We start from the raw sequence: 56,734 nt of genomic DNA on the forward strand, positions 1-56,734 counted from the left end.
GGGCATCCGGGTTGTTGAACCGGAACATCAGTGTGGCAACCGGGGTGAGGGCCAACACCGCGGCCCCCAGCAAACCCGCCCGGTGGGCGGTGGTGGCATCTCCGGTGGCGTGCGCCGCGGTCCGGCGCACGGACAGGTAGAGCAGCCAGACGGCGGCAACGCCCATCAGCGCTTGCGGAACCAGGATGCTCCACGGGTTCAGCCCAAAGAGCCGGACCGACAACCCCATGACCCACAGGGAGGCCGGCGGCTTGTCCACGGTGATGGAGTTGGCGGCGTCAGAGGAACCGAAGAACCAGGCAGTCCAGTCCTGTGAGCCGGCCTGGGCGGCAGCGGAGTAGAAGGCGTTGGCCCAGCCGGACGCCCCGAGGTTCCAGAGGTACAGAACCGCCGCGCCCGCCAGCAGCGCTGCCAGTTCCAGGTGCCGCCGGCGGGCCAGGGGATCCCGATGCCGGCTGGCGGGCCGGGTCCCCTGGGCCGTGGCGGCCCCGCCCCCTCCCGACGCACGGGGCAGGAGGGGGCGCGTGAACCCGGTTGTTGGGCTTGAAGGCATGGAGCTGGGGTAGTGGCTGGCCATGGCGGGCTACTTGGTCAGGTCGTAGAGAGTGGAATTGCCCACGGTCTGGGCCTGGAAGTTGGCCTGCACCCAGGCGGCCACCTCCGAGTTGCCGCCCCGGCCGCCCATGCCGCCGCCCTGGATGTAATATCCGATCTCACCCTTGGATACCATGTCCTGGAACTGGGCGAGCGTGGGGTACGGATCCCCGCCGTTCCACCCGCCGAGCGCGATGACGTTGGTGTTCGTGGCAAGTTCCAAGCTGGCTGCCTGGCTGGCGCCGGAGACGATCGCGGACCACTTCGTGGTGGTGGAGGAGAGCAACGCGGTCACTGCGGCGTCGGCCGTTCCCTCACCGGGCCCGCCCGCTCCGCCGGGACCACCGGCCCCGTCGGCTGCGCCGCCCATTCCGTCTGCGGGATCAAACCCGTTAGTGGGGTCAAACCTGTCGGTTCCGGTGGCGGCGTCCGTGCCGCCGCTGCGGTCGCCGCGGAAACCAGCTGCCCGGTTCCCAAAGCCCCCTGCCGCCGAACCTGCGGGCCCCGACGTCGGAATGGAACCCGAATGGGCGGACGCCGCGGTGGCGACGGTCCAGGCACCCGCCCCGACTCCTCCGGCCAGGAGGGATACGACGACGACGGCGGCAGCGCCCGCGCGCCGGAACCGTCCGGCCGTGCCAAGGCCGTCAACGCGGAGCAGGAGGCCCGCGGCTGCAAGGACGCCAAGGACGATGACGACGATGCGCAGCCAGGGGAGCCAGGACGCGTCGCGGCCCAGGAGGACCGCCGACCAGATGGAGGTGCCCAGGACGGTTGCGGCCAGGACAATCCTGGCCGGCCAGGAGGCCCGGCCGCGCCAGAGCTCCACCGCGCCGGTTCCCACCAATGCCGCGATCGCCGGTGCCAGCGCCACAGAGTAGTACGGGTGGACAATGCCGCTCATGAAACTGAACACACCCGCGGTGACCAGGAGCCAGCCGCCCCACAGGATCAGCGACGCGCGGCCCATCGAAGTGCGGGCTTCCCGCCGGGTGAACCAGAGGCCGGCAGCCAGCAGGACGAGGGCGGCGGGCAGCAGCCATGACACTTCGCCGCCAAAGCTCGTCCCGAACATCCGCAGCAGGCCAGCAGCCCCGCCGAATCCGCTGTTGCCGCCGCCGAAACCGCCGCCGGGACCGCCGGCCGCACCGCCCGCTCCGCCGCCGGGCATGCCTTCACCCGAGCCGGTGATGCGGGCCAGGCCGTTGTAGCCGAAGGTCAGCTCCAGGAAGCTGTTGGTGGTGGAGCCGGCCATGTACGGGCGGGCCGAAGCCGGTGTCAGCTGGAAGAGGGCGATGTAGCTGCCGGCCACCACGATGATGCCTCCCAGTGCGCCCATGAGGTGCGCCAGCCGGCGACCGATCGAGGTGGGGGCTGCCCACAGGTAGGCCAGTCCCAGCGCCGGAACGACCAGGAAGCCCTGCAGCATCTTGGTGAGGAAAGCCAGGCCGATCACGGCTCCAGCCGCAACAAGCCACTTCCAGCCCGCCCGTTCGGTGGCCCGGATGGTGAAGTATGCCGCCAGCACCAGGCACAGGGTGAGCATGGCGTCGGGGTTGTTGAACTTGAACATGAGCGCAGCCACTGGCGTCAGCGCCAGCGCGGCGCCGGCCAGCAGGCCTGCGGCCGGTCCTGAGACCCTCTTGACCGCCAGGTAGAGGACGCCGACGGCGGCCGCGCCCATGAGTGCCTCGGGCACCAGCATGCTGAGAGACGAGAATCCGAAAATGCGGCCCGCCAGGGCTGGAATCCACAGTGCCGCCGGGGGCTTGTCAACCGTGATGGCGTTTCCGGCGTCGAGCGATCCGAAGAGGAACGCGGTCCAGTCCTTGGTACCCGCCTGGATGGCCGCGGCGTAGAACGAGTTCCCGTAGCCGGTGGCGGCAAGGTTCCACAGGTACAGGACCGCCGTGGCCACCAGGAGCGCGGCGGCCGAGGGGCGCACCCAGCGCGGCTGGCTGCCGAAGGCGAAGCGCGCCCAGCGCGGGGCGGGTTGTGAAGCTCCCGCGGCAGAGGCCGGGCCGCCGGCGTTTGCGGGCCGCGGTGTGGCAGTTGAGCCGGTGCCTGCCGGTGAGATGGTGGAGGTCATGGTGCACCCGTTTCTGTGGAGGTGGTGGCGTGGGTTGTCTTGTTGGTGCCGGCTCCCCGGAAGACCCAGAGCCGGAACAGCAGGAACCGCACTGCCGTGGCAGCCAGGTTCGCCGCCACCACGGTGAGGACTTCCATCCACCGGTCGGGCGTCGTGGTCCGGTGGACCAGGGCGAGCGCCCCGGAGGTGAGCACCAGGCCGATGCCGAACACGATCAGCCCCTCAAAATGGTGCCGGACCGGGTTTCCGCCCTGGATCCCGAACGTGAAGCGCCGGTTGGCCCCGGTATTGGCCACGGCCGTGACCAGCAGGGCAAGGAAGTTGGCCAGCTGCGGATCCATGAAGCCCCGGCAGAACAGGAAGATCAGCAGGTAGGCCAGCGTTGAGGCGGCGCCGATGGCGGCGAACCGGACCAGCTGGCCGAACAGGCTGCTGCCGCGGGTCTGTTCGCCAGCCCGGGACGACGCCGGGAGCGGGCCCCTGGCAAGGGCGGCGCGCAGTTCCGGAACCGGGATGCGCCCGTAGACCAGGTCGCGGGTGAGCCGGGCCATTCCACGGACGTCGGCCAGCGCTGTGCGGACCACGTCCACACTGGAGTCGGGATCGTCGACCCAGTCCACGGGAACTTCGTGGACGCGCAGGCCGCAGCGCTCAGCCAGGACCAGGAGCTCGGTGTCGAAGAACCAGGAATTGTCAACGGTGTAGGGGAGGATCTGCTGCGCGACGTCGGCACGGATTGCTTTGAATCCGCACTGGGCGTCACTGAACCGGGCAGCCATCAGCGAGTGGAGCATCAGGTTGTAGCTGCGCGAGATGAACTCCCGCTTGGGTCCGCGGACAACCCGGGAGTTGCGGGTCAGCCGGGTGCCGATTGCGAGGTCGGAGTGCCCGGAAATCAGGGGTGCCAGCAACGGGGGCAGGGCTGCCAGGTCGGTGGAAAGGTCCACGTCCATGTAGGCCAGGACCGGCGACGGGGACGCGAGCCATACCTTGCGCAGCGCGTTCCCGCGACCCTTCTCATCGAGGTGTACCACGGCGACCTCCGGGAACTCGCGGGCCAGCCGTTCGGCGATCTTCAGGGTGCCGTCCGTGCTTGCGTTGTCCGCCACGGTGATCCGGAAGCTGTGCGGGAAGGTGTCGCGCAGGTGTCCGTGGAGCCTGCGGAGGCATTCCTCAAGGTCGCGCTCCTCGTTGAAGACGGGGATGGTGACATCAAGGACGGGGACTGCGGTGCGGGTGTCCACGGGCGCGCGCCGTACGGCACGTCCCGGGGAGGGAAGGCCCGGCGGCGCCACCGCGGCGTCCTGCAGGGTTCCTGAAGTGTGGTCGGTGAGCGTCATGCATCAAGAGTGGCGCTGCCTGATTTGAAGGCTTTAGGCACAACCTGTGACGCGGCTGTGTAAGTCGTGGCGCTTCAGGGCTGCGCGGGTCCGGCCGCCGGAAGCCGGACCGCGAACTCGGTCCTGCCCGGCCGTGATACCAGTTCCACGGTGCCGCCGTGGGCCATGACAATCGATTCGACGATGGACAGCCCGAGGCCCGAAGAACCCTCGGAGCCGGAGCCTTCCGAGCCGGAACGGGCGGCGTCGGCCCGGGTGAAGCGCGAGAAAATACTGCCCTGGAATTCGGCCGGGATGCCGGGCCCGTCGTCGGTAACCGTAACCACCACGCTGCCGTCGGCCGAGCGCATCACGCCGGTGGTCACGGTTGTGCCGGCCGGGGTGTGCTTCCGGGCGTTGGAGAGCAGGTTGGCCAGCACCTGGTGGAGCTGGGTGGTGTCCCCGCGGACCGTGACGGGTTCGTCGGGCAACTGCAGCTGCCACGTGTGGTCCGGGGCCATGACCTTTTCGTCGCTGACGGTTTCCACCACCAGTTGGGTCAGGTCCACGTCGGTGGCTTCGGTTGCCTTGCCCTCGTCCAGCCGTGCCAGCAGCAACAGGTCCTCCACCAGCGCTGTCATGCGCTCCGACTGGCTTTGAACACGGCCCAGCGACTTCTGGCCGTCCTCGGTCAAGGGTTCAGTCATGCGCATCAGCTCGGTGTACCCGCGGATAGCGGTCAGCGGTGTTCGAAGTTCATGGGACGCGTCGGCAACAAACTGGCGCACCTTCGTCTCGCTCCGCTGGCGTGCCTCCAGCGCACTGGAGACGTTGTCCAGCATCAGGTTCAGGGCGTGGCCCACGCTGCCCACCTCGGTGGTGGGATGCGCCGCAGAGGGCGGCACCCGGACAGCGAGCGCAACCTCACCGGCGTCCAGGGGGAGCTTGGACACTTTGGTGGCGACGTCGGACAACTGTTCCAGCGGCCGCATGGTCCGGCGGATCAGGGCAGTGCCGGCCAACCCGATCAGGACCAGGCCGCCCAGCGAAACCAGCACCATCGTCAGGACCAGCGAGGCCTCGGTGCTTTGTTTCGTTGCCAGTGGCAGGCCGGTGATCACCACATCGCCGTACGGGGTTTCGGTTGCCATCAGCCGGTAGTCGCCGTTGGACAGCTCGCGGTCCACCGGCATGCCGTCGTGGGGGAGCGCCTGCAGGGTGGCCGCGTCCCGTGCGGTCAGGGCTGTGCGGGTGGCGTCCGAGGAGAGGAAGCCGGCTTCCCGGCTGACCTGTCCGCCCACCACCCTTGCATTCAGCGTTCCCACGCTTTGTCCGCGTGCGTCGAGGGGGTCGGGACGGCCGGAGGGGTTGCCTTCCGGCGGCCGGCCGCGGGATGCCAGCTTCAGCTGGGCGTCCAGCTGGTTGGTGAGGACCACATCCATGGAGGCATAGCTGACCACGCCGATCGCACTGGAAATTGCCACCAGGAGGGCCATGGAGAGCAGGATCAAGCGGGTGCGGAGGTGCCAGGTTGAGGGGTTGAACCAGGAGCGGCCGGCAGGCCGGGGGACACCGGAAAGAGACACGCGTTTCCTTCGGCTAGTCTGCGGGCTTGATGACGTAGCCCGCGCCGCGCACGGTATGGATCATCGGCGGATGGTTCGCTTCGATCTTCTTGCGCAGGTAGGAGATGTACAGTTCCACGATGTTTGCCTGGCCACCGAAATCGTAATCCCACACGTGGTCAAGGATCTGGGCTTTGCTGACCACGCGTTTTGGGTTTTCCATCAGGTAGCGGAGGAGTTCGAACTGTGTGGCCGTCAGCTGGACGTCGTCCCCGGCGCGGGTGACTTCCCGGGTGTCCACGTTGAGCACCAGGTCGCCCACCACCAGCTCGGCGGTATCCATGGCAGCCACCCCGGAACGCTGGACCAGGCGGTGCAGGCGGAGCAGGACTTCCTCCATGCTGAAGGGCTTGGTGACATAGTCGTCCCCGCCGGCGGCCAGCCCCGCGATGCGGTCCTGGACGTCGTCCTTGGCCGTCAGGAAAAGCGCGGGCACCTCCGGCGCGAAGGCGCGGATCCTGCCCAGCAGCTCCACGCCGTCGAACCCTGGCAGCATGACATCGAGCACCAGGACGTCCGGGTGGAAGTCCTTGGCGAGCTTCACGGCAGTGGGCCCGTCGCCGGCCACGGCTACGGACCAGCCTGCCATGCGCAGGCCCATGCTCATCAGTTCCGACAGGCTGGGCTCGTCATCCACCACCAGGGCGCGGATCGGGGAACCGTCCGGGTGGGTGAGCTGGGGAAGGTTGTTGGTCATGGGGTGCGGGGATGCCATGGGACAACTCTCCGATCTGTCGGTTTGCCGATGCTTTGACGTTGCTGTGTTCCGGCTGCGAGCTCCAGCCTAGCCACCTGTGACCCCCGTGAGGGGGCGGCCTGGCTGTTGCCCTGGCAGGTCACAGGCAGGCTTGGTCCGCCGCACAGCCCCTGCACAGCAAAGCGGCACAGCCTGTTGGGACAACAGCACCACCAACAGCTACGACTTCTTGGAGAAAACCATGGAACAGCACGACAACGCCTACCCCGGGGCATCAGGCCACAACCGTCAGGCGAACCCGTCCGCAGAAGGCCGAAAGCAACAGGGCCAGCCGGCCCCGGTGTGGGAAGGCACGGCAGATGATGCCGGCCGCGACGGTGCCGCGCAGGGATGGAATGCCCAGGCAGGCCATCCCGGCCCGGGCCAGGAGCCGGCAGGACGGGAGCAGGCGTCGCGGGACCAGCCGCAGCAGGAGCAGCCTGCCCAGGGCTGGGGCGCCCCCGTTCCGGGTTCGCCTTCTGCGGGGTGGGGTACGACGACGGCGCAGGGCCAGGTGCCCGGCTCCGGCATGGGATGGGGCGCACCCCAGCAGTACGCACCCACTGATTCGACCCGGGGAGGGAAAGGGAACTGGACCGCGAAGAAGGGCCTCCTGGTGGGTGGCGTTGCGGTGGTGGTGGCCGCGGCAGCCGGTGCCGGCGCCTACGCTGCCGGAAACGGGAGCGGAACGGCTTCAGCGACCAATGGCCAGGGCGCGGGTGCCATGGGCCAGGTCGGCCCCGGGAGCCAGAGCGGCGTTACCGGTCCGGACGGCCAAAGCGGCATGGGTGGCGGCATGGCAGGTGGCATGGACGGCGGCATGTCAATGGACGGCGGGCCTGGCGGTCTGGGGATGGGGTCGGCAGGGCTCAACGCAGCCGTCCACTCCGAATACGTGGTCCTCCAGGGCTCCAGCTACGTCACCATGGCGGGGCAGGCAGGCACCGTCACGGAAATCTCCGGCACGTCCATGACCGTCAAGAGTGAGGACGGATTTTCCCGGACCTACGCCGTGGGCTCCGACGTCGAGGTGACGCAGGGGATGCGGCAGCGAGGCGGAGGTTCCACCGGCACCACACTCAGCTTCTCCAATGTGACCTCCGGCGCCAGCGTCCGCGTGACCGCCCTAAAGGACGCGGAAACCTACACTGCCGAGACCATCCAACTGGCTGCAGCCACCACCGCAAGCACCCCCAACCAGGGAAGCAGCAGTAACTGAGGGCATCCCTAACGATGTTTGGACCGTCCTGCCTCCGGCTCAGCGGCGTTCGCGGGCAAAAAAATCTGCTGGGGCAGGACGCCGGTTGGACACGCCGCAGAGGTGGGGGGCCGATTCCACGTCAAACGGTTGAATTTCGGACACATTCGGCAATGTGCCAAACTGGCGAAGATTCTTCTGCAGAGGGCCGAATTTCGGCGTTTTGCCGATTCGAGCGCCCCAAATCATCCCCGCTTCCGAAATAGTGACATGCAGCACAATTCCTGGATTTGTCTCACGATGCGGACGATTCGGTCCATTGTTACTTGCAAGTTGGCATTGTTACGCGGCACACTTCCAATGTGAACAAGAACTCAACAGCACCTGCAGCCGCAGAATATTGGCCCAGCACATCCGCTGCTGCCGACATGCGCTGTTGTCGAATGCACGCCTGACCTTCCCACCCACCGAAGTTCTTAGGCATTCGCCCCCAAGCCCAGCGTCGGGCGTCCCTCCCCGGTCCGCGTGACGGGGAAACCAGCATTCGAGCCGCGGAGCCGGCCATTTCACATTGAGGTAAACATTCATGTCAGTTGCATCCGGATACGTCCACATCTCTGTCCGTAACGCCGCCAAGGCCGGCCAGGCCACCGGCCTTCGCCCCGGCTTCGGCCCGCGTCCTTCGCTTGCTCCCTCCGCATCCGGAAGCAGCTTCCCTGCCCAGGGCTTCGCCCCGCAGGGTTACAACCCGAATTCCTACGGTCAGCTTCGCGCCGTGCATCCCGCCGAGTCTGCTCCCGTTACTGCCCCTACCCCAGTGGTGCCCGGTGCAAACCAGGTCCGCCCGGTAGCCAACGACAACGTTGCCCGCGGGTTCGTCCTCTACATGGGCATCGATGAGGAGACCGCGGCGGCGGCCGGCACCTCCATCGCCAAGCTTGCGCAGGAAATCCGCGCTTACGCCCAGTCGCTCGTCTCTGGTGCCGAAAGCTACGCTGCCGTGGCGGTCGCGCCGGCCGGCACCCCCGGTTCCGCGCTCGACGTCGTCCGCTCCACCTTTGGCGACCCCACGGTCAACTCCCGCCAGCGCACCGAAACCCCGCGCCCTGCCCAGCCGCAGGAACCGCGTCCCTCCGGTGTGCTCATCGACCTCGCCCGCCGCGAAGTCCACCTCGACGGTGAATCCCTGAACCTCACGTTCAAGGAATTTGAGCTCCTCAACTACCTCGTCGAAAACGGCACCCGTACCGTGGGCCGTGACGAGCTCCTCGAGGGGCTGTGGCGCAACGCCGAAGAAGTGCCCAACGAGCGCACCATCGACGTCCACATCCGCCGCCTCCGCTCCAAGCTCGGCCGCCTCGCCAACACGGTCCGCACCGTACGCGGCCAGGGCTACCGGTTCTACGAGCACCCGGAGGTTGTTGTCTGGGCCGCTCCGGAGTACTCGATCTAACTCTCTTTCGCGCGAAGGCGACCTGCTCCTGTCGGGCTGCTCGGTCCGTGCGTCACTGTGGGCACGTTTTAGGGCTCTTGCCTGTGGCTGTCCCCTGATTTCACGGGCCTTGTCCCCTTGTCGGTTCTTGAAAGCGTGCCCTGCGTGACGCTGCTTCTGAATGTTCCCGCCAGCTAGGCTTGGGCCATGAGTTCGCACCACGTTCGACGCCTTGTGATCATGCGCCATGCCAAGGCTGACTGGCCCGGCGGCGTGGCTGACCACGAGCGGCCGCTGGAGGAACGCGGACACCGGGAAGCGCCGCTGGCCGGGCGCTGGCTGCTCAAGAACAACATCGTCCCGGACTTCATTCTGTGCTCCAGTGCCCTGCGCACCCGGCAAACGTGCACCTGGGTGTGCTCTGAACTCGGCGACAAAGCCCCCACGCCCAAACTCGAAGACGGCCTGTACGCGGCCTCGGCCCTACGGATGCTGACAGTGGTCAACCACGTGCCGGACACCGTGACCACGCTGATGCTGATCGCGCACCTGCCGGGCGTACAGGACCTGGCCATGCACCTCGCCTCGCGGGATTCCGACCACGACGCCTACATGGACGCCGCCACCCGTTTCCCCACCAATGCGCTCACCGTCCTGGAGACGGAGAAGCCGTGGGCGGAACTCGACGGCCAGGACGCCCGGATTACCCGGTTCGCGGTTCCCCGGGCCCACTAGCTGCAGCTCCACTGCCGGCAATCCCGCGCAGCAGCGCCGCCACGTGCCTGATGCCAGGGCTGGCCGTCATGGTCCTGCGATGGACCAGCCCCACCTGCCGGGCCTGGATGGGGTTGACTACGGGAACGGCCACCACGTCCGGAGGCAGTGCCGGCCGCCCCAGGCGGGGCACCAGCGCAACGGCCACCGCCTGCTCCACCAACGCAATGTGCGTCGCAAAATCGGGGTCGTAAACCCTGATGTCCGGGACCCGCCCAAGATCGGCGAAAATCCGCAGGAGCGCTTCGTTGCAGATGGCGCCGTCGGGCGTACTGATCCAGCGTTCGTCCACCAGCTGTGCCGGCTCCACCTCCGCCTGGTGCGCGAGCGGATGACTGTTGTGCACCAGGACGTCCGCCACGTCCTCGCAGAGCCACTCCAGCGTCAGGTGCTCCGGGATCACCAGCGGCACCGAGTTCCAGTTGTGCACCAGGCCCAGGTCCGCCTCGCCGTTGGCAACCCGGGCCACGGCCTCGCGTGGGTCCTCGGCCAGCACGGAAAGATCAAGTGCGGCCCCCGACTGCCCGATCCGCGCCAGCAGTGGGCCCACCAGCCCCCTGACGGCAGTGGAGAAAGAAACCACGCGGAGGCTGCCCGTGGGCTTGGCCGGATCCGCCAGGAGCGTGGACTCAAGCTCCTCGAGCTCGGCCAGGATGCGCCGGCCGTAAGCTGCCAGGGCCAGCCCGCGCTCGGTCAGCAGGACGCCGCGGCCGCGGCGCTCCAGGACCGCGAAGCCGCCCTCCTTCTCCAGCTTCTTCACCTGCTGGGAAACAGCCGACGGGCTGAACCCCATCGCCTCTGCGGCGGCAATGACTGTGCCATGCTGCTCAATGGCCGCGAGGGCGCGCAGCGACCCGATATCAATCATGAAGCAAAGGTACATGATTGGTTGCTGAATTAGACGCTGGTGCTTCATCCGGTGCTCTGCCACAGTAGGAGCGTGAACCTCCGCGATTCCCTTCTTGCCGTCGTCGTGGCCCTGCTGTGGGGCCTGAACTTCGTGGCCATCGACATTGGGCTCCACGCCGGCGGCCAAAACTTCCCCCCGCTGCTGTTCGTGGCCATGCGCTTTGTCCTGGTGGTCGTCCCGTGGATCTTCTTTGTGCGGAAGCCCGCGGTGTCCTGGAAGGCCATCATTGGCGTCGGACTGTTCATGAGTGCCGGCCAGTTCGGCCTCCTTTACCTGGCCATGGCGCTGGGCATGCCGGCCGGCCTCGCATCCCTGGTCCTGCAGGCGCAGGTGCTGCTGACCGTCCTGCTGGCCGCGGCGTTCCTCGGTGAGCGGCCCAGCCGGCGCCAGCTGGCGGGGGTGGCGCTCGGCGTGGCCGGACTCGCCCTCGTGGCGGTGGGACGCAGCGCCGTGGCGCCGCTGCTGCCGCTGGTCATCGTCCTGGCCGCGGCGCTGTCCTGGGCCGCCGGGAACGTCATTGCCCGGAAAGCCAGGGCAGCCTCGGGCCTGGGGCTGGTGGTGTGGTCCGGTGCCGTGGTTCCGCTTCCGCTGGCAGCGCTGTCGGTGCTGGTGGACGGGCCGGAAACCGTCTGGCAGTCACTGTCCTCTCTTCAGGCACCCACCATGCTCAGTGCCCTGTACACCGCCGTTTTCGCCTCACTGGTGGGCTACGGAATCTGGAACCGGCTCCTGGCCACCCACCCGTCGTCGGCCGTTGTTCCGTTCACCCTGCTGGTCCCGGTAGTGGGAATGAGCGCTGCGTGGCTGGTCCTCGCGGAGGTGCCGTCGCCGACGGAGCTGGCGGGCGGAATGCTCCTGTTGGGCGGCGTGGCGACGGCGGTGCTCACCCGGGCACGCGGGCGGCGTCAGCGGCGGGGGAGCGGGCCGTTGCCGGACCTGGGTGCCGGCCTGGGCGAAGGCGGGGCGGACGACGACGGACGCCGGGCTGCGGAGGACGTCCCCCGGGCGGGGGTTCGGGGAGCCGACGTTCGCTGAACGGGGGATGCCTGGCCGCCGGACGTGCGGCCAGCAGCGCGGGATGGGGCCGCCTGCTGGCTGCGTGCCGTAGCCGGGCCAGTCCGCTGTGGTGACGCGCGTTGTGCCGCCTGCCGTGGTGCCGGCCTGCGCGCCGCCGTCGTCCGTCTCTTCCCCGGCCACAGGGCACCCAGGAAGAGGACCCCGAACGTGGCCGCCAGGGCGCCCGCAGCGCCGATGAAGTAGTTGTCGGGGTCGTCGGTGGGCAGCGGGGTTCCCAGGAAGGAGGACTGGCCGTCGAACGCCAGCTCCCATGTGCTGAGGAACGCCAACGAAAAGCCAAGGGCAAGCGCGGTCCCGGCGCCGGCCGCAAACAGGGCAAAGCGCCGCCGCCTCACCAGGACCTCGGCGACAGCGGCCAGGTAGGCCAGCCCCAGGACGCCCAGGAACGCGAGGAACACCGGCTCTGCGAGGGTCATGGCCGTGAGCACCAGCAGTCCTGCAGCAACGACGCCGCAGATCACCGCGAACTTTCCGCTTTTCCCCGTATGGCGCATGTGCTCCATCATCCCTGAGGAGCTGGCCCCTTCAGGACGTAGCCGCGCATGATGGCCATGATTGCTGCAACGCTTTGGTCCCGGGTGCGCTCGGGGTTGTACGTCTGCCGGTCCAGGCCCACCACAAAGCACGCACCGAAGATCGCCGTTTCCAGGCTTCCCCTCGACACGGAATTGTCCACCGGGTAAGCCTCAGCCACCTTCTCCACGGCCTGGCCGATGACTTCCAGGAGCTCCCCGCGCAGGACGGAAAACGTACCCTGCCATTCGCTGGGAATCCGCCAGTTTTCGCTGACCCACAGACGCGCGAAGGACGGGTACTCCGCCATGAAGTCCATGGCCTGGCCGATCATCGCTTCCATGGCGAGCAACGGGTCGCGGCCCGTTGCTCCGCCGTTGGCGGCCTCGAGCAGCTGTGCCTTGAGGATGTCCACGCCGTGCCGCAGGAGCTGCGCGATGAGCTCCGACTTGCTGCCGAAGTTGTAATAGACGGTGCCCTTGGAAACCCCGGCGGCTGCCGCGATCTCATCCACGGTGACACTGGCGGCCCCGCGCTCCCCGATCAGCTCCATGGAGGCGTCGAAGAGCTTCTGGCGGGTGGCGTTGGTCCGTGCGGGCCGCAGCCCCTTGCCCGCGGACGTGGGTTCGGTGGTCATACCGCGATCTCCGGCTTCAGGGTCTTGAGCGTCCAGTACTTGTTCTTCCGCACCGCGAGCGTGGACATGGCCGCGCCCAGCACCGTGTAGCCCAGCAGGCCCACGAAGGTGGGGGCAATCATGGACAGGTCCCCGCCGTAGACCAGGTGCCGCATTCCGGTCACCACGTATCCCATGGGCAGGACCTGGTGCACCACATGCAGCGGCTCGGGGGTGGTTTGCCAAGGGAACGTGCCCCCGGATGACACCAGCTGCAGGACCAGCAGGATGAGCACCACCAGCTTGCCGGGGGACCCCAGCAGCGCCACGATGCCCTGGATGAGAGCGCTGAATGCCATGGCAGCGGCCAGCATCAGCAGCCACATCAGGACCGGGTGGGCGGGATTGAGCCCCAGCGCGAGGTCCGCCACCAGGGTCAGCAGGGACGCCTGCACCACCGAGACCAGGAAGAAGGGCAGCCAGCCGCCCAGGGCGATCTTCCACGACGGCGCGTTGGAGGCCAGTGCCCGCTGCGTAATGGGCCGCATGGCCTGGACCAGCATGAAGATGCCGATCCACATGGCGAGCGTGAGGAAGAACGGTGCCAGCCCTGCGCCGTACGATCCGGCCTTGGCCTGCGAGACGTTGCTGACCGCCACGGGATCCGCCATCACCTGGGACAGGTTGCTCTTCTGCGCGTCGTCAGGGTTGGGGACCTGTCCGGCGCCCTTGCCGATCTCATCGGAGAGGGTGCGTGAACCTGTGGCGGCCTGTCCCGCGCCGTCCGAGAGCTGGGCGGCCCCGGCGTCAACCTTCCGCGCTCCGTCGGCAAAGCCGGCGGCGCCGTCGACGGCGGACTGCTCACCGGCTGCGAGCGCGGCGGCACCCGTGTGCAGCTGGTCAGCCCCTGCCGAGGCCTGTGCGATGGCACCCTTGAGTTCCGGCATCCCGGCTGCGAGCTGGGATGCGCCGACACTCACGGCCTCGGATCCGTTGGCCAGCTGCTGGACCTGGGCAGCATCCGCCTGGATTTTGCCCTTGGCAGCTGCCATCGGGCTGGCCGCGGCGGTGGCATCGAAATCGGCCAGCACTTTGTCCGCCTGCTCCTGGGTGAGGACGCCTGACGCGACGAGCCTGCTGTTGGACTCCACCACGCGGTTGCGGAGGCCCTGGTCCACCGCCTCCAGTTGGGCCGCCACGTCCTGCACCTTGGTGTTCAGCTGTGCGTTCCCGGCGGCAACCTGGGCAGCGCCGGAAGCAAGGGTCTGGGTATCGGTGGGCAGGGTGGCTGTCTTGTCCTTGAGGACTGCCAGGCCGCTGCTGAGCTGCCCCGCGCCGTCGGTCAGCTCATTGGCGCCGTCCCGCAGCTTCAGCTGGCCGGCGTACAACTGGTCCGCGCCGCTGCTCAGGGCTGAGGTCCCCTCGTGGAGGGTGACGGTTCCATCCCGGAGCCTGGCTACGCCGTCGGCCAGCTGGGAAGCGCCGTCCGCCGCCTGCACCATCTTGGAGTGGATGGTGCCGAACCCGGTGAGCAGCTGGTTGGCGGTTTCCTCGCCCACTTCCTTGGCCACCGTGGTGTGCACGGCAGTGGTCAGCTTGTCCACGATGGTGCTCAGGAGGTAGTTGTTGGCATCGTTCGTGGTCACGTTCAGCATGGCCTGGCTGGCTGAGTCAAAGCTGCCGGGGGAGACCAGGTTGGCGGAGAAGTCCTTCGGGATCTTCAGCGCGAAGGCGTACTGGCCGCTGCTGACGCCGGCGTCGGCTTCCGCCGAGCTTTCCACCGGCACCCAGTGGAACACGTTGCCCTCCACCAGGCTGTCCGCCACCTTTGTCCCGGCCTCAAGGCGCGTACCGTCGGCGTTGGTGGCGCCGGAGTCCTCCACCACCAGGGCAGCATCCAGGTTGTTGAGATGCCCATAGGGATCCCAGTTGGCATACAGGTAGACGGCGCCGTACAACAACGGGACCATGGTCAGGGCCAGGATAGTCAGCTTGGGCAGGAGCCCACCGGTCATGCGCTTCAGTTCGGAGCGGGCCAGCCGCAGGACAGTCACTTGGCAACCTCAGTTTCGAGTTTGGTTTCCTGGTCTTCCGGTTCCAGCACGGCCTCCGCGGTGTGTTTGCCGGCGGGGGTGGCGGAGGCAGGCCCGGGTGCGGCATTGCCGATCCCGGCCACCGGGCCGTTCCATGAGGCGGGGACGGCACTGACTGCCGCCACGACGGCGAGCGGCCGGCCGGCGTCGTACGCCAACTCCTGGAGGCGCGGCAGCCAGGCGAGTTCATCGGCGCTGTGGCGGTCCGGCGAGTCAACCACCAGCAGGTCCGTGCGGGGGTTGGCCAGCGCCAGCGCGGTCAGCAGTTCAAGCCGCCGCCCGGGTTCCAGCTGCTCGGTCCACAGGCCCGCGATGTCCTCGAAGCGGTTGACCTTGAGCCAGGGGCCGCTGAGCAACGCTCCCCGGTAACGGCGGGGTATCAGGGCAAGGTCCTCGGTCACCAGGTCGCGGACGCTGAGGTGCTCCTCGGGTTCGTTGACACCCGGGGAGTCCACCAGGGCAGCGGCGAGGCGGAGCTGTTTGGTGCGGGAACCGCCGTCCCAGCTGAGCTGTCCGGCGGCTGCCCTCATCCTGCCACTGAGCAGCAGGGACAACGCGGTTCGTTGGTCCTGCCTGTCGCCGGTCACGAGCAGCAGTTCGCCGCGCGCCACCCCCAGGGAGGTGGGGGGAAGCAGCGGGTCCCGGCGTCCTTTGGCCTGGAGCTGATGTGCTGAGAGCAAGGATTGCCTTTCGCAGAAGAAGTCTGCATCAAGGCTAACCGAACTGACTGGTCAGTTCAAATAGAACTCAGAGCCCGTACTTTTCCAAGAGGCGGAGCCACACCTCACTGATGGTGGGGTAGGAAGGGACTGCGTGCCAAAGGCGGTCCAGCGGCACCTCACCCACCACCGCAATGGTGGCGGCGTGCAGCAGCTCGGCCACATCCGGGCCGGCGAACGTTGCGCCGAGCAGAACCTTCCTGTCTTCGTCAACCACCAGTTGTGCCCAGCCGTCGTAGTTCTCGGAGTGGAGGGAGGATCCGGCAACCTGGATGGGCAGCTCCACGGACGAGGCGTTGTATCCGTCCTTCTTGGCCGCCTTCAGGGTGCGTCCCACGCCGGCCAGCTCGGGGTCCGTGAAGACCACACTGGGCACGGCATGCTGGTTGGCCGTCTGGGCGTAGCGGCTCCAGTCGTCCGGGGTTCCCTTCAGCTCACCCCTGGCCCGGGCGGCAATGGCGTCGCCCGTGGCGCGGGCCTCGTATTTGCCCTGGTGGGTGAAGAGGTTCTTGCCGGCGGCGTCACCCACGGCGTAGAGCCAGGGATCGTCGCCCGGTGCTTCGCGGACCAGGCCCGAGGCGTCCGTTGACAGGGACAGGTGGCCTGATTCATCGGGCTCGAAACCCACGCTTTCCAGGCCCAGGCCCTCCAGTGCCGGGTGGCGGCCAGTGGAGACCAGGACCTTGTCCGAGGTGACGGTGGTTCCGTCGCCAAGGGTTACGGTGAGCGTTCCGTCGTCGTTTCCGCTGATCCGCTCCGTGGCGGTGTGCAGCCGGAGTTCGACGCCGTCCGCCCTCAGTCCCGAGGCGACCAGCGCCGCGGCCTCTTCCGGAAAAGTGCCCAGCAGCGCGCTGCGCGCCACCAGGGTAACGCTTGAACCAAGCCGGGCGAAGGCCTGGGCCAGCTCTGCTCCGGCCACACCCCCCCCAAGACCGTCAGCCGGTCGGGGACCTCGCTGGCCGACGTTGCTTCGCGCGTTCCCCAGACTTGCACATCCTGCAGTCCATCAATGGGCGGCATATTGGGAGTGGAGCCCGTGGCAAGGACCACGGCATGCCGCGCCCGCAGCAGGTGCTGCGTGCCGTCCAGGCCGGCCACCTCGACGGCCTTGGGCCCGGTCAGCCATGCGTGCCCGCGCACCAGTTCGATGCCGGTGTCCTTGACCCACGAAACCTGGCTGTCATCCTGCCAGTTGGAGGTGAAGTAGTTGCGGCGCTCCAGGACGGCGGCGGCATCCAGGGTTCGGGTGACCGCCTCCTTGGCGCCGGGGGTGGTCTGTGCCCCATGGAGCGCAGTACCGGGCCGGAGGAGTGCCTTCGATGGCATGCACGCCCAGTAGGAGCATTCGCCGCCCACCAGTTCCGCTTCCACGAGCACGGCCGTCAGGCCGCCCTGGACCACGCGGTCGGCCACGTTTTCCCCTACGGCGCCTGCGCCGATAACAACAACATCAAATTCGCGCCGAACGGCCTCGGGATTCATGACCAAAGCCTAGCCGGGGACGGCCGGCCTGACAGCACAAAAAAGGTCCGCACCGGCGAACCGGTGCGGACCTTGTTGGTGCGCCCAAAGGGATTCGAACCCCTGACCTTCTGTTCCGTAGACAGACGCTCTATCCAGCTGAGCTATGGGCGCATTCCGTGTCCCGGGAGAAGAACCGCTCTCCCCGAACCTCGAATTACTTTACGCGAGGCGGAGCCTGATGCCAAATCGAAGCGGCTGTAATCTGTACGACTAGACCGGTCTAGGTGACCTTTGTCACTTAATCGGTGTTTCTGCGGCAACAATTCCTTGATTTCCCGCGGAATTCACTTTCGGTGACCGGATATGTCAGTCAAGCTTCCCAAAAACTCCACTGGTCCGGACCATAGCATTTAGGACACACCGATGAACCCGAGGAAGGGAACTGCAATGGGCGATCTGGCGCAGAAGCCGCTGCTTGAGAAAGCACCCACCACACATGCCGGCCTGCTGGCATGGGTCGAAGAGGTTGCTGAGCTTACGCAGCCGGACCGCATCTACTGGGTTGACGGCTCCGAGGAGGAAAACACCCGCCTCACGGACGAGCTTGTTGCTGCCGGCACCCTGACCAGGCTCAACCAGGACCTGTTTCCGAATTCCTTCGCCGCGTTCTCCGACCCTGCCGACGTAGCCCGCGTTGAGGAGCAGACCTTCATCTGCTCCGAAAACGAGCGGGACGCCGGCTTCACCAACAACTGGATGGACCCGCGGGAGATGAAGGACAAGCTGCGCGGCCTGTTCGCCGGTTCCATGCGCGGCCGCACCATGTACGTCATCCCGTTCGTCATGGGGCACCTCGACGCCGAGGACCCCAAGTTCGGCGTCGAAATCACGGACAGCGCCTATGTCGTTGCGTCCATGCGCATCATGGCCAACATCGGCACCGCAGTGCTGGACAAGATCACCGCGACCAACGCCTTCTTCGTTCCGGCCCTGCACTCCCTGGGTGCCCCCCTGGCGCCGGGCCAGGAAGACGTGGCATGGCCCTGCAACCCGGACAAGTGGATTGTCCACTTCCCCGAGGAGCGCGCCATCTGGTCCTTCGGCTCCGGCTACGGCGGAAACGCCCTGCTCGGAAAGAAGTGCTACGCCCTGCGCATCGCCTCGGTCATGGCACGCGACGAAGGCTGGCTGGCGGAGCACATGCTCATCCTCAAGCTCACCTCGCCGGAGAAGAAGTCGTACTACATGTCCGCAGCCTTCCCCTCGGCCTGTGGCAAGACCAACCTTGCCCTGCTCGACCCCACCATCGAAGGCTGGGAAGTCGAAACCCTGGGCGATGACATCACCTGGATGCGCATCGGCAAGGAAGGCGAACTTCGCGCCACCAACCCGGAGGCCGGCCTCTTCGGCGTGGCCCCCGGCACCGGCTGGGGCACCAACCCCAACGCCATGCGCGCCATTGCCAAGGGCCACAGCATCTTCACCAACGTGGCATTGACCGACGACGGCGGCGTCTGGTGGGAGGGCATGACGGACGAAGTGCCCGCGCACCTGACCGACTGGGAAGGCAACTCCTGGACGCCGGACTCGGACAAGCCCGCTGCGCACCCGAACTCCCGGTTCTGCACCCCCATCTCGCAGGTGGACATGCTGGCTGAGGAGTACTACAGCCCCGAAGGCGTGGAGCTCTCAGCCATCCTCTTCGGCGGACGCCGCAAGACCACCGTTCCGCTGGTCACCCAGGCCCGCAGCTGGACCAACGGCATCTTCATGGGCTCCACCCTTTCCTCCGAGACCACGGCCGCGGCCGCCGGCCAGGTCGGCGTGCTCCGCCGCGATCCCATGGCCATGCTGCCGTTCATCGGCTACGACGCCGGTGACTACCTGAAGCACTGGATCAGCGTCTCCGGCAAGGCCAACCCGGAACGCCTGCCCCACATCTTCCTGGTGAACTGGTTCCGCCGCACGGCTGACGGCGGCTTCGCGTGGCCCGGCTTCGGCGACAACGCCCGCGTCCTCAAGTGGGCCATCGAGCGCATTGAGGGCAAGGCCGACGCCGTGGAAACCCCGATTGGATACGTTCCTGCCGGGCACTCGCTGGACCTCACCGGCCTGGACCTGACCCACGCCCACGTGGAGGACGCCGTCCGCGTTGACCGCGGGGAGTGGGACACGGAGCTTGCCTCCATCGAGGAGTGGTACGCCAAGTTCGGCGACTCGCTGCCTGAGGCCCTGCGCTCCGAGCTTGATTCCCTCAAGGAGCGGATGGCCAAGCACTAGCAGCCGCCCCACCTTCCATACGACGACGGCCCCGCACCTTTTCGAAAAGGTGCGGGGCCGTCGTCGTTCACGAAGTGCGGCGGAAATCAGCTGGCGAGCCAGATGTCCGGGCCGAAGACCTCGTAGTGGATCCGGGTCGCGGGGATCCCGGCGTTGATGGCCTCGTTGCGGATGTTCTTCATGAACGGCAGCGGGCCACAGAGGTACAGGGAGGCGTCGGCCGGGAGGTCCACTTCACGCAGCGTCATGAATCCCTGCTTGGCGCCGTCCACCGGCTTCTCCAGCCACAGCTGCAGTTCAGCACCATCGAGGCGTTCGACGTCGTCCGTCATCTGGCTGCGCAGGGCCCAGCTGTCCAGGGTGCTTTCGGCATGGAGCACCAGGACCTGGCGGTCGGAGCCCGACTCCGCGAGGGAACGGAGGATGGAGGCGGTGGGGGTGCAGCCGATGCCGGCGGAGGCCAGGACCACGGGGCCGTCGCCCTCCTTGAGTGTGATCTCGCCGTAGGGGTTGGAGATCTCGACGACGTCGCCCACCTGGACAGTGTTGTGCAGCACGGGGGAGACCTCGCCGCCGTCGTCCAGCTTGGTGGTGAAGGTGCGGCTGGTGCCCGCATCGCCGGAAAGGGAGTACTGGCGGACCTGGCGCAGGCCGTCCGCAACGGCAACCTTGACGCTGATGTACTGTCCGGGAAGAGCCGGGGTGACGGGGGTGTCATCCGCGGGCTCCAGGGTGAAGGTCATGGACCCGGTTCCTGCGGGGGTCTTGGCCGCCACGCGCCACGGCATCCACATCTTGTCATTGGCCTGGGCTGCGTAAAGGCCCTTCTCGAGCTTGATCAGGGCATCGGCCATCAGCCAGTACACCTCGGTCCAGGCCTCGGCGATCTCGGGCGTGATGACCTCGGCCAGGTCCTCGGCGATGGCGCCGAACAGGTGCTCGTAGACCACCTGGTACTGCGGCTCGGTGATGCCCAGGGAGGCGTGGCGGTGGGCGATGCGGGAAAGGACCGTCTCCGGCAGGGTGCCCGGGTTGTTCACCAGGTGGGTGGCGAAAGCGGCGATGCTCCCGGCCAGGGCCTGCTGCTGGTTGCCGGAGCGCTGGTTGGAGCGGCTGAACAGTCCATCCATCAATTCGGGGTGCGCCGCGAAAAGGCGGGCGTAAAAGTTGGGGGTGATGGATCCGATCCTGGAGCCGACCAGCGGCAGGGTGGCCTCAATGACGGGGCGGGACTTGTCCGAGAGCATCTGTACTCCTGAGGTTATGGCCGGGGCCTTCGTCCGGCCGGATGAAAACTCATATTTCAAATGCGAGTATTTCTGCCTCAGTTCTACACCTTGTAGAAGTTTGAAATCAAACCGGGAGCGGGCAACCGGATACGGGCACTCAGAGGCCCGGGCGGAGGCCGATCATTTGGAAGACCGGCGCCATCTGCCGGGCCTGGGGAAGGTCCCCGATCACCACGGAATCAAGCTCGGCGTAAAAAGCTTCCCGCGCACGGGCCAGGGCGCCACGCAGCCTGCACTCGTTGATCAGGGGGCAGTTGCCGGCGGGAGACACGCAGTCCGCGGGATCTGTGCGGCTATCAAGCTGCCGCAGGATCTGGCCTACCGTGGCGATGCGTCCCGCATGGCTGAGCCGCGAACCGCCGGACCGGCCGCGCACTACCTCGATCAGGCCCATGGTCCGCAGCCTGGCCATGGCCTTGCTCACGTGGTTGTACGGTGTCCCCACCGAGTCCGCGATGCTCTGGGTGGTGAGCAGCGTGCCGTCCGGAACCGCTGCGAGCACCATGAGTGCCCGCAGGCTCACGTCAGCGAAGGCATTGATCTTCATGGCAGCAAATCCGGTCTAGTCCACCCAGATGACGGGCTCGCTGGCGTCTGCACCGAGGTCGCCGAATTCCCAGGACTGGGTGGTTGCGTTGGCCGAGTAGGGGAGCACCGCGGCGAAGAGGGAACCATCCCGGTGTTCAGCAGCCACGTGGATGGCGTCCGAATCCTCCTCCACCAGCAGGATGTCGCACACCACGGCGGCGGCGCGGAAGTCGTCCCGGTTCTGGCGGAGGAGGGCCTGCAGGTCGCTGATCATGGCGTCGGCGTCGAAGTCCGCGCCGCTGCCCTCTCCGGCATCTGCGGGAGAGACGGCAACCAGCCGCACCTCGCCGTCGTTCTGGACGGTCAACGCAAAGGGCAGGAAGCCGCCGTTGCGCTGGAGCTGCTCCTGGGCCGCGCTGACGCCCGTGCCCAGGAGGTTCTCCAGGTCCGTTGCCGTGGCTTCGGAGACGGAATCGCGCCAGCTGTCCTGCCCGCTGTTTCCGTCCGCTGCCTGCCCGGTATGGTCAGCCATTCGGTGCTAGGCCCGCACCAGCGAAAGGACGCGGTCGCGGACGCGTTCCATGGTGGCCCGGTCCGTGGCCTCGGCGTTGAGCCGCAGGAACGGTTCGGTGTTGGACGGGCGCAGGTTGAACCAGTAGCTGCCGTCGTTCGCCGTGAACGTGCTGCCGTCCAGGTTGTCGATGGTGAGGTCCTCGTCCGCGAACGCCTGGCGCACGCGCTCCACCGCTGCCGGCTTGTCCTCCACCTCGGAGTTGATCTCGCCGGAGCTGACGTAGGGCTCGTATTCTCGGGCCAGGTCGGAAAGCGGGCCGTCCTGCTCGCCCAGCGCCGCCAGGACGTGCATGGCGGCCAGCATGCCGGTGTCAGCGTTCCAGAAGTCGCGGAAGTAGAAGTGCGCGGAGTGCTCGCCGCCGAACACGGCGCCTTCCTTGGCCATGACTGCCTTGATGAAGGAGTGGCCCACCCGCGTGCGGACCGCGCGTCCGCCGTCGTGCTCCACCAGTTCCGCGACGGCGCGGGAGGTGAGCAGGTTGTGGATGATGCTGGGCGTTTCCTCGCCCTGGGCCTTGGCGCGGGCGATTTCGCGGCGGGCCACCATGCCGGTAATGGCCGACGGTGAGACGGGCTCGCCCTTCTCGTCAATGACGAAGCAGCGGTCGGCGTCGCCGTCGAAGGCAAGGCCGATGTCCGCCCCGTGCTCGATCACAGCGGCCTGCAGGTCGCGGAGGTTTTCCGGCTCCAGCGGGTTGGCCGGGTGGTTGGGGAAGGAGCCGTCCAGTTCGAAGTACAGCGGAACGATGTCGAAGGGCAGCTTGGGCAGCAGCGCGTCACCCAGGACCGCCGGGGTAGTCAGGCCGGCCATGCCGTTGCCTGCGTCCACCACGACTTTCAGGGGGCGGGAGGCGGAGAGGTCGACGAGCTTGCGGAGGTACTCGGAGTAGTCCTTGAGCACGTCGCGGACGCTGATCAGGCCGCGGGCGCCGGCCGCGGGGATGGAACCGGAGTTGAGGTACTGCTCCGCGAGGGCCTGGATCTCCTTGAGGCCGGTTTCGGAGGAGATGGGAACGGCGCCTGCCTTGGCCATCTTGATGCCGTTGTATTCGGCAGGGTTGTGGCTGGCGGTGAAGGTGGCTCCGGCGCGGTTAAGGAAGCCGCAGGCGAAGTACAGCTCGTCGGTGGAGATCAGGTCCAGGAGCTCCACGTTGGCACCCCGGGTTGCCGCTCCGTTGGCGAAGGCCTTGGAGAACTCGGGGGAGGAGGGGCGCATGTCGCCGCCCACCACGATGGTCTGGCCTTCGAGCTGCAGGACATCCACGAACGCGGCCCCCACGGCTTCGACGATTTCGGCGGTGATCGACTCGCCCACAATCCCACGGACGTCGTAGGCCTTGAAGGATGCCGAGAGATCAAATGTCGTTGTCTGTTCGCTAGTCACGGGCTTTATCTTACGTGTGCGGCGCATGTGGCCAACGGGTTTGTGGAGAACTTGCGTCACAGCTGGGGCTTTGCAGCGCGTGCCTGGCCGGTTTCCACATAGCGCCGCCATCGCGGTGCGGGGTGTCGGAGGGTGCTGGGATACTGAATCAATGGCCAATAACCAGTACGCTTCCACAGTTTCCGCCACCGCCGTTGCAGATACGGCAGGCCCGGACGGTCCGGGGACCGCCACGCATGCCGAAGCGCTGGAGGTCCTGCGCGGCCTGGTGGGGAACCCGGGCGCCGTCTTCCACGACGGCCAGTTTGAAGCAATCGAAGCATTGGTCGACGGCGGGCGGCGGGCCCTGGTGGTCCAGCGCACCGGCTGGGGCAAGTCGGCCGTGTACTTCGTGGCATCCCTGCTGCTGCGCCGCCGGGGGGCCGGGCCCACACTGATCGTCTCGCCCCTGCTGGCCCTGATGCGTGACCAGGTGGCTGCCGCCGCCCGGGCAGGGGTCCGTGCGGTGGCCATCAACTCAGCCAACCAGCTGGAGTGGGACGCTGTCCGTGAGCAGCTGGCCGCGGACCAGGTGGACGTCCTGCTGGTGTCCCCGGAACGGCTCACAAATCCGGCGTTCCGGGAAACCCAGCTGCCCGAGCTGCTCCGCCGTACCGGCCTGCTGGTCATCGACGAGGCGCACTGTATTTCGGACTGGGGCCACGACTTCCGCCCCGATTACCGCCGGATCGCTGACCTCATCACCCGGCTGCCGGACACGGTGCCGGTCCTGGCCACCACCGCCACGGCCAACTCACGGGTGGTGCACGATATCGAAGAGCAGCTCGGCGCCGGGGTCCTGACCATCCGGGGCTCCCTGGGCCGCGACTCACTGCGGCTGGGAGTCCTGTCGCTGCCCAATTCCAAAGAGCGGCTGGGGTGGCTGCTGACCCACCTGGCAGACCTCCCCGGCAGCGGCATCATCTACACCCTGACCGTCTCCGCCGCGGAGGACACCGCCCGGCTGCTTTCCGAAGCGGGGCACAATGTGCTCGCCTACACCGGGCGGACCGACCCGGCGGACCGGGAACGGGCAGAGCAGCTCCTGAAGGACAACCAGGTCAAGGCGCTGGTGGCCACCTCCGCACTCGGCATGGGCTTTGACAAGCCCGATCTTGGTTTCGTCGTCCACCTGGGCGCACCGTCCTCACCGGTGGCCTATTACCAGCAGGTGGGCCGCGCCGGCCGTGGGGCCGCGAACGCCGACGTCCTGCTGCTGCCCGGCTCCGAGGACCGGGAGATCTGGCAATACTTCGCCACCGCGTCCATGCCGTCCGAGGAGAAGGCAGCGGCCGTGCTGACTGCTCTGGCCGAGGCGGGCACCGCACTGTCAACGGTGGCGCTTGAAGCCCGGGTGGACCTTCGCCGCACTCCGCTTGAGCTGCTGTTGAAGGTCCTGTCCGTGGACGGAGCGGTGGAGCGGGTCGGCGGCGGCTGGCGCTCCACGGGCCAGCCCTGGGTTTATGATGCCGAGCGCTACAGCCGCATTGCCGAGGCACGGGTGGACGAGCAGGACTCCATGGTCATCTACCAGGACACAGCCGGTTGCCGGATGGAGTACATCACGTCGGTCCTGGACGACGAGACAGCCCGCCCCTGCGGCCGGTGCGACAACTGCGCCGGCCAGTGGTTCCCTGCGGACGTGGCCGCCGATGCCACGGCGGCGGCCAACCAGACCCTGAGCCGGGCGGGCGGTGTCCTGGAGCCGCGTCTTCAGTGGCCCAGTGGCATGGACCGTCTTGGGGTGCCGGTGAAGGGGAAACTCAAACCGGCTGAGGGCCTCTCAGAGGGGCGCGTCCTGGCCCGCCTGACGGACCTCGGCTGGGGCGGCGCCCTGCGGGAACTGTTTGCCGCCGGCGCGGAGGACCGGCCCGTGGACCAGGGCATGCTCCAGGCCTGCGTCCAGGTATTGCGCGAGTGGGGGACCGACGATGGCCGGAACCCGGGATGGAGCGGGGTGGGCAGGCCGGCCGCCATCGTGGGTGTGCCGTCGCGCGGCAAGCCCCAGCTCGTGGGCTCGCTGGCCCGGGGAATCTCGGAAATCGGGCGCATCCCCTACCTTGGTGAGCTGCAGCTGGCCCACGGCGGGCCCACCGGGGGCCGCGGCGGCAACAGCGCGTACCGGCTGGCAGGGGTATGGGACCGGCTGGTGGTGGGCCCGGAGCTCGAAGCCGCCCTGCAGTCAATCCAGGGCCAGCCGGTGATGCTCATCGACGACCTCACCGACAGCCGGTGGACCCTCACCGTCGCGGGGCGCGCCCTTCGGCAGGCCGGGGCGGGAGCGGTTCTGCCCCTGGTGCTGGCCCAGGCCGGCTGACTGCTGCCCCCGCGTGCCGGGGGAGCAGGATGCTGTCCACGGTGCTTGCCAGCATCAGGACGGCCATCGCCAGGAAAGCGCCGCGGAAAGGGCCGGCCGGATCCTGGGCCGCGGTGGACAGGCCCTCGAAGGTCCGGATCAGCAGGGCAGCGATGGCGATGCCGGAGCCTGTGCCGAGCTGCACCAGCGTGGCGGACACGGTGTTGGCGGAGGTCAGCTGCGCCGGGGGAATGTCCGCGTACTGGACCGAGGCGTAGGCCGAAAAGCCGATGGAGCGGAAGGCGCCGCTGCACACCAGCAGTACGGCCATCAAAGCCACCGGGGTTTCCGGTGTCAGGAAGGCACAGAGGGCGAACGTCACGGCTGATGCCAGCGAGGCGAACACCAGCATCGCCCTGAAACCGAACTTCCGGATCAACGGTGTGGTGGCCGGCTTGATCCCGATGTTTCCAACGAACACTGCTGCCACCAGGGCGCCGGCGTGCAGCGGTGACCAGCCGAACCCCGACTGGAACATCAGCGGCAGCAGGAAGGGGACGGAGCTGATGGTCACCCGGTATACGAACCCGCCCGTGGCCATGGCCCGGAACGTCCTGGTGCGGAAGACCTGCAGATTGAAGAGCGGATGCGGAGCCCGGCGCATCCACAGGACCGCCCCGGCCAGTGCCGCGATCCCGGCTGCAGCGCTGACTCCCGCCCAGGGCAGTCCTGGGTGGCTGCTGGCAAGCTCCAGACCAGTCACCAGGGCACCGACGCCAACCGTTGTCAGGAGCATTCCGGGCCAGTCCAGCCGCCGGCCGGGATCTCCGGCCACCGCCGGAACCAGCCGCAGGGACGCCACGAAGGCGGCCATCCCAAGCGGAAGGTTGACCAGGAAGATCCAATGCCACGACAGGTACGTGGTGAGCGCCCCGCCCACCAGTGGCGCGAGTACGGGTGCCAGGAGCCCGGGCCACACCAGGAACGCGGTGGCGCGCAGCAGCTCAGACTTCGGGGTGCCGCGCAGCACCACCAGGGTTCCCACCGGTACCATCATGGCGCCGCCGGCACCCTGGGCGATGCGGCTCAGGGTCAGGGTGGCCAGGTCCTGGCTGAGCGCACACGCCAGGGATGACAGGGTGAACACCGCGATGGCAGTGCAGAAGATCCGCCTGGCACCAAACCGTTCCGCCAGCCAGCCGCTGAGGGGAATGCCGATGGCAACCGTCAGCAGGTAGGCGGTCATGGTGATGTTGACGTCGGCGGCGGGGATGGCAAAGTCCGCCGAAATGCTGGGAATGGCCGTGGTGAGGACCGTGCCGTCCAGAAATTCCATGAAGAACGCTGCCGCCACCAGGAGTGCCAGGCGCGGATTCCATGCCGTCTGGGCGCCGTCCGGGTGGTGTGGGTTGCTGGGTGCCGCCATGCGCCAATCCTGCCACCGCGGCATCGGCGGCGCCCGCCGCGTCCGATTATCGGACAGCGTTTTCCGATCGTGGTTGCCCAGCCACGCCCCGGAGAGTCATAAGGTTGTTCGCGTTTCCGAAGCTTGAACGCCCGGATCTGCGAAGCAGCCCAGGACTGGCGGGAGCCCAGGCTGCAGGGGCCGTAGTGCAGGTACTCTCTGGAAACACAAAAGGCACCGGGAAACGCAAAAGGCCCCGGTCCAGTGGACCGGGGCCAAACGCGGAGACGGGGGGATTTGAACCCCCGGTCGAGTTTAACCCCGACCCTTCATTAGCAGTGAAGTCCATTCGGCCGCTCTGGCACGTCTCCAATTGCTATTCCTAGCCCACCAAGGATACGCAGATCCGGCCATGCAGTGCAAAACGGTACCCGCCACAGGCTCGCGCCCCGGTGAATGAGGTTCGGGTGCTCCGCGGTCAGTCCTGCGCCGGGCGGACCATGCGGATCTCCGGCAGGTCCTCCCACTCCGGCAGGATGTCCCGGGCGCCGTCCGGTTCAAAGCCGAAACGGCGGTAGAAACCGATGGCCCGGCCGTTCGCGGCGGCCACCCAGAGGCTCGCCGCTTTGGAGCCAATGGCCGCGTCCAGCAAAAGGGCGCCCAGGCCAAGGCCCTGGTGTGAAGCCAGCAGGTACAACCCCCACAGTTCCAGGTCACCCGAGGACGGCGGCGGGTGCCCTTCGGGGGAACCGGGAGCCGGCAGGAGTCGTGCACCCGCGAACCCAACCACAGTCCCGCCGTCGCACGCCACCCATACCTCGGCAGGTTCGGGCCGGTCCAGCAGGTGCCGCCAGAGCCGCAGCCGGTCTGCCGGATCCACGGCGGCGAGGAAGGCATCGGACAGCATGCCCCGGTAGGTCTCCTGCCAGCAGCGCACGTGCACCTGGGCCAGCCGCTCCACATCCGCGGCAACGGCCCGCCGTACCGCCAGCCCGGGTGCCATGGCGGTCAGCCTGCCAGCGCTTTCCACAGGAAGTGCTGGCTGCGCGCCTGCAGGGCAGCGGCCTGCCGGTTGTCGGAGGCGCCGGCGTGGCCACCCTCCAGGGCCTCGTGGAACCACACGTTCGGGATGCCCATGGCCAGCATCCGGGCGGCCATCTTCCGTGCCTGCACGGGGCCCACCCGGTCGTCCGAGGTCGCGGTCCAGATGAACGTCTCCGGGTACTCCACCGCGTCCTTGAGCAGGTGGTAGGGCGAGAAGGTCCTGATGTACTCCCACTGCTCGGGAACATCCGGGTCCCCGTACTCGGCAATCCACGAGTGCCCGGCGGAGAGCTTGGTGTAGCGGCGCATGTCCAGCAGGGGCACGCCGCAGGAGACGGCCCGGAACAGTTCCGGATACCGGGTGAGCATGTTCCCCACCAGGAGTCCGCCATTGGAACCGCCCACGCAGCCCAGCCGCCGCGGCGAGGTGACCCCGCGGGAGATGAGGTCCCGCGCCACGGCTGCGAAGTCCTCGTAGGCGCGGTGCCGGTTTTCCTTCAGCGCGGCACGGTGCCAGGCCGGCCCATATTCGCCGCCGCCGCGAATGTTCGCCACCACGTACACCCCGCCGCGCGAGTGGGGTGCCTTCCCGTCGCTGCCGTCCGAGAGCGTGGTCCGCCGCTCCAGCCACGCCCGGCCCACGGTGCCGCTGTAGGCGGGCGTCCGTGAAACCTCGAATCCGCCGTAGCCGGACAGCTGGGTGGGGTTCTGCCCGTCCAAAGCCAGGTCCCGCGGAGCTACCTGGAAATACGGGACCCGGGTGCCGTCGTCGGACACGGCAAAGTGCTGCTGCACTTCATAGTCAGCGTCGGCAAAGAACGACGGCGAGCTCTTGACCACCGCATGGCGGCTCACCACGCCGGACGTCCCGGCGCTCCCGCGTTCCAGGGTGCCGCGCATCAGCGTGGTGGGGGTGGTGAATCCCGTGGCGATCAGCCAGAAGTCATCGCCCGCGCCGCCGTCCGCCGGCCCCTCGTCCTCGTCATCCACGGCGTAGGCGTTCACATCGTGCAGCGGCGGGCAGGCGTCCAGGAGAGTGGCCGCCCAGCCACCGTCCGCGCCGTCGGACGGCCGGGACGGGTCCACGACCCGGATCTCGGAGGAGACGTCCTTGAGCAGGTTGAGCAAAAGGAAGTTCCGGGTCCAGCTCCAGGACTGCAGGGACGTGTGCGCGTCGGGGGTGAACAGGACCGTGAGGTCCCGGCTGCCGGCGAGGTAGTCCTCGAAGTTGGCGGCAAGCAGGGCCCCGGAAGGATACGTAGTACCGTCCAAGACCCAGTCCTGCTGCGGACGGAAGAGCAGCCATTCCCGGTGGGCGCTGACGTTGACGTCCGTGGGAACGTCGATCTGTACCCAGGATCCGTCCCGCAGCACAAAGTTGGTGCGGTTGAAGAAGTCGATGTAGTCCACGGCGAAAGTGCGCTCAAAGCCGGGGGTGGAGTCATGGGCCGCCACGGCCATCATGTGGTCTTCCGCCACCTCAAAGAGGCGCGGAGCCGCTGCCAGGGACTCTCCGCGCTTGAGCGTCACCGCAGTCCGCGCGTAGGAGGACGCTGTCTTGGGCAGCCCATCCGCGGTGGAAGCAACCAGCAGGGTGTCGGCGTCCAGCCAGGACACGTTGCCTTTCGCCGTCGGGAGGTCAAACCCGCCGCGGGCGGGGTCCACGAAGCCGCGCGCCTCGACGTCGAACTCGCGGTACCGGTTGGCGTCGCCGCCGTCGGGGGAGAGGGCAAGCAGCGCCAGGCGGTAGGGCTCCCCGGCGGCGGGGCGCAGGAACGTGGCGCCGTGGAACACCCACTCTTCGCCTTCGGCGCGGGACAGCTCGTCAACATCGAGCAGGACGTCCCATTCCGGGGAATCGGTGCAGTAGCTTTCCCAGGTGGTCCGCCGCCACAGGCCCTTGGGGTTCTGCCCGTCTTTCCAAAAGTTGTAGTACCAGTCGCCGCGCTTGCCCACCATGGCGATCCGGTCCGTGGAGTCCAGCACTTCCAGGATGCCGGTTTCCAGTTCCGCGTAGCCGCCGTCCTCCAGCAGGTCCTCGGTGCGGGAGTTTTGCTCCTTGACCCAGGCCAGCTGTTCCTCGCCGTAGATGTCCTCCAGCCACACATTCTCGTCGACGGGTTCCGGCGCGGTTTCCCGGGAGTTGCTGCCGGAAGTGTCCCGGCCGGGGCCGGGTACGGACGCTTGATCAGCTGCTGTGGTGGTCATGCGCCCCATCCAAACAACATCCCCCATGGCTGGCAAGTCAAGCGTCCGGCGCACGCTCCGCTTCCAGCCCGTACGCTGTATGGCGTGGAAATATCGCAGAGCAACCGGGCCGTCATCATCGGTGGCGGTCCCCGCGGCACCAGCGTGCTGGAGCGGCTGCTCGCCCACACCGCCGTCGCCGGCAACCCGAAAACGGACCTGCACATCGACGTCGTGGACCCCTATCCGGCAGGCCCCGGACATGTGTGGCAACCGGGCCAGTCCCGGCTGTTCCTCATGAACACCCAGTCCTTCTACCCCACCCTGGTTCCCGAGGATCCGGCCCTTCCCGCACCTGTTGCCGGCAGCACCTTCGACCAGTGGCGGGCCAGGCAGCAGCGGGACCCGCTCCCGGCCCTCACCGCCGGGGACCGGGCGGAGCTGGCGGTACTGGGATCGAATGATTTTCCCAGCCGCGCCCTTTACGGACGCTACCTGCGCTGCACAGTGGAGGAATTGCTGGGGACGGTTCCCGACGGCGTCACGATCGCATTCCACGAAACGACCGCTGTGTGGGTGCGTCCCGCGGGGGACGGAATGTTCGACGTCGGCCTGGCCGCCGGGGAGGGCATCCGCGCCCATTCCGTGGTGCTGGCACTGGGGCACATCCCCTCCCGGCTGAATCCTGAACAGCGGGAGCTGCAGGCCGCCGCCGGGCAACTGGGCCTGCAGTACTTTCCCCCCGCCGTCCCGGCGGACGTGGACTGGTCCCGGATCCCCGCCGGCGAGCCGGTCCTGGTCCGCGGCATGGGCCTGAACTTCTTCGACACCATGGGTCAGCTCACCGAAGGCCGCGGCGGCAAGTTCGTGTCCAACGGCACGGGCCTGGAGTACGAACCGTCCGGCCAGGAACCCCTGATCATCGCAGCGTCCCGGCGTGGGACCCCGTACCGTGCCAAGGCGGCACTGGACGGCTACTACGCCTCCTCCATCACGCTCCGCTACCTCACCGAGGCCGCCATCGAGCGGCTGGCGAAGGCCGGGATCCGCCCTTCGTTCGACCACGACCTGTGGCCGCTGCTGCACCGCGACGCCCTGTGGGCCTACTACTCAACGCTGGTGCGCTCGCAGCCCGGCGCGGTGCCCGACGCGCCCGCGTTCCTCACAGCGCTGGAGGAGGCCCTGCAGCCGCACGCACACAGCGCCGCGAACTGGGAGGACAGCGTTGAGAGCGTCCTGGCCGTCCACGTGGGTCCCCGGCACCGCCTGGACCTGCCGGGGCTCGCAGCTCCTCTGGCAGGCCGTTCGTTCGACTCCCGCAGGGGCCACGACGCCGCCGTGGTGGAGTTCCTGCTTGACGATGCGCGCCGGTCTGCCCTGGGCGAGGACGATCCGGTCAAGATGGCCATCGCCGCGCTGCACCACGGCCGCGCCGTCCTGAAGTCGGCAGTGGCCGACGGCGGCATCACCGACGAGTCATGGGTCGCCGGCCTGCGCGGCTGGTTTGAATCGTTCGTGGAGGGCCTGGCCAGCGGACCGCCGGCGCTGCGTTCCGAACAGCTCGCGGCCCTGGCAAGGGCCGGGGTGGTCAGCTTTGTTGGGCCGGACCCGAAATTCCGGGTGGACCGGAAGTCGGCCATGTTCACCGCTGCTTCGCCGTGGGTTTCCGGGCCGCCCGCCACGGCAAGGACCATGGTGGAGGCCCTGGCTCCCGGAAACCGGGTCTCGGCCAACGATTCACCGGTATTGGAGCAGCTGCTGGCCGATGGGCTGGTGCGGCCCAAGCTCATGATGACCGCCGAAGGCGCCCCCATCGAGTCCACCGGCCTGGACGTGGAGGCCCACCCGTACCGCCCGGTTGCGGCCAACGGGTCAGTGACCGAGGGCCTGTTCGTGCTGGGGCTGCAGTTGTCGTCAGCGCAGTGGGGCACCGCCATCGCCGCCGAGGCTGTCCAGCCCGGCGGACCCGCGTACCGCAGCGGCCAGCGCACGCTCCGCGATGCGGACGAGATCGCCGCCGCCATCCTTCGCCGGGCTTAACTCGCCGCACTTAATTTCGCAGGGCTTAAATGGCGATGCGCCATCACTTATGGTCGCTAAACCGGCGGAATAGGGACCACAAGTGATGGCGCATCCAGGGTTTTAGCCCCGCAGGCAGGCGCGGTAGGCGGCCATGGCCTGGCCGTAGTTCGCCTGCCCCCTGACGTCAGCGGGACGGGTGGGCTTGACCGGCGGAACGCAGACCGGCTGCGCCGGCGTATCGGCTCCCACCAGTACGGCCACCTTCACCGTGGTCCCGGACTCGACGGCGGTGAGCACCAGGGTTGCCGCGTCCTCCGCCGCCCCGGCCGGGACGGCCAGGTCCACCGAGGCCGCGCCGGCGGCCACCGGTACGGTGCCCAGCGGGGTGACCGTGCCCGTAGCGTCGGTGAACGAAGCTTCCAGGGCCGTGTTCACCGGGCTGCCCAGGGAGGTCAGGTCAAGCTTCGAGACCGCCAGGGTGACGGGCCCACCGGGCTTGACCCCGTCGGCGGTGGTGTTGGTGACCGCCACCGAACGCCGCGCAAAGTCCGGAGCCACCGGGCTGCTCTTCTGGAGGTACCCGATCCAGGCGTCCCGGTCCACCAGCCCGGAATCCCGGGTATTGGTGCCTTCGGTGAAGATCCGGAAGTTGTCGCCTCCCGTGGCCAGGAAGCTGAATGTGCCCACCCGGTAGGACCTGGCCGGGTCCAGCAGTTCACCGTTCACCCGCACCCCGGTGATCCGGTTACCCGCGGCCCGGGCGGCGTCGTAGGTGTAGTTCACGTTCTTGGACAGGCCCAGCTGCAGGTAAGCGCGGCTGGGGACCGTGCCGTCCGGGTTGGTCTGCCACTGCTGCTCCAGCAGGGTCGTGAACTGCGCACCGGTCAGCGACGTGGTCCACAGGTTGTTCACGAACGGCAGGACCGCGTTGGCCTCGGCGTAGGTGATGGTGCCGTCCGGCGCGTAGTACAGCTCGTTGCGCAGGCCGCCGGGATTCACGACGCCGATTTCCGCGCCACCGAGCTCTGCCGGCTGCAGGGAGGAAAGCAGCGAGTCGGCCACCAGGTTGCCGAGGGTGGATTCGCTGCCGCGGTCATCGCGCTTGGCGGTGCCGGTGGCATCGGTGGTGAAAGCCGTGGTGATGTCCTTGGTGACCGAACCCACGGGCTGGTTGCCCACCACAGCGGCGTCCGCCAGGGCCTTTTTGACGATTGCGTCGACGGCGGCCACCCGCGGGTACGCAGCCACCAGGCCGGCGGCAGCGTCGGTGGTGCGCTTGACGTTCCCGGCCTTGTAGGCGGTCACCTGCTTGCTGGCGGTGTCCACGGTCAACTGGATCTGGCCCACGTTCTCGCCGTAGTTGCCGGTCTGCACGATGGGCCGGGTCTTGCCCGCCACGCCGGGAACAGGTGCGTCCCAGGCGTATTCCTTGTGGGTGTGGCCGGTGAAGATGGCATCAACGTCAGCGGACGTTTCGGTGACCAGCCTGGCGAAAGGTCCGCCGGCTGCCACTTCCTGCTCCAGCGTGGCGCCTTCCACCACACCCGAGCCGGCGCCGTCGTGGTCCTCCACGATGATGACGTCGGCAATCTTGTCCGCGGTGATCTTTGCGGCCACCCGGTTGATGGCGTCCACCGGGTCGCCGAAGTCGAGGTCGGCGATGCCGGCGGGAGTGACCAGGGAGGGGACCTCCTGGGTCACGGTGCCGATCACGGCCACCTTGACGCCGTTCAGGTCCAGCACCGTGTACTCCGGAAGGACCGGCTCGGTGGTGCCCTTTTTGTAGACGTTTGCGCCGAGGTAGGGGAACTTCGCATTGGTGCCGCCGGCGATGACGCGGTCGCGCAGGTCCGCCCAGCCGCCGTCGAACTCGTGGTTTCCCACGGCCGACGCCTTCAGCTCCAAGGCGTTCAAGACGTCGATGGTGGGCTGGTCCTTGGCGACCGCGGAGGCGAACGGGGAGGCGCCGATGTTGTCACCTGCGGACAGGAACGCCGTGGCCCCCGGAGCGGCTGCGGCGCGGAGCTTTTCAATGGTCCCGGCCACCTGGACGGTGTTGGCGTCGATGCGCCCGTGGAAGTCGTTGACGTTCAGGAGGTTCAGGTCAACGGTCGCAGGGGTGGCCGGAAGGTCCAGGCCCACCACCACGGGATCGTGGTCGCTGGCGCGGAACTGGTCCGGTGCGTAGTAGTTGGTGACGTTGTTGTTGTAGCGGCTGTACTCCAGCGCCACGGACTCCACCGAGTTGATGTTCCAGATGTCCGCGCCGGTGACGACGGCGTTGGCCGCCGGGGAGGCCAGGATGTGGTCGAGGGAGCCCACCATGCCGCCGAAGAGGTAGGAGTGCTTGGCGGTGCCGTCGGCGTTTCGCGCCTTGTCGTCCTGGTTGACATACCCGGCGCCCGTGAGGACGTTGATCGGGTCTTCTTTGCCGTAGGAGTTGAAGTCACCGATCAGGAAAACCTTGTCGGTGCCCTTGGACTTCTGCAGCTCGTCGGAGAACGCCAGCAGGGACTGCGCTTGGGCGGTGCGGGCGAGGTTTGAATTGCCCTGGCCCTTGTCGGTGTCGTCCGGAGTGGCAGCTGAGCCCTTGGACTTGAAGTGGTTGGCGATCGCGATGAACTTCTTGTCATCAGGGGCACCGACGGGCTTGAAGACCTGGGCCAGCGGCTTGCGGGCACTGGCGAAGGCCACGGTGTCGTTGTGGATGATGGACTCACCCAGGGGCTCGGCGGCCGCCTTCTTGTAAATGAACGCGGTGCGGATCATGTCCTCGTCAGCCAGCGGGGGTGCGTTCGCGGGAGTGCGGACGTAGTCCCAGATGCCGGGGGTGGGGATGTTGAGCGCCTCCACGAGTTTGGCCAGGGCATCATCGCGGTCCTTGCCGAACTGCGCGGAGTTTTCAACCTCCATCAGGGTCACCACGTCGGCGCCGGACTTGGCGATGGCAGAGACGATCTTGTCCTGCTGGCGCTTGAAGTTCTCCGCGTTGGCTGCACCGCGGGCGTCACAGCCGCCGCTGACGGTGATGGGGTTGCCTGCGCGGTCGGTGTAGAACTTGCAGCCGGAGAGCATGTCACCGGTGGTGGGGAAGTAGTTCAGGACGTTGAACGAGGCGATCTTGACGTTGCCGCCAACGGCTGCCGGGGCATCCGTCCGGGTGGCTCCGAAGCCGGCCGGCTGGACCGTTGCCTTGTTGACCTCGGTCAGGTGGGTCAGCGGCTGGAGCTTCCAGGAGTTGTTGGCGTAACCCAGCACCACGTTGGTGGTGAAGTCCACCGGCGAACCCACGCGGACGGGGTCCGTGGTGGTCAGGTACGGCAGGACCTCGGCCTTGGTGGCGGCGTCCTTCAGGAAATTGGTGCTGGACCCGTCGTCGAGCTTGATGCCGCGGCCAGCGTTGTCAGCCACCACGGCGGTGTACTCGGCGGAGCCGAACGGTGCCACAGCTGTGGGCTGGACCAGGGGAGTGGTCCCGCCCGCGAGGCCAATCTCGCCGTACTGGTTCAGGCTGTAGTTGTCGCTCACCGTCAGGGGCCCCTGGGGTGCCAGCAGCATGCCTTCCAGCGATTCCCGGAAGGTTTCCGCGGCGGGAAGGGTGAAGATGGTGGGCTTGACCTCGGGCGCAGCTTCGGTGAGCTTGGTGAGGCCCGCCGCCGGGACGTTGAGCTGGGTCATGCCGTAGTACTCGGCCACTGTGCCCGTCACCTGAACGTAGTCACCGGCCTGCACCGAAGCCACGGTGGCGGGGGAGTAGACGAAGATGCCGTCGGATGCGGCGTGGTTGGTGGCCGTCAGGTCACCACCCGTGCCCGGCGTCTGGAGGTAGTAGCCGTTGAGGCCGCCCGTCGGAAAGGCTGCCGTGACTTTGCCCTTGGTGGTGACGGTGGCTCCGGCCAGCGGGCTTTCCGTCCCTGTGCCCTGGATTTCTGCGATAGTCCTTGAAACGGGATCCGGCGAGGGCGAGGGGGTGGGGTCGGGAGCCGGAGCTGTGCCGCCCGCAGGTGTTGGTGTGATGGCGCCAAGGAGCGTGAAGTCAGCGGCGTTGTTGTTGCTGTCCGCCCCGGCGGCCCTGTTGAGGCTCTTCACATCGGTGTTTCCGGCAGGTGCCGCAGCAGCCAGGGTCTCGAAGGTGTTGGAGGCACCGTAGCCCAGGAGGTCGGCCACGCCAGCTGTTTCCACCACGGAACCGGTGGGAAGTGCGACGGCGGTGGGCTGCTTGGCGAGCACGATGGTGCCCGAGGCCCCGGCGAAGTTCAGGGCGCCGGCCACGAGGTCAGGCGTGGGCAGGTCAGCGCCGTTGGTGCCATTGCTTCCGCCCTGGACGAGGTAGTAGCCATTGGCCGGGATGGACCCTGACAGGGCAGCCACCCCGCTTGGCGCCGCAGTGCCGGTTCCGGAGCGGTACTGCACGGACCAGCCCTCAAGGGAGACAGGGGCGTCCGAGGTGTTGTACAGCTCCACGAATTTGTTCCTGTAGGCGGCGCCGCTGCTGCCGCCGCTGAGGTAGGCCTCGTTGATGACAACGGGTGAGGTGCCGGCCGCGGCTGAGACCTCCGCGGCCGCCGGGACAGCTGCCAGCGGGGCGGCGATGAGCCCCGCGGACAACGCTGTGCCCAGCGATAACTTCCATGTTTTTTGATGCATCCGCTCTTACTTTCATTGAGGTGTCCGGGTGGGGACCCGGTGGAGTGCGTCCGGGGTTGTACCGATCGGACGTGGGCCCGGACCCTGCTCCTGGTCAAGTGGTGTCCGGCACATGACAACAGCGCTGAATGAACGCAGGGTGGCTAGAGCGTGCATTCGGCGGGACGTTCCCCAGCGGAGCGGCCCGCCCTGCGGCCCGGAGCTTCCCTAGCCCGGACCGGAGGTGCTGTTGGCGGGAGTGATGCTGCCGGCAAACACGCAAATGTGCCGGCAGTCACAAACAGTACCCGCGGGTAGCTTTGGGGCAGGGCTTTGGCAGGGGGTTAGTCCAAAAAATTTACGTGTGCGCAACAAGGCAGGCCGGGGCTGCTTAAAGCAAAAAACCCCTGGCGGCCTACAGGCTGCCAGGGGTTCCCTTGCGGAAGGTAAGAGATTCGAACTCTTGGTACGGGGTTACCGCACACTGGTTTTCAAGACCAGCTCCTTCGGCCGCTCGGACAACCTTCCTCAGCTAGTAGTGTTTCATAGGCGCTTGCCTGCAACAAAACAGGCCCGGGGAAGCGCGCGGTGCACACTGGATGCAGCCAGGATTTTAGTCAGGAACGGGAGAGGTCCATGAAAGCCGTCTACATATCGGAACCGGGCGGCCCGGAAGTGCTGGAAGTGCGGGACGTGGCCGCCCCGGCGCCCGGCCAGGGCGAAGTGCTGATTGACGTGGTGGCGGCCGGCCTGAACCGGGCCGATGTCCAGCAGCGCAGGGGCTTCTACCCGCCGCCGCCGGGCGCTTCCGAGGTCCCCGGGCTGGAAGTATCAGGACGGATCGCCGGCTTCGGACCCGGCGTCAGCAAGCCTTTCTCGCTGGGGGACAAGGTAGTGGCCCTGTTGGCAGGCGGCGGCTACGCCCAGCAGGTGGCGGTCCCGGCCGAGCAGGTGCTGCGCGTCCCCGAAGGGGTTGACCTGGTCACCGCCGCGTCGCTGCCGGAGGTGGCCGCGACGGTGTACTCAAACCTCATCATGACGGCGCAGCTGCAGCCGGGCGAAACGGTCCTCATCCACGGCGCCACCGGCGGGATCGGCACCATGGCCATCCAGCTCGCCAAGGCCTTCGGCGCCAAGGTGGCCACCACGGCCGGGACTGAGGAAAAGGTCAGTACCGCCAAAGCCTTCCTCGGGGCGGATATCGCCATCAATTACAAAGAGGAAGACTTTCCGGAGAGCCTTCGGCGGCAGAACGGCGGCAAGGGGGCCGACGTCATCCTGGACGTGGTGGGCGCCAAGTACCTGCAGCAGAACGTGGACGCCCTGGCCGACTACGGGCGCCTGGTGGTCATTGGCCTGCAGGGCGGAACCAAGGGTGAACTGGACCTGGGGCTGCTGCTGAAGAAGCGGGCGGCCGTGGTTGCTACTGCCCTGCGGCCCAGGCCGGTGGCGGAAAAAGGTGCCATCATGACCGCCGTGCGTGAGGCTGTGTGGCCGCTGGTGGCAGACGGCAGGATCCGTCCCCTGGTTGCCAAGACATTCCCCCTGGACCAAGTGGGTGCGGCGCACCGGTACTTTGACAGCGGCGATCACGTGGGCAAGATCCTCCTGGTGATGTAGGCCCGCCGATACATACCCGGTATTGCGTTTCGGGATGCTTCCGGTCTAGGCTGGCTATACGCGGTATGCACGGGTCTTGGGGGCCTGTGCATGCCGGTAAATGACTAAGCCCGGGGGAGCAATATGTCGATTCGCCACAGCCTCCTCGCCCTGCTGCAGGACCAGCCACGCTATGGCTATCAGCTGCGGGTCGAGTTCGAGAACCGCACCGGAGCCACCTGGCCCCTGAATATCGGGCAGGTGTACACCACCCTGGACCGGCTGGAACGCGATGCCCTGGTGGCCAAGGAAGGCGATGACGGCGAAGGCCATGTGGTGTACAGCATCACCCCGGCCGGCAAAGCGGAGGTGCGGAGCTGGTTTGCCGCCCCGGTGGAGCGGAACAACCCGCCCCGCAATGAGCTCGCCATCAAGCTCGCGCTCGCCGTCACCCTGCCTGGGGTGGATGTCCAGGCCATCATCCAGGCCCAGCGCGTGGCGTCCATCAGGGCCCTGCAGGACTACACCAAGGCCCGGCGTGACACGGCGGCGAACCAGCGGGCCACGGATACCGCCTGGCTGTTGGTGCTCGACTCCCTGATCTTCCAGACCGAAGCGGAAGTCCGCTGGCTTGACCTCTGCGAGGCCAGGATGGTCCAGCAGGCCCAGGCCGCCGCCACAGGTCCTGCCCGGAAGGCGTCCAACGGGGCCCCGGAAGATGCCCCGCTCAGCGCGGACAGCCGCCGGTGAGCGTGCAGGGGCCGCAGCAGGTCCTTGAACTCGCCAAGGTTGGCAGGACCTTCGGGGAAGGCGCGACGGCGGTCGCCGCACTCCGCGACGTCGACCTCACCATATCGGCGGGGGAGTTCGTCGCTGTCATGGGACCTTCGGGCTCAGGCAAGTCCTCCCTGCTGGCCGTCGCCGGCGGACTGGACCGGCCGACGTCGGGCGCTGTCTTTGTCGAATCCACGCCCCTGGCCGGGCTGGGCCTGAATGAACTGGCCCGCCTGCGCCGCCGCGCCGTCGGCTACGTTTTCCAGGACTTCAACCTGGTCCCCACGTTGACTGCCGGCGAAAACGTGGCGCTGCCGCTGGAGCTGGATGGAACATCCGCGAGGAAGGCGCACCGGCAGGCCGCGGACGCGCTGCGGCAGGTGGGCATCCCGGAGTTGGCGGACCGGTTCATGGACCAGATGTCCGGCGGACAGCAGCAGCGCGTGGCGATCGCCCGGGCCATAGTGGGCAACCGGCGGCTGATCCTGGCTGACGAACCCACCGGTGCACTGGATTCGACCACCGGCCACGGGGTCATGGAGGTGCTGCGGGCCCGGGCCGACGCCGGGGCGGCGGTCATGCTGGTCACCCACGAGGCCAGGCATGCCGCCTGGGCGGACCGGGTGGTCTTCCTCAGGGATGGGCGCGTTATCGACCAGGCCGCCGCCATGCACGATCCCACCATGCTCCTGACGCAGGCCGGACTCTGATGCCGCTTGACCTCGCTCCGGTGCCGCAGGGGCGCCGGAGCAGCTGCCGCGTTGCCCTGCGGCTGGCGCGCCGCGACATCGCCCGCCACAAAGGCCGCTCCCTCCTGATCATCCTGCTGATCATGCTGCCCGTGGCCGGAATGACCGGCGCCGCCACCCTCTACCAGAGCTCCCAGCGCACGCCTGGGGAGACGGTCCGGTACGAACTGGGCAACACCCAGGCCAGGTTCGGCGTCCTGCCGGTGCCCAGCGCGGATTCCCTGCAGGATCCGCTCGATGACGGCGTCGTCGCCTCCAGCACCGGCCGCTATGACCCGGATTTCCAGCGGACCGACCCTTTGGACGCCATCCCGGCAGGCTATGAAATCCTTCCGCATCGCCTGCTGCAGCTGACCACCGGCGTGGGGAAGGCCCTCGTTTCACTGCAGGGCCGCGAGGTGGACGCACTCAACCCGGCCTTCACCGGCAAGTTCAGCCTCCTGGCCGGAAGGGCACCGCGGGACGGGAGGGAGGTGCTGGTTTCGCCCGGACTGATGACGCGGTTCCACATCACCTTCGGACAGGACTTTACGACGTCGACCGGAACCTTTGTCCCGGTGGGAACCATCCGCGACGCGGCTGCCTCGGACGGCAACAGCTTTCTGTACCTGCAGGCAAGCCAGGTTCCGGCCGACCTCCCACAGGGGCCGCTGACCCGCCAGTCCGTGTCCTACTACCTGGTGGGCCCTGGGCCGGTCACCTGGGAACAGATCAAGGAGGCCAACAGCAAAGGCGTGGGCGTGCTCTCCCGCAGTGTGGTGCTGAATCCGCCGCCCGTCGACCAACGCACCGTTCCAGGTGCGCAGCTGCACGACAATACGTCGGTGCTGCTGACCGTCTATGCCACCTTCGGGCTGGTCGGGGCGCTCGCACTGCTCGAAGTGGGTTTGCTGGCCGGTGCCGCCTTCGCTGTCGGAGCCAGGCGGCAGGTGCGCGAACTGGCGCTGCTGGCATCCGCGGGAGCGGAAAGTTCCACCATCGGTGCCGTCGTCACCGCGGGTGGACTCTGGCTCGGCAGCTTTGCCGTGGCCCTGGGAGCCGCGGCGGGGCTGGGGGCTGCCGCCGTCGTCGTGCACGTGGTCCGCTCGACTGGTTCTGCCCGGCTGGCCGGCCTGCACCCGGATGTCCCGCTGACCGCGATGGCCATGGCCATGGGGCTGGGAGCATGTGTGCTGGCGGCCATGGTCCCGGCACGACAGGTGTCACGGCAGGCGGTGCTGGGCGCGCTCAAATCCGGGAGGACAACGGCACCGAAGGGGCGGCGAATGACCGTGGCCGGTGCCGGGACGCTGGCACTTGCCGCGGGGCTGCTGGCAGCCGGCTGGCTTATCAGCGGGTCCACCGCGGACCCGGACCGGCGGGCGGACCAACTGCCCTTGGTGGTCACGATGCTGATTGCGGGGGCGGTCGCCGCAGTTGCAGGCCTGGTGATGTTGACCGGCTGGCTGATCGGTTGCCTCACGTCCAGGACGCAACGGCTGTCCCTCTCCCTGCGGATGGCAGCGCGGGATTCGGCACGGAACCGCGGCCGCAGCGTTCCCGCGGTGGCGGCAGTCCTGGCCGCCGCCACACTTGCGGGCGCGGCCCTGGTCCTCTCGGCCAGCCAACAAGCGGGCCTGCGGGACGCGCATTACTGGAGCGGGCTGCAGGACCAGGCGTATCTGCCGTTGACGGTGGACCGGCCCCCGGCGGCGGACGGCAGCCGCCGGCCGCCCCTGCACGTGGAAGCATCCACACTGTCCTCGGCGGTGGCAGGTGCCTTGGGGACCGTTGAATCAACCCAGCTCATCGCGGCTCCTGCCGGCCTGCGGAACTGCCCTGAGGGGCCCGCCGATCCAGGGCTGCCGGCACTGACGGATACCTCCAATTGCCTGCTGTTTTCACTTGCCAGGCCGAAGGGCAATGAGTGCCCGACCACCCCCAAGGGAAGGTTGACGGACCCGGGGGACTGGCGGTGCCGCGGTTCCATGGTCAATGAACAACCCTCCGACCGGGCCATCCTGGTCGGCGGCGAAGAGGAAATCCGGGCGGCGCTGGGACGCAGTGCGCCCGCTGAGGCCCTGGCGGTGCTGGACGCCGGCGGGATGGTGGTGACCAACCCGGTCTTCATTAGAGATGGAGCAATCCTGCTGGAAGGCAAAGACGTGAGGACGCACGGGCCCGCGCCCTCAGGGCCCGGCACGGTCCCCGCAACGGTACGAAGTATCCCGCTGCCCGCAACGGTACTTGAGCCGGTGGTCGCGGTCCCTTACTACGGAGTTGTCTCGCCCGAAACAGCCCAACGGCTTGACCTGCGGCCGGAACCCGCCGGACTGCTGGTGCAGCTGGCCACGTACCCGTCCCAGGCTGAGGCGGATGCAGCCTCCGCCGCGGCTGCTGCCGTTTACGGCCAGGCCGGCATGACCTTCCAGGCCGAACCGGGCATTACCCAGGGGAGCCAGTGGATGACCTGGTCCATCGTGGCCGCCGCCGCCCTCGTCACTTTCAGCGCAGCGGGCATCACCACCGGCCTGTCCCTGGCCGACGCCCGCACGGACCATGCCACCCTTGCCGGGGTCGGCGCAGCACCAAGGCTGCGCAGGGCGCTGGCAGGCTCCCAGGCCCTGTTTACCTCTGGGGTTGGGGCCGCGCTGGGGGCGCTCGCCGGGTCAGTGCCGGCTCTCCTGCTAGTCCTGTCCACGGACATGCGGACGGCGGTGGAGGTTCCCTGGCTGCATCTGCTGGCCCTCGTGGTTGCTGTCCCGTGCACGGCCGGGGCGCTGGCGTGGGCCTGTACCCGCTCGGGCCTGCCCCTGTCCCGCCGGGGCCTGGCGTAGCAGGCGGGCCGCCGTCCCCTCATTCGTCGCCGCGTCGCTGCCGCTCACCGCACGGCCCGGCGCCGCGCCGCCGTCGGCCGCTAAAGCGCTGACCGGCGTTGGTAGGGTCCCCAGTAGCAAAAGCGGGAAATCTCTCAAGGAGGAGACATGGCCGGAGTGCCTGACCAACGGAAGAACGAATCCCGAGCGGAGGGCGGACTGGCTACGGACCCGGATCTTCCCCCGCCCGCCGTGGACGAGGCGCGGCTCGAAGCCGAGGACCGGAAATGGACCCCGGCAAAGATCGCGCTCTGGGCCGCGATCGCCCTGCTGGGCGGAGTCGCCTGGTTCATGCTGGCGATTGTCCGCGGTGAAACCGTCAACGCCATCTGGTTCGTCTTCGCCTCCGTGTGCACCTACCTGATTGGGTACCGCTTCTACTCCAAGGTGATCGAACGCTACATCACCAGGCCGGATGACCGCCGCGCGACCCCGGCCGAGTACAAGGCCGACGGCAAGGACTACGTCCGCACCGACCGCAACGTGCTCTTCGGCCACCACTTTGCCGCCATCGCCGGCGCCGGCCCGCTGGTGGGCCCGGTCATCGCGGCGCAGATGGGCTACCTGCCCGGCACCATCTGGATCATCATCGGGGTGGTCCTCGCGGGAGCCGTGCAGGACTACCTGGTGCTCTTCTTCTCGATGCGCCGCGGCGGCCGTTCCCTCGGCCAGATGGCGCGCGAGGAACTCGGCATCATCGGCGGCACGGCCGCCCTCATCGCCACCCTGCTCATCATGGTGATCATCGTGGCCATCCTGGCGCTCGTCGTCGTCAACGCTTTGGGCGAAAGCCCGTGGGGCGTGTTCTCCGTGGGCATGACCATCCCCATCGCCCTCTTCATGGGCGTCTACCTCCGCTACCTGCGCCCCGGCAAGGTCATGGAAGTCTCCATCATTGGCTTCGTCCTGCTGATGGCTGCCATCATCGGCGGCGGTGCCGTGGCCGGCACCGAATGGGGCGCGGCGTTCTTCCACCTGGACAAGGTGACCATCGCCTGGGGCCTGATCATCTACGGCTTCATCGCTGCGATCCTGCCGGTGTGGCTGCTCCTGGCCCCCCGCGACTACCTCTCCACCTTCATGAAGATCGGCGTAATCGTCATGCTGGCGCTGGCCATCATCGTGGTCCGCCCCGAAATCACGGTTCCGGCCTTCAGCGAATTCGCCTCCCGCGAGAACGGACCCGTCTTCTCCGGTGCCCTGTTCCCCTTCCTGTTCGTCACCATCGCCTGCGGTGCGCTCTCGGGCTTCCACGCGCTGATCTCCTCGGGCACCACACCCAAGTTGATCGAGAAGGAACGCCAGACCCGCTTCATCGGCTACGGCGGAATGCTGATGGAATCCTTCGTCGCCATCATGGCCCTGGTGGCGGCCATTTCGATTGACCGCGGCATCTACTTTGCGATGAATGCCCCCACCGCCCTGACGGGCGGCACGGTGGAGACAGCCGCGCAGTGGGTCAACAGCCTCGGCCTGGCCGGAGTCAACATCACGCCGGACCTCCTGGCGCAGACCGCCAAGGACGTCGGGGAGCAGAGCATTGTGTCCCGCTCCGGTGGTGCTCCTACCCTGGCGGTCGGCCTGGCGCACATCATGCAGCAGTTCATCGGCGGGACAGCCATGATGGCGTTTTGGTACCACTTCGCCATCATGTTCGAGGCCCTTTTCATCCTCACCGCGGTGGACGCCGGCACCCGCGTTGCCCGCTTCATGCTGCAGGACTCCATCGGCAACTTCGTCCCCAAGTTCAAGGAAGCCTCCTGGCGGCCGGGCGCTTGGTTCTGCACTGCCGTCATGGTGCTTGCCTGGGGTGCGGTGCTGCTGATGGGCGTCACCGATCCGCTGGGCGGCATCAACACCCTGTTCCCGCTGTTCGGCATCGCCAACCAGTTGCTGGCCGCCATTGCGCTGGCCGTGTGCCTGGCCATCGTCGCCAAGCGCGGAACCTTCAAGTACCTCTGGATCGTGGCCCTGCCGCTGGCCTTCGCCGCGGTGGTCACCATTACGGCGAGCTACCAGAAGATCTTCTCCTCCACTCCTGCCGTGGGGTACTTCGCCAACAACGCTGCCTTCAGCAAGGCCCTGGCCGACGGCAAGAAGGAGTTTGGCACAGCGAAATCAGTCGCTGCGATGGAAGCCGTGGTCCGAAACACCGCCATCCAGGGTTGGCTGTCCGTGATCTTCGTGGTGCTCAGCATTATCGTGATTGCGACGGCGGTGCTCGCCACGGTCAAGGCGTTCCGTGACCGGTCGGCTGGCGTGGCCACCGCCGACAACGAGGACCCGGCTGTTCGGTCGCGCGTCTTCGCCCCGGCCGGGCTGGTCCCGACAACCGCGGAACGTGAACTGGCTGCCGAGTGGCAGAAAGTGCCCGCCGAGGCCCGCCTTGAACGGGCAGGGCACTGATGAGCACCGGCATCGCCCTGGTTGCCAACGGGTTCCGCGGGTTCGCCCGCTACCTGGGCGGCGTCATGGGCGCCGACGCCTACGCCAAGTACCTGGAACACCACCGGGCGGCAGGGCATCAGGAAGCACCCCTGACGGAGCGGGAGTTCTGGCGCGACCGTACGGACCGCCAGGACAGCAACCCCCAGGGCCGGTGCTGCTGATTGAGCCCGCAGCGGACAGGCAGGGCCCACCGGACTTCCCGGTGGGCCCTGCCTGCATGGGCCGTGAGAGTATGAACGCATGAGCGATCCCAATGACACTCAGGCAGCTGAGGATCTCCCGGTAGAAGGCACTCCCGTTGATGACAGCGAGGCACCTGTCCAGGCCCCGTCTGACGGGGACGGCAGGCAGCGGGGCAGCAGCCTGCAGGACCTGGTGGACGAGCCCGCCAAGGTGATGCGGATCGGCACCATGATCCGGCAGCTCCTCGAAGAGGTGAAGTCCGCACCGCTGGATGACGCCGCAAGGGGCCGGCTCGCCGCCATCCACGAGCGCTCCATCAAGGAACTTGAGGACGGGCTCGCGCCGGAACTGGTGGCGGAGCTGGACAGGATCAGCCTGCCCCTCTCCGACGAGGCCACTCCCTCCGACGCCGAGCTTCGGATCGCCCAGGCCCAGCTGGTGGGGTGGCTGGAGGGCCTCTTCCACGGGATCCAGACGGCCATTGCGGCCCAGAACGCAGCCCGGGAACACGCAGCGGCACAGCTGCAGCTGCGCCAGCTGCCGCCTGGCACCATGATTGCGCCCGGCGTCGTGATCGGGGAAAACGGCGAGCCCCAACGTGCGCCGGCCGGCACCCGGCCGGGGCAGCCGGCACGGCCCAGCCAACGTGAGGACCCGGACCACGGCCCGGGCCAGTACCTGTAGGTTCCGCTTGGGCTTTTTCAGCGCCGCCAGGCAGGGGCGCAAAGACGACGCAGAGCTGGGCCGGGGGTTGTGGCGCCGGGCGCACGACCGCTTCCACCGGGGACTGGACCGCTTCCACCAGGTGCTCGAGGGCGTGGAGGACGACCAGTTGTACGGCGAACTGGTGGCCATCGCCAACCAACTCGCCGCCCTGCTTCCGCGCGTCCGGGCTGTCTGCATGGAGGCGCAGCGGCGTGCCCCCAGCGAGGGCCTGGACATACCGGCGGCCCTGGCGGACGTCCACAGGTCCTTGTCCAAGGCAGGAAATTCGCTGGCAACGACGGCAGAGGCGGCGGCAATGCTGCGGCTCGCCGTGGGTCCGGTGCCGGTGGGTGCAGCATCAGTCCACCGCCGCGCCGAGGCTGTCTTCCAGCAGGTGGACGACGCCGAGAGGCAGCTTCACGCGGAATAGCTGCACAGGTGCCGCGGGATATTCCCGATTTGGAAGCCTACTTTTCAGTTAAGCGTGTGGCTGACAGGGGCCGAATCAGGAGCGCCGGGGCGGACAGCTTTGGCAGGATGAAAGCATGACTCTTTCACCTACCTTGACTTTCAATGACGGAAACACGATCCCCCAGCTCGGCTACGGTGTGTGGCAGGTTGAGGACGACGTGGCTGAAAAGGTCGTGCGCCAGGCGTTCGAGGCCGGCTTCCGGCATATCGACACGGCAAAGATCTACGGCAATGAGGCAGGCGTGGGCCGGGCCATTGCCAGTTCCGGCCTGTCTTCGGAGGAAATCTTCATCACCACCAAGCTGTGGAATGCGGACCAGGGCTACGAGTCCACCCTCGCCGCCTTCGAGGAGTCCATGGACCGGCTCGGCCTGGAAACCCTTGACCTGTACCTGATCCACTGGATGCAGCCCAAGCAGGACAAGTACGTTGACACCTGGAAGGCGCTGATCGAACTCCAGAAGCGCGGACGGGTGAAGTCCATCGGTGTCTCGAACTTCACCGCAGAGGGCCTGCAGCGGCTCATCGACGAAACGGGCGTGGTCCCGGCCATCCACCAGATCGAACTGCACCCCTACTTCAGCCAGCGCGAACTGCGTGAGTTCGGTGCCGCCAAGGGCATCCTGACCCAGGCATGGTCTCCGCTGGGCCAGGGCGGGGAACTGCTGCAGGACCCGGCGGTCGCCTCCATCGCTGCCAAGCACCAGGCCACCCCGGCCCAGGTGGTTATCGCCTGGCACCTGGCGATCGGCAACGTGGTCATCCCCAAGTCCGTGACCGAGTCACGGATCAAGGAGAACTACGCAGCCCTTGAGGTATCCCTCGATCCGGAAGACGTCGAAGCCATCAACAACCTGGACCGGACCGCCGGCGGCGAAGGCCGCATCGGCCCCGATCCCGCGGTCTCCGACTTCGCCTAGGCCGTGACGGCGGCACCGGTCCCAGCGGCCGGTGGAACCCCGCCAAGCCAACCCCAGCCCGTGCTGCCGGCAACCGCCAGGCAGCACGGGCTGAGGCTTTTAATCTGACCTGTACCGGGCCGGGCGGATGTGGGCCGGTCAGGCAGCGATCTGGACGTGCTCCACGGTGACGGCGTCCACCACGGCCCAGCTGTCCTCGCCGTGGCAGTGCCGGCCGGCGAAGCGCTCGGCTTCTTCAAGTGTGTCAAAGACCTCGGACCGTGCCCGGCCGCAGTCGGCGTCGAAGTACGTCACGTGAAATTCCTGTACTGCTTGGTTTTCCATGAATCCAGTCTGCAACCAGGGTCTGACATTCTTTGGAACCGACTCCGCGTGTTGTGGACAGACGCCGGGCACGGGGCCGCAGGACGGGTGTGGCCGGCCGGTCAGCGGGCCCTTGGATCCTGGGTGGTGGCCGCGGCGGCCCGCACCTTCAGCGTGAGCGCGGCGAGTGCGAGCATGCCGAGTCCGGTCCATACAAGGGTCCCGCTCCAGACCTCGGGCGAGAAACTGAGGGCGCCGTCGTGGAGTGCCACGCCGGCGAAATATGGGGCCCAAAACACCACCGGGGTGAGGCCTGCCGCGGTCATGAGCCGTGCGGGACGGCCAGGGGTGGGACGGACCACCGCCCACACCGCGCCCACGAGGATGGAACCGACCAGGGCAACCGGGACCAGCCAGGCGTCGCGCAGCGCCACCATGACCTGCAGGGCGACGGAGGGGACCAGCGCCATGGCCGCCGGAACGGCAGGGTGCAGGCGCCACCGCAGCGACAGCAACAGGACGGGAACAAAGAGCGCGAACGTCGAGACGAGGAACGATGCCAGGGACACCATGATGCTTGAGGACGTCGGTACCGTCACCGCGGGCTGCGTCCCGGCAACGGTTGTGTACGTCTGGATGAGTCCGTGGCGGGCGAAGACCGCGAACTCCTGCAGGATGAACGCGGCAACCATGCCGGCGAGCACGGCGCTGGCTACGACCGGGAGCAGCCGTGGCCACGGCCGGGCCGGGGTGTGCCACGCGGCGGAGAAGGGTGCTCCCAGGATGAGGAAGCCGCCAGTGGCCAGGCCCAGATGGGACGGGCTGAACAGGGCGCTGATGTTCTGCTCGATCCCGAACACCGAATGCCAGGCGAAGTCTCCTGCCCCGGATGCGAGGAAGAGTACGACGCCGGCCGCTGCGGCCCCGTAGCCGGCAGGGACGGCGTCCATCCACCGCGTGCCCGGTGCGTGCCGGCGCCAGGTCAGCGCGGCGATCCAAACGGCACATGCAGCGAAGCCCGAGTAGAGGACAGCGTGCCACGGAGTGAAGAACGTCTCGAGGTTTCGCAGGTTGTTGTGGGCCCACCCGTCAACATAGGTCCCGGTGAGGAGCCAGACGCCCGCGGCCAGGGTAATGATGTCTTCCCTGGCCGTGGTGGGGCGGTGGACTGATACCGGCGGAATCGCAAAGGCATGAGTTGCTGCGGCGTCCATAGCTCCAGAGTAGGTCCCGTCCGCGCCCGGGGCGACAGGATTTTTCCCGGGCCATTCCCGTATGCGCCCTCCCTTTAGCTGCTGCCCAGGCGGAGTACGCGCTCCTGCGCCAGCATTGCCGTCCGGCTGGCTTTGTCTGCCGCCCGTGCGGCCTGTTTCGCTTCCGCTGCGGTGGTGGCAAGCTGCTTGCGGGAGCGGTCAAGGCGTTCTTCGGCGGCCTTGAGCCGGCTCCTGAGTTCAGCCGTTTCCTGTTGCAGTTCCGCGATGTCCGCACGCGCCTGCTCTTCCTGCTCCCGCAGGCCGCCGGCCAGTTGTGACGCTGCTTCTTCGGCCTCCCGGGCTTCCTCGAGGGCGGCCCTGGCCCGTTCCAGCGCAGGCGGCGAGGCCGGGCGGGGGGTCTGCCGGACTGCCTCAAGCCGGGGCTTCGCCGGCGTTGGCGCGGTGCCGTGCGGCGCCGTCGCCGGCGTCTTCGATGCCGCCACCTTCGCCGCTGGCGTTTTCCCGGCTGGCGGCTTCACCCCTGCCGTCTTCATACCGGCCACCCGCCGTGCAGGCGGGGGAGTATCGGCGGCCCGGTTCGGCGGTGCGGCCGGGAGCAGACCGGGGAGGGCCACCGCGCCGCCAAGGTCCACGTCGTTGACGCCGTCCGAGGAGAGGACTTTCAGCAGCCGCCCACTGGCAACGGCGTTGGCTGCACCCGTGTCCGCAGTCAGGGCCCGGAGTGTTTCCTCGACGTCGGCTGCCATCGCGTCGCTGATGGGCCGGCCCTGCTCAAGGGCCACAGACCGGGCGGTGTCGACGGCGTCTGCGAGCATGGTGCGCCGCTCCCGGCCGAGTTCGCGCATGGCAGGGGCGTCCAGCGAGTCCTGGGCGGCCCGCATCCGTGCCCCAAGGTCGCCCAGCCGGGCCGGCACGTCCGGCCGGTGCCTGGCAAGCATGTTGAGCGCCCACGCGGCGACGGAAGGTTTCGGCAGTCCCCGCACCGCTGCCGCGAGGTCCTTGTCCCGGCCCGCTGCCTCTTTGGCGGCGGCGGCGCGGGCTGCAATGAAGTCCTCCAGCGCCCCTGCATACAGCCGGTCGGCAATGTCCGCCAGGGCTTCGTCTTCCATGCCGCCATCTTAGGTGCCGGGAACGCTGCCTTCCGTAGATTCACCGCCGTGGGAGACCGGCCCACGCCCCCACGGCCGGTGCGGGAAAAGGCACCCTGTTACTCGCAGGCCGGGAGGGGTAAGTTGCACGAATGGACGATTCATATCAGGTCATCGTGGTTGGCGGCGGTTTTGCCGGGAAAGCTGCGGCTGAAGAGTTGGGCCGCAAAGGTGTCCGGGTTCTGCTGCTTGACGCCAACAGTTACCAACAGTTCCAGCCACTCCTCTACCAGGTGGCTGCGTCCCAGATCGGCGTATCCACGGTGACGCGGCCGCTGCGCGCGGAGTTCCGCGGAATCAACAGCGTCCGGGTCCTGACGGCGGAGGTGACCGCCATCGACGCGGCGAACCGGACCGTGACCACCGCGGACGGTTCCACCTACCGGGCCCAGGCCCTGGTCATCGCCACGGGGGCAGTTCCGAACTTTTTCAACACCCCGGGCGCGGATGAGCATGCCTACCCGCTGTACTCGGTGGCGGATGCAACGCGGCTCAGCGCGGCCATCACCGCCATCCTGGACGAGGCCGACCGCGAGCCCGGGGCCGGCGCTGACGTCATTGTGGTGGGCGGTGGCCCCACCGGCGTCGAGACTGCCGGCGCGCTGGCCGAAAACGTGAAATACCTCGTGCCGAAGTACTTCTCGCCGGAGCTGGCGGGTCGGTGCCATGTCCATCTGGTGGATATGGTTCCGAACGTCCTTGCCGCCTTTTCGGAGAAATCGCAGGCGTACGCCCGGGACCGCCTGACAAAACTCGGCGTGCAGCTGCATATGGGCCAGCCCGTGGCTGACGTCCGCCCGGACGGGGTGACCCTCAAGGACGGGACGGTGATTCCTGCCCGGGTTGTGGTGTGGGCCGGCGGGCTGCAGGCCGGGCGGATCATCACCGAGTCCGGCCTGAAGCAAGGCAGGGGCGGCCGCGTGGACGTCCAGCCTGATCTGAGCGTCCCTGACGTCGAGGGCGTCTATGTGCTGGGCGACTCCGCCAACATCACCGACGCAGCCGGGAACAAGCTGCCACAGCTCGGGTCGGTGGCCCAGCAATCGGGTAAGTGGGCGGCCCGCAACATCTACGCGGATCTTACCGGCGGAGTGCGCGAGCCCTTCCGCTACTGGGACAAGGGGTACATGGCCATGGTGGGACGCGGCGCGGCGGTCGCGGAACTGGGCCGCCGGCGCCTGCAGCTTCAGGGGCCCCTGGCATTCGTGTCGTGGTTGGCGGTCCACCTGGCCCTGCTGCCCGGATTCCAGCAGAAGGTCAGGGCGCTGTTTTCCTGGGCCAACGGCTACGTCACCCACAGCCCCTCCCAGGTGGTGGTGGGCAGGCCGGATTAGGGCCCTTCACCCAGCGGGTCAGGCTGGCCGCCGCAGGTCCCCGGCTGCCTGGCGCCAACCCCGGTGGGCTGGCCCGCCGTCGTCAGTTCCTTTCGAAACTCGCCAGACGGCCCGCAGCGGCCCACCCGGATGCCTCGTAGGAGGCGGCAGCGTCCGGGTGGACCACCATATGCAGGTACTCGGCGCCATGGAGGAAAGCCTCCTCCGCCATCGCCGCGAACAGGCCCCGTTCGAAGGCCTCCTTCTCCGGCCCCTGCGGGAGTTCGGTGATGGCCACCGCCGCGAAGTCATCCCGCACCTGGATGCGGCCCTTGGCGACAGGGTGGTCGAAAACGGTGATTTCGACGGCGTCATAGGTCTCCATGGGTGCCAGGGCCACCTGGGAGTTTTCGGGCAGCTCCACAGCCACGTCCAGCCCGGCTGTCGGGGCCATGAGCAGGACCTGCTCAGCCACGGGAGCGAGGCCGGCCGGTGCCAGGCCCTCTGCGGCGCCGGCGTCGGCGCAAAGCAGGGTAAGGCGCACACCGGGTTCGCCCGCGGCTTTGCCTGCAAGTTTCTCAGCGTCAGGTCCCGGCCAGCCTGCCACGTATTCCTTGCCTGCGGGATCCTGCCCCATGCCGGCTTCGACGACGAAGCCCGCGCCGATGGGGTCTGCGCCGCGTTCCTGGAGGTCCGCCCAGGCGGGAACCCAGCCGATTGCGGGAAGGTCGTGTTGTTCCGGCATGGACAGTTCCTTACGTTCGGCAGCGGCGGGACAGGGTCCATCCGATGCGGCTGGGCAGGTCCCCTGTCAACGTATCGGATCGGCATGCGGGCCGCCAGCGGAACGGCACGGCGCCGCCACGGATGATGCTTCGGTGCAGTGGGTCAGGGCAGGTGGGCGAAGGACATGCCGGCTGCCAGCAGTTTGTCCACCGCCTGTTTCAGGCCTTCCGCTGTTCCGCCGTTGGGGTGGTTCCCATGGCAGATGACCACGTCCCCTGCCCGGGCCTTGCCCACCTCCCGGGCAACGACGGCGGCGGGATAGGTTGCACCGCCGTCGCCATTGATGCTGAAGCCCACCGGCTTTACGCCCAAAGCACCCAGGATGTCCGTGGCGACGTCGTCCATGTAGGCGGTGCCTGGGCGGAAGTACCGGGGACGCTTACCCGTAATGCCCGCCAGGGCGTCGTCGTTCGGCATGACCTCGTCATAGACTTCCCCCGCGTTCTTGGTCCCCGGGATGCCGTACGCCGTATTGCCGGTGGTGGACAGCGGCTTATGCGAAGTCCCGTGGTTGGCCACCTCGAAGAGGGGGTCTGCCGCTAGCTGCCGCGTGGCAACAGGGTTGGCATTGATCCACCGGGAGTTCAGAAAGAGCGTGGCCGGGATGTGGCGTTGGCGCAGCGTGTCGAGCAGCGCCTGGTCGTAGCCGCTGCCGCCGGGGCCGCCGCAAAAGTCAAGAGTAAGGGCGATTCCCTGTGAAGCGGGTGGCAGCCGCGTAAGGACTCCGGGAGCCTCCAGGCCCCAGTACCGGGCCGGGTGCTTCCCGTAGGTGTCAACAATCTGGGCACGTGACGGTATGGGCGCTGCCGGCGTGTTGGGGGCGGGCGCGTCGCCATCGGGCCCGGAGTGCAGGACGGTCGAGCTGGCACCCGCCGCACCGTCGTCGGGCGCCGGCATGTCCGATCCCCCCACTTGGTGCTTGGGGTGCGGCTGCAGGTCGGGCACGGCGGCGGACATCGTCAGCACTGCCGCCAGCAAAACCGCCCTGCGGCCGGGACCCTTCCCGTCCTGGCTCAAGTGCCGGGGGACATGTGGTTCCACCGCTAATTCCTCTTCCGGGACTGTTCTGCGGCCCGCGCCCGGCCTGCCCTGTCCGGGCAGGCAGATGGGGAAGGTGCGGGCAGGCTGCAGGCTGCGGGAAATGCAGCGTCTAAGGCAGCAGCGCGCGCAACAGCAGCCTGGAAGCGGGGGGTCATACCCGGAGCATACCTTGGCTGCCTTGCCGTTTCCTGAACCTTGCCCGGCGCCTGGGCGCCGGCCGTAATAAAGCGCCGCGGCAGGGACTTTGGTCCCTGTGCCCTCCGCCCGGTCCGGCGTTTACTTGTGGTTTGGGGTGGGCACAGCCGCCCGCTTCAGAGTCAGTTCTGTCACCTGAGCACGGAGGCTACATCCAGCAATGAACCTCAAAGACCGATGGGGCCGCCTGGACCCGGCAACCCAGAAGTGGCTGATCGACAACCCGGGATGCCAGATACTTCCACGAACGATCACGGCGGTGATCTCCAAAGAGAGCGGGGAGAGCCTTCCCACGGGACAGCACGGCGAGGCAGCCGTTTCCCGCGAGGACCAGGACTTCATCCGATCGAAGCTGAACGAGTTTCCCAAGGCCTGAGGCCCCGCCGCGATCACGGGCGAACCCGCGAAAAACTGGCGCGCCCGCGGGTAGTAGACTCAGCGCAACATTGGCACTTGGGGGAGTGGGACATGACAGCAGCAATCTCACCGGCGGCGGCCGGGTTCACCAGCACGGCATTCCTTCGGACAGCCTGCGTTGCCGTCACCTTCCCGCCGTGCATCAAACCGTGAAGCCCATCATCCTGCTCGACATCGACGGCGTCCTGAATCCTGCCGTGCGCCCGGGCGGCGGGATTGATGAGCCGCTGCTTCGGCTCTCCAACGAGAAGCGCGCCCTGGTCCGGCGCCTGGCCCGCAGCGGACGCATTGCGTGGGCGTCGACGTGGCCGGCGGACACCGTCGCCGGTCTGGAAGCCCAGCTGGAGCTTGACGTCGAACCGCTGCGGGTCACCATGGTGTTCCGGCAGTCTGACGCGGGCGTGCCGACGCCAAAACTGACATCGATTGCCCGGTGGCTGGCCAGGATGGACGCCAGCGACAACGCTGACTGGGATTCAGTCGTATGGATCGATGACGTACTTGGACCCGACGCCAGGAAATGGGCCAGCGGTCACGGCCAGCCGGTGCACCTCGAACAGCCTGATCCTGACCGCGGCCTGGCGGAAGTCCACGTGGCACGGATCGAGGCCTTCATCGCCGGCAGGTGACGTGTTGGTTGCCAAGGAGAACAGCCCGATGGGGACAAGTTCGGACGCAAAGCGGCGGTGGGCCGGAACCACTGCCTGGATCCTGCTCGTCTTAAGCTCGCTGGTCCTGGTCAGCTACGGGATCGCTCGTGCCGATTGGTTTCTCTGGCTGCCCACGCCGGCTGAAATGGAGCAGTCGTGGACCGGGAACCTGTTTGTCTATGCCGGGTGCGCCGTGTCCATCGCAGCTTCCGTATGGTCACATGCCCGTGGCAACCCGGTGTGGGTGTCCGTCTGTGTCGGGCTGCCAGGCGTCCTCGTGGGCTGGGCGGCGCTGGTGGACCCCTACAGCCTGCTGCGTCACCTGGCCGCCGTCGTCGCATTTCCCATGGCCCTCAGCGCGGTGGCCGAGGTCATCTGGGCCCGCGGCTACAGGCAGCGGGGACTGGGTCGATAAGGAGGCCACCTCCCGTGTCCGCGGTAGAAACCGGAAAAGCCGGTTAACCAGCGATAAACCCCGGAAACCCCTAAAAAAAGGGGCTGTCCGGGGTTTATCCCGAGCTTCCTATCAGAATCGAACTGATGACCTTTTCATACCAGTTCATCGGTTCACGGGCGCTCCCGGCATTTCACGTCCACCCCATAAACCGCGGTTTCTTGGCAATTTTGGCTCGGGCACTCATCACTTCTCAAAGTGTGCCCCAAAGTGCATTCTCCTGCTCCAACCGGCGGTTCCGCTTCTTCAGCTCCCGCATCTCAGTTGACTCCGCGGCCGCCGGACTGGCCCCGGATTCCTTACGTTCAGCAATGACAATCCAGCGCTTCAACGTCGTGACCGAAAGCCCGAAATCCTTGGCAATCTGCGTCAACGGTGCCTCGCCCTTCCGGGCCACATCAATAACATCCTGGCGGAACTCCGCCCCATAAGCCGTGGACATGGTCAACTTCCTTCCACGAGCACAAGCTCGCTAGGTCAAAGAGTCAACAAAACCCGGGGCAGTCCCAGCCGCCCGCCCTTCCGGGCCGGCTCTGTGGCTGGGTAAGGCCCCAACAGTGAAGTAGGGGGCAATGTTGGGGGCTGCACCCCTCGACCGGTCCTGAGCACGGGCCCTAATGTTTCTCGCAAGCATCCGGCCAGGAAGATTGAGGGCCCGAAATGGGAGCACAGGAAAACGCCGCATTGGTTCGGCGGGGCTATGAAGCGTTCAGCAGTGGCGACATGAATACGCTCAGGGACCTGTTCGCTGAAGACGCGGTCTGGCACGTCGGCGGCACAGGTCCGTTATCCGAAGACAAGAAGGGCCGGGACGCGATCCTGGCCTACTTTGGCGAGCTTGGTACGCGGTCCAACGGTTCGATTGGGGTCACGATGGAGGACGTGGCCTCAGGCGACCGATATACGGTTGGCGTCCAGTTTTCGCCCGCGGAGCGCGACGGCAAGACAATGGCGGCCGGAGGCCGTCGAGGCGGGGACAGTCAAGCTGGTTGGGACCCACGAGGCGACGATCATCGCGGAGGCCGAGCGGCTGCTCGGCGGCGACTCCACCGCGCGGGCCGAGATGGCGCGGGTGATCAATCCCTACGGGGACGGACTGGCCGTCGCGCGAACGACAGCGGCGATCGAGCACCGCTTCGGGTGGGGCAGTGGATGCCGGAGTTTAACGGCAACGTCGTCGTGCAGCAGCCCATCCCCAGCCCGCGCCAGGAGCCGGTCGCGGCGGCGACGGTCTGAGGGGGAGGAGATGTCGATCGACGAGCAGGCGGCGCTGGTCACGCCGGAGCTGCTGGAGCGGGTCGCGGAGGCGCTGTACGAGGCCCTCGACCCCCACTTCCGGGAGTTCGCCTGGAAGGACGCCCTGGAGGGGCAGCAGGAGTGGGCGCGGGGCCGCGCGCGGCACGTCGCCCCGATCGTGGTGGAGCAGGGCTTCCTGCTCGCTCAGAAGTGGACGCGGGGGATGATGGAGAGGAATGAAGATGTTCACACGTAGGAGGCGCCAGTGGGCCCTTGCCGCGGTCGCTGCGGCGACGGTGCTGGCCATCAGCGGGACGGCCACCGCCGCCCCCACCCCACCGGCGGGCCAGAAGGCCCACCACCGCGGCGACACGGCCAGCATGGTGAAGCTGCCTGCCCCGCCCCGGCCGCCGCGCCAGCCGGTGCACAAGGCGGGCCCAG

Annotated in this window: 45 protein-coding genes, 3 tRNA genes and 4 pseudogenes (2 of these 52 only partly in view); 24 read left to right on the top strand and 28 right to left on the bottom strand. The window is 67.7% G+C overall.

The genetic code is table 11. The features are described from left to right. The 5 genes from ACWRN3_RS15075 to ACWRN3_RS15095 all read right to left on the bottom strand — a co-directional run. Window positions 1–577, bottom strand: partial view of an ArnT family glycosyltransferase gene (locus ACWRN3_RS15075; RefSeq protein ID WP_476741167.1) — the 5' portion only. The gene continues 1,550 nt to the left of window position 1, outside the view; only the first 577 of its 2,127 coding nucleotides appear in the window; the start codon lies at window positions 575–577; its stop codon lies off the left edge, out of view. Window positions 578–583: 6 nt separating this feature from the next. After that, a complete protein-coding gene (locus tag ACWRN3_RS15080; RefSeq protein WP_476741168.1) occupies window positions 584–2,683 on the bottom strand; it encodes a glycosyltransferase family 39 protein in 2,100 nt (699 codons plus the stop codon). Further along, a complete protein-coding gene (locus tag ACWRN3_RS15085; RefSeq protein ID WP_324644094.1) occupies window positions 2,680–4,023 on the bottom strand; it encodes a bifunctional glycosyltransferase family 2/GtrA family protein in 1,344 nt (447 codons plus the stop codon). Before ACWRN3_RS15085 ends, ACWRN3_RS15080 begins: the two co-directional genes overlap by 4 nt. A 74-nt stretch (window positions 4,024–4,097) precedes the next feature. Further along, the gene (locus tag ACWRN3_RS15090; RefSeq protein WP_476741169.1) at window positions 4,098–5,588 is read right to left on the bottom strand and encodes a sensor histidine kinase; all 1,491 of its coding nucleotides are present in this window, start codon (window positions 5,586–5,588) and stop codon (window positions 4,098–4,100) included. A 13-nt stretch (window positions 5,589–5,601) separates the two neighbouring features. Beyond that, window positions 5,602–6,342: a response regulator transcription factor gene (locus tag ACWRN3_RS15095; protein WP_255174417.1), complete on the bottom strand. Its 741-nt coding sequence runs from the start codon at window positions 6,340–6,342 to the stop codon at window positions 5,602–5,604. Window positions 6,343–6,565: 223 nt separating this feature from the next. On the opposite strand from ACWRN3_RS15095, the gene ACWRN3_RS15100 reads away from it, so the two are divergent. Further along, a complete protein-coding gene (locus tag ACWRN3_RS15100; RefSeq protein WP_476741170.1) occupies window positions 6,566–7,582 on the top strand; it encodes a hypothetical protein in 1,017 nt (338 codons plus the stop codon). Window positions 7,583–7,621: 39 nt separating this feature from the next. On the opposite strand, the gene ACWRN3_RS15105 is transcribed toward ACWRN3_RS15100, so the two are convergent. After that, on the bottom strand, window positions 7,622–7,840 hold the full coding sequence (locus ACWRN3_RS15105; protein ID WP_476741171.1) for a hypothetical protein: 219 nt from the start codon (window positions 7,838–7,840) through the stop codon (window positions 7,622–7,624). 307 nt (window positions 7,841–8,147) lie between these two features. On the opposite strand from ACWRN3_RS15105, the gene ACWRN3_RS15110 reads away from it, so the two are divergent. Both ACWRN3_RS15110 and ACWRN3_RS15115 read left to right on the top strand, forming a co-directional pair. After that, the gene (locus tag ACWRN3_RS15110; RefSeq protein ID WP_159632957.1) at window positions 8,148–9,014 is read left to right on the top strand and encodes a winged helix-turn-helix domain-containing protein; all 867 of its coding nucleotides are present in this window, start codon (window positions 8,148–8,150) and stop codon (window positions 9,012–9,014) included. A 186-nt stretch (window positions 9,015–9,200) separates the two neighbouring features. After that, on the top strand, window positions 9,201–9,728 hold the full coding sequence (locus ACWRN3_RS15115) for a SixA phosphatase family protein (protein WP_324644098.1): 528 nt from the start codon (window positions 9,201–9,203) through the stop codon (window positions 9,726–9,728). Here the strand turns inward: ACWRN3_RS15115 and ACWRN3_RS15120 are convergent. Further along, window positions 9,697–10,635: a LysR family transcriptional regulator gene (locus ACWRN3_RS15120; protein WP_255174420.1), complete on the bottom strand. Its 939-nt coding sequence runs from the start codon at window positions 10,633–10,635 to the stop codon at window positions 9,697–9,699. The genes ACWRN3_RS15115 and ACWRN3_RS15120 overlap by 32 nt on opposite strands. 72 nt (window positions 10,636–10,707) lie before the next feature. On the opposite strand from ACWRN3_RS15120, the gene ACWRN3_RS15125 reads away from it, so the two are divergent. Next, window positions 10,708–11,712, top strand: coding sequence for an EamA family transporter (locus tag ACWRN3_RS15125; protein WP_255174421.1), 1,005 nt, complete (start codon window positions 10,708–10,710; stop codon window positions 11,710–11,712). A 544-nt stretch (window positions 11,713–12,256) separates the two neighbouring features. On the opposite strand, the gene ACWRN3_RS15130 is transcribed toward ACWRN3_RS15125, so the two are convergent. The 5 genes and pseudogenes from ACWRN3_RS15130 to ACWRN3_RS15150 form a co-directional block, all read right to left on the bottom strand. Then, window positions 12,257–12,904, bottom strand: coding sequence for a TetR/AcrR family transcriptional regulator (locus ACWRN3_RS15130; protein ID WP_476741172.1), 648 nt, complete (start codon window positions 12,902–12,904; stop codon window positions 12,257–12,259). Beyond that, complete coding sequence (locus tag ACWRN3_RS15135) at window positions 12,901–14,937, bottom strand: YhgE/Pip family protein (protein WP_476741173.1); 2,037 nt, start codon at window positions 14,935–14,937, stop codon at window positions 12,901–12,903. Before ACWRN3_RS15135 ends, ACWRN3_RS15130 begins: the two co-directional genes overlap by 4 nt. Next, a complete protein-coding gene (locus tag ACWRN3_RS15140; RefSeq protein ID WP_476741174.1) occupies window positions 14,934–15,656 on the bottom strand; it encodes an ABC transporter ATP-binding protein in 723 nt (240 codons plus the stop codon). The genes ACWRN3_RS15135 and ACWRN3_RS15140 overlap by 4 nt, the downstream gene beginning before the upstream one ends. 67 nt (window positions 15,657–15,723) lie before the next feature. Further along, window positions 15,724–17,177: pseudogene (locus tag ACWRN3_RS15145) on the bottom strand (dihydrolipoyl dehydrogenase family protein). 76 nt (window positions 17,178–17,253) lie between these two features. After that, window positions 17,254–17,330, bottom strand: a tRNA-Arg gene (locus tag ACWRN3_RS15150). 276 nt (window positions 17,331–17,606) lie between these two features. Between ACWRN3_RS15150 and ACWRN3_RS15155 the strand changes: the two genes are divergently transcribed. Beyond that, window positions 17,607–19,439 carry a phosphoenolpyruvate carboxykinase (GTP) gene (locus ACWRN3_RS15155; RefSeq protein ID WP_476741175.1) on the top strand — a complete coding sequence of 611 codons (1,833 nt, stop codon included), beginning with the start codon at window positions 17,607–17,609 and terminating at the stop codon, window positions 19,437–19,439. A gap of 86 nt (window positions 19,440–19,525) precedes the next feature. On the opposite strand, the gene ACWRN3_RS15160 is transcribed toward ACWRN3_RS15155, so the two are convergent. The 4 genes from ACWRN3_RS15160 to ACWRN3_RS15175 all read right to left on the bottom strand — a co-directional run bounded on the left by ACWRN3_RS15160 (window position 19,526) and on the right by ACWRN3_RS15175 (window position 23,213). Further along, a complete protein-coding gene (locus ACWRN3_RS15160; RefSeq protein ID WP_255174427.1) occupies window positions 19,526–20,686 on the bottom strand; it encodes a globin domain-containing protein in 1,161 nt (386 codons plus the stop codon). Window positions 20,687–20,825: 139 nt separating this feature from the next. Further along, window positions 20,826–21,275, bottom strand: coding sequence for an RrF2 family transcriptional regulator (locus ACWRN3_RS15165; protein ID WP_255174428.1), 450 nt, complete (start codon window positions 21,273–21,275; stop codon window positions 20,826–20,828). A 15-nt stretch (window positions 21,276–21,290) separates the two neighbouring features. Next, entirely contained in the window at window positions 21,291–21,788 is a 498-nt protein-coding gene (locus ACWRN3_RS15170; RefSeq protein ID WP_255174429.1) for a hypothetical protein, read from the bottom strand. 6 nt (window positions 21,789–21,794) lie between these two features. After that, window positions 21,795–23,213, bottom strand: coding sequence for a phosphomannomutase/phosphoglucomutase (locus ACWRN3_RS15175; protein ID WP_476741176.1), 1,419 nt, complete (start codon window positions 23,211–23,213; stop codon window positions 21,795–21,797). Window positions 23,214–23,364: 151 nt separating this feature from the next. Here ACWRN3_RS15175 and ACWRN3_RS15180 point away from each other — a divergent pair, with 151 nt between their 5' ends. After that, window positions 23,365–25,569: a RecQ family ATP-dependent DNA helicase gene (locus tag ACWRN3_RS15180; RefSeq protein WP_476741177.1), complete on the top strand. Its 2,205-nt coding sequence runs from the start codon at window positions 23,365–23,367 to the stop codon at window positions 25,567–25,569. On the opposite strand, the gene ACWRN3_RS15185 is transcribed toward ACWRN3_RS15180, so the two are convergent. From ACWRN3_RS15185 to ACWRN3_RS15200, 4 genes are all read right to left on the bottom strand, one after another. Beyond that, window positions 25,493–26,974, bottom strand: a complete 1,482-nt coding sequence (locus tag ACWRN3_RS15185; protein WP_476741178.1) for an MFS transporter — start codon at window positions 26,972–26,974, stop codon at window positions 25,493–25,495. The two genes, ACWRN3_RS15180 and ACWRN3_RS15185, sit on opposite strands and share 77 nt — an antisense overlap. A gap of 261 nt (window positions 26,975–27,235) precedes the next feature. Continuing rightward, window positions 27,236–27,324, bottom strand: a tRNA-Ser gene (locus ACWRN3_RS15190). Window positions 27,325–27,431: 107 nt separating this feature from the next. Further along, window positions 27,432–27,956, bottom strand: a complete 525-nt coding sequence (locus tag ACWRN3_RS15195; RefSeq protein ID WP_476741179.1) for an N-acetyltransferase family protein — start codon at window positions 27,954–27,956, stop codon at window positions 27,432–27,434. A gap of 5 nt (window positions 27,957–27,961) precedes the next feature. Further along, entirely contained in the window at window positions 27,962–30,205 is a 2,244-nt protein-coding gene (locus tag ACWRN3_RS15200; RefSeq protein WP_476741180.1) for a prolyl oligopeptidase family serine peptidase, read from the bottom strand. 84 nt (window positions 30,206–30,289) lie between these two features. Between ACWRN3_RS15200 and ACWRN3_RS15205 the strand changes: the two genes are divergently transcribed. Then, window positions 30,290–32,224 (top strand): FAD/NAD(P)-binding protein, encoded by a 1,935-nt coding sequence (locus ACWRN3_RS15205; protein WP_476741181.1) that lies wholly within the window; start codon window positions 30,290–30,292, stop codon window positions 32,222–32,224. A gap of 102 nt (window positions 32,225–32,326) precedes the next feature. Here ACWRN3_RS15205 and ACWRN3_RS15210 read toward each other — a convergent pair whose 3' ends face one another. Together ACWRN3_RS15210 and ACWRN3_RS15215 are read right to left on the bottom strand one after the other, a co-directional pair. After that, window positions 32,327–36,853 carry an ExeM/NucH family extracellular endonuclease gene (locus tag ACWRN3_RS15210; RefSeq protein WP_476741182.1) on the bottom strand — a complete coding sequence of 1,509 codons (4,527 nt, stop codon included), beginning with the start codon at window positions 36,851–36,853 and terminating at the stop codon, window positions 32,327–32,329. A gap of 419 nt (window positions 36,854–37,272) precedes the next feature. Further along, a tRNA-Ser gene (locus ACWRN3_RS15215) sits at window positions 37,273–37,360 on the bottom strand. A 108-nt stretch (window positions 37,361–37,468) separates the two neighbouring features. On the opposite strand from ACWRN3_RS15215, the gene ACWRN3_RS15220 reads away from it, so the two are divergent. The 9 genes from ACWRN3_RS15220 to ACWRN3_RS15260 all read left to right on the top strand — a co-directional run bounded on the left by ACWRN3_RS15220 (window position 37,469) and on the right by ACWRN3_RS15260 (window position 47,536). Further along, entirely contained in the window at window positions 37,469–38,452 is a 984-nt protein-coding gene (locus ACWRN3_RS15220) for an NAD(P)H-quinone oxidoreductase (protein WP_476741183.1), read from the top strand. Between the two features lie 123 nt (window positions 38,453–38,575). Further along, window positions 38,576–39,181: a PadR family transcriptional regulator gene (locus ACWRN3_RS15225; protein ID WP_324644117.1), complete on the top strand. Its 606-nt coding sequence runs from the start codon at window positions 38,576–38,578 to the stop codon at window positions 39,179–39,181. Then, window positions 39,178–39,915, top strand: coding sequence for an ABC transporter ATP-binding protein (locus ACWRN3_RS15230; protein ID WP_476741184.1), 738 nt, complete (start codon window positions 39,178–39,180; stop codon window positions 39,913–39,915). Before ACWRN3_RS15225 ends, ACWRN3_RS15230 begins: the two co-directional genes overlap by 4 nt. Beyond that, the gene (locus ACWRN3_RS15235) at window positions 39,915–42,770 is read left to right on the top strand and encodes an FtsX-like permease family protein (RefSeq protein ID WP_476741185.1); all 2,856 of its coding nucleotides are present in this window, start codon (window positions 39,915–39,917) and stop codon (window positions 42,768–42,770) included. The genes ACWRN3_RS15230 and ACWRN3_RS15235 overlap by 1 nt, the downstream gene beginning before the upstream one ends. A 147-nt stretch (window positions 42,771–42,917) precedes the next feature. Next, window positions 42,918–45,215 carry a carbon starvation CstA family protein gene (locus tag ACWRN3_RS15240; protein ID WP_476741186.1) on the top strand — a complete coding sequence of 766 codons (2,298 nt, stop codon included), beginning with the start codon at window positions 42,918–42,920 and terminating at the stop codon, window positions 45,213–45,215. Then, complete coding sequence (locus ACWRN3_RS15245) at window positions 45,215–45,418, top strand: YbdD/YjiX family protein (RefSeq protein WP_324644121.1); 204 nt, start codon at window positions 45,215–45,217, stop codon at window positions 45,416–45,418. Before ACWRN3_RS15240 ends, ACWRN3_RS15245 begins: the two co-directional genes overlap by 1 nt. 79 nt (window positions 45,419–45,497) lie before the next feature. After that, window positions 45,498–46,124, top strand: a complete 627-nt coding sequence (locus ACWRN3_RS15250) for a bacterial proteasome activator family protein (protein ID WP_476741187.1) — start codon at window positions 45,498–45,500, stop codon at window positions 46,122–46,124. A 7-nt stretch (window positions 46,125–46,131) separates the two neighbouring features. After that, window positions 46,132–46,575 (top strand): hypothetical protein, encoded by a 444-nt coding sequence (locus tag ACWRN3_RS15255; RefSeq protein ID WP_476741188.1) that lies wholly within the window; start codon window positions 46,132–46,134, stop codon window positions 46,573–46,575. 115 nt (window positions 46,576–46,690) lie between these two features. Further along, on the top strand, window positions 46,691–47,536 hold the full coding sequence (locus ACWRN3_RS15260) for an aldo/keto reductase (protein WP_255174445.1): 846 nt from the start codon (window positions 46,691–46,693) through the stop codon (window positions 47,534–47,536). A gap of 138 nt (window positions 47,537–47,674) precedes the next feature. On the opposite strand, the gene ACWRN3_RS15265 is transcribed toward ACWRN3_RS15260, so the two are convergent. The 3 genes from ACWRN3_RS15265 to ACWRN3_RS15275 form a co-directional block, all read right to left on the bottom strand. Further along, window positions 47,675–47,860, bottom strand: a complete 186-nt coding sequence (locus ACWRN3_RS15265) for a hypothetical protein (RefSeq protein WP_476741189.1) — start codon at window positions 47,858–47,860, stop codon at window positions 47,675–47,677. A 101-nt stretch (window positions 47,861–47,961) separates the two neighbouring features. Continuing rightward, on the bottom strand, window positions 47,962–49,053 hold the full coding sequence (locus tag ACWRN3_RS15270) for a hypothetical protein (protein ID WP_476741190.1): 1,092 nt from the start codon (window positions 49,051–49,053) through the stop codon (window positions 47,962–47,964). Between the two features lie 74 nt (window positions 49,054–49,127). Continuing rightward, window positions 49,128–50,162 carry a hypothetical protein gene (locus ACWRN3_RS15275; protein ID WP_476741191.1) on the bottom strand — a complete coding sequence of 345 codons (1,035 nt, stop codon included), beginning with the start codon at window positions 50,160–50,162 and terminating at the stop codon, window positions 49,128–49,130. Window positions 50,163–50,293: 131 nt separating this feature from the next. Between ACWRN3_RS15275 and ACWRN3_RS15280 the strand changes: the two genes are divergently transcribed. After that, window positions 50,294–51,535, top strand: coding sequence for an NAD(P)/FAD-dependent oxidoreductase (locus tag ACWRN3_RS15280; protein ID WP_324644126.1), 1,242 nt, complete (start codon window positions 50,294–50,296; stop codon window positions 51,533–51,535). A gap of 82 nt (window positions 51,536–51,617) precedes the next feature. Here ACWRN3_RS15280 and ACWRN3_RS15285 read toward each other — a convergent pair whose 3' ends face one another. Together ACWRN3_RS15285 and ACWRN3_RS15290 are read right to left on the bottom strand one after the other, a co-directional pair. Then, entirely contained in the window at window positions 51,618–52,259 is a 642-nt protein-coding gene (locus ACWRN3_RS15285) for a hypothetical protein (RefSeq protein ID WP_476741192.1), read from the bottom strand. A gap of 143 nt (window positions 52,260–52,402) precedes the next feature. Then, complete coding sequence (locus tag ACWRN3_RS15290) at window positions 52,403–53,341, bottom strand: polysaccharide deacetylase family protein (protein WP_476741193.1); 939 nt, start codon at window positions 53,339–53,341, stop codon at window positions 52,403–52,405. Between the two features lie 355 nt (window positions 53,342–53,696). Here ACWRN3_RS15290 and ACWRN3_RS15295 point away from each other — a divergent pair, with 355 nt between their 5' ends. The 3 genes from ACWRN3_RS15295 to ACWRN3_RS15305 all read left to right on the top strand — a co-directional run bounded on the left by ACWRN3_RS15295 (window position 53,697) and on the right by ACWRN3_RS15305 (window position 55,018). After that, window positions 53,697–53,912, top strand: a complete 216-nt coding sequence (locus ACWRN3_RS15295; protein ID WP_224024964.1) for a hypothetical protein — start codon at window positions 53,697–53,699, stop codon at window positions 53,910–53,912. 178 nt (window positions 53,913–54,090) lie between these two features. Further along, window positions 54,091–54,582, top strand: a complete 492-nt coding sequence (locus ACWRN3_RS15300) for an HAD domain-containing protein (RefSeq protein WP_476741194.1) — start codon at window positions 54,091–54,093, stop codon at window positions 54,580–54,582. Window positions 54,583–54,610: 28 nt separating this feature from the next. Further along, window positions 54,611–55,018 (top strand): hypothetical protein, encoded by a 408-nt coding sequence (locus ACWRN3_RS15305; protein WP_476741195.1) that lies wholly within the window; start codon window positions 54,611–54,613, stop codon window positions 55,016–55,018. Between the two features lie 247 nt (window positions 55,019–55,265). On the opposite strand, the pseudogene ACWRN3_RS15310 reads toward ACWRN3_RS15305, so the two are convergent. Beyond that, window positions 55,266–55,499 (bottom strand): annotated as a pseudogene (locus ACWRN3_RS15310) (transposase); the annotation flags it as partial. A gap of 218 nt (window positions 55,500–55,717) precedes the next feature. On the opposite strand from ACWRN3_RS15310, the pseudogene ACWRN3_RS15315 reads away from it, so the two are divergent. From ACWRN3_RS15315 to ACWRN3_RS15330, 4 genes and pseudogenes are all read left to right on the top strand, one after another. Continuing rightward, window positions 55,718–55,996, top strand: a pseudogene (locus tag ACWRN3_RS15315) (nuclear transport factor 2 family protein); the annotation flags it as partial. After that, window positions 55,965–56,123: pseudogene (locus ACWRN3_RS15320) on the top strand (hypothetical protein); the annotation flags it as partial. The pseudogenes ACWRN3_RS15315 and ACWRN3_RS15320, both read left to right, overlap by 32 nt. 180 nt (window positions 56,124–56,303) lie before the next feature. After that, window positions 56,304–56,549, top strand: a complete 246-nt coding sequence (locus ACWRN3_RS15325) for a hypothetical protein (protein ID WP_476741208.1) — start codon at window positions 56,304–56,306, stop codon at window positions 56,547–56,549. Beyond that, a protein-coding gene (locus ACWRN3_RS15330; RefSeq protein WP_476741196.1) for a DUF2334 domain-containing protein crosses the window boundary here: on the top strand, window positions 56,530–56,734 show its 5' end (the start). 1,610 nt of this gene lie beyond the right edge of the window; only the first 205 of its 1,815 coding nucleotides appear in the window; the start codon lies at window positions 56,530–56,532; its stop codon lies beyond the right edge, outside the window. The genes ACWRN3_RS15325 and ACWRN3_RS15330 overlap by 20 nt, the downstream gene beginning before the upstream one ends.

It is taken from the genome of Pseudarthrobacter sp. rb, from assembly GCF_056389225.1.

What these genes read in the sequence shown, in the direction of transcription:
- ACWRN3_RS15080 (WP_476741168.1), bottom strand. Translation starts at nt 2,683, where the DNA reads ATGACCTCCACCATCTCACCGGCAGGCACCGGCTCAACTGCCACACCG.
- ACWRN3_RS15085 (WP_324644094.1), bottom strand. Translation starts at nt 4,023, where the DNA reads ATGACGCTCACCGACCACACTTCAGGAACCCTGCAGGACGCCGCGGTG.
- ACWRN3_RS15095 (WP_255174417.1), bottom strand. Translation starts at nt 6,342, where the DNA reads ATGGCATCCCCGCACCCCATGACCAACAACCTTCCCCAGCTCACCCAC.
- ACWRN3_RS15100 (WP_476741170.1), top strand. Translation starts at nt 6,566, where the DNA reads ATGGAACAGCACGACAACGCCTACCCCGGGGCATCAGGCCACAACCGT.
- ACWRN3_RS15110 (WP_159632957.1), top strand. Translation starts at nt 8,148, where the DNA reads ATGTCAGTTGCATCCGGATACGTCCACATCTCTGTCCGTAACGCCGCC.
- ACWRN3_RS15115 (WP_324644098.1), top strand. Translation starts at nt 9,201, where the DNA reads ATGAGTTCGCACCACGTTCGACGCCTTGTGATCATGCGCCATGCCAAG.
- ACWRN3_RS15120 (WP_255174420.1), bottom strand. Translation starts at nt 10,635, where the DNA reads ATGATTGATATCGGGTCGCTGCGCGCCCTCGCGGCCATTGAGCAGCAT.
- ACWRN3_RS15130 (WP_476741172.1), bottom strand. Translation starts at nt 12,904, where the DNA reads ATGACCACCGAACCCACGTCCGCGGGCAAGGGGCTGCGGCCCGCACGG.
- ACWRN3_RS15155 (WP_476741175.1), top strand. Translation starts at nt 17,607, where the DNA reads ATGGGCGATCTGGCGCAGAAGCCGCTGCTTGAGAAAGCACCCACCACA.
- ACWRN3_RS15160 (WP_255174427.1), bottom strand. Translation starts at nt 20,686, where the DNA reads ATGCTCTCGGACAAGTCCCGCCCCGTCATTGAGGCCACCCTGCCGCTG.
- ACWRN3_RS15165 (WP_255174428.1), bottom strand. Translation starts at nt 21,275, where the DNA reads ATGAAGATCAATGCCTTCGCTGACGTGAGCCTGCGGGCACTCATGGTG.
- ACWRN3_RS15170 (WP_255174429.1), bottom strand. Translation starts at nt 21,788, where the DNA reads ATGGCTGACCATACCGGGCAGGCAGCGGACGGAAACAGCGGGCAGGAC.
- ACWRN3_RS15180 (WP_476741177.1), top strand. Translation starts at nt 23,365, where the DNA reads ATGGCCAATAACCAGTACGCTTCCACAGTTTCCGCCACCGCCGTTGCA.
- ACWRN3_RS15185 (WP_476741178.1), bottom strand. Translation starts at nt 26,974, where the DNA reads ATGGCGGCACCCAGCAACCCACACCACCCGGACGGCGCCCAGACGGCA.
- ACWRN3_RS15195 (WP_476741179.1), bottom strand. Translation starts at nt 27,956, where the DNA reads ATGGCACCCGGGCTGGCGGTACGGCGGGCCGTTGCCGCGGATGTGGAG.
- ACWRN3_RS15200 (WP_476741180.1), bottom strand. Translation starts at nt 30,205, where the DNA reads ATGACCACCACAGCAGCTGATCAAGCGTCCGTACCCGGCCCCGGCCGG.
- ACWRN3_RS15210 (WP_476741182.1), bottom strand. Translation starts at nt 36,853, where the DNA reads ATGCATCAAAAAACATGGAAGTTATCGCTGGGCACAGCGTTGTCCGCG.
- ACWRN3_RS15220 (WP_476741183.1), top strand. Translation starts at nt 37,469, where the DNA reads ATGAAAGCCGTCTACATATCGGAACCGGGCGGCCCGGAAGTGCTGGAA.
- ACWRN3_RS15225 (WP_324644117.1), top strand. Translation starts at nt 38,576, where the DNA reads ATGTCGATTCGCCACAGCCTCCTCGCCCTGCTGCAGGACCAGCCACGC.
- ACWRN3_RS15235 (WP_476741185.1), top strand. Translation starts at nt 39,915, where the DNA reads ATGCCGCTTGACCTCGCTCCGGTGCCGCAGGGGCGCCGGAGCAGCTGC.
- ACWRN3_RS15240 (WP_476741186.1), top strand. Translation starts at nt 42,918, where the DNA reads ATGGCCGGAGTGCCTGACCAACGGAAGAACGAATCCCGAGCGGAGGGC.
- ACWRN3_RS15245 (WP_324644121.1), top strand. Translation starts at nt 45,215, where the DNA reads ATGAGCACCGGCATCGCCCTGGTTGCCAACGGGTTCCGCGGGTTCGCC.
- ACWRN3_RS15250 (WP_476741187.1), top strand. Translation starts at nt 45,498, where the DNA reads ATGAGCGATCCCAATGACACTCAGGCAGCTGAGGATCTCCCGGTAGAA.
- ACWRN3_RS15260 (WP_255174445.1), top strand. Translation starts at nt 46,691, where the DNA reads ATGACTCTTTCACCTACCTTGACTTTCAATGACGGAAACACGATCCCC.
- ACWRN3_RS15265 (WP_476741189.1), bottom strand. Translation starts at nt 47,860, where the DNA reads ATGGAAAACCAAGCAGTACAGGAATTTCACGTGACGTACTTCGACGCC.
- ACWRN3_RS15270 (WP_476741190.1), bottom strand. Translation starts at nt 49,053, where the DNA reads ATGGACGCCGCAGCAACTCATGCCTTTGCGATTCCGCCGGTATCAGTC.
- ACWRN3_RS15275 (WP_476741191.1), bottom strand. Translation starts at nt 50,162, where the DNA reads ATGGAAGACGAAGCCCTGGCGGACATTGCCGACCGGCTGTATGCAGGG.
- ACWRN3_RS15280 (WP_324644126.1), top strand. Translation starts at nt 50,294, where the DNA reads ATGGACGATTCATATCAGGTCATCGTGGTTGGCGGCGGTTTTGCCGGG.
- ACWRN3_RS15285 (WP_476741192.1), bottom strand. Translation starts at nt 52,259, where the DNA reads ATGCCGGAACAACACGACCTTCCCGCAATCGGCTGGGTTCCCGCCTGG.
- ACWRN3_RS15295 (WP_224024964.1), top strand. Translation starts at nt 53,697, where the DNA reads ATGAACCTCAAAGACCGATGGGGCCGCCTGGACCCGGCAACCCAGAAG.
- ACWRN3_RS15305 (WP_476741195.1), top strand. Translation starts at nt 54,611, where the DNA reads ATGGGGACAAGTTCGGACGCAAAGCGGCGGTGGGCCGGAACCACTGCC.
- ACWRN3_RS15325 (WP_476741208.1), top strand. Translation starts at nt 56,304, where the DNA reads ATGTCGATCGACGAGCAGGCGGCGCTGGTCACGCCGGAGCTGCTGGAG.